Origin of the sequence: Rheinheimera mesophila (assembly GCF_000986865.1) — a bacterium.
In the GTDB taxonomy this organism is placed as follows: Bacteria; Pseudomonadota; Gammaproteobacteria; order Enterobacterales; family Alteromonadaceae; genus Pararheinheimera; species Pararheinheimera mesophila.
The window spans coordinates 1-57,671 of record NZ_LAVS01000088.1; the positions used below are offsets into that span (position 1 = coordinate 1).

A 57,671-nucleotide genomic window follows, 5' to 3' on the forward strand; every position below is an offset into this window, starting at 1 on the left:
TGGGCGTGCGCACAGCGCTGAAAAGTCGTACCATCTTTAACTTGCTTGGGCCGCTGATCAATCCGGCAAAACCCGATTATCAATTGCTTGGTGTGTACGATGCGGCGTTAACTCCCGTGATGGCGAACGCGCTACAGCAACTTGGAGCAAAAGCAGCCTGGGTGGTGCACGGCAGTGGTTGTGATGAAATCGCCCTGCACGGCGTGACTCAGGTCAGCGCCTTTTCTGGCGACGGTGCTATTGAATACTTTGAGCTGACACCAGCCGATTTTGGCTTACCCACACTGAGTCTGGAGCAATTAAGAGGGGGCACAGCAGCCGATAACGCTGCCGCCACACTGGCTATTTTGCAAGGCAAAGGCAAGCCGGCGCACAATCAGGCAGTCGCCGCCAACGTAGCCGCTATGCTGGCGATAAGCCAGGGCCTGCCAAAACAGCAGGATTTAAAACAACTTACCCAGTCGGTGCTAGAGCATTTAGCGTCCGGACAGGCTTTTTCGACATTGACGCAGTTAAGGGAACTTAGTCATGGCTAATGTGTTATCCACTATTATCGACCACAAAAAGCTGGAAGTGGCTGAGCGTAAAAAGCAGCTACCGCTTGAACAGTTTCTGCCACTGGTGCAACCCAGCCAGCGTAACTTTTTAACAGCACTGCAGCAAAAAGGTCCACGTTTTATTTTGGAATGTAAAAAAGCCTCGCCATCCAAAGGCTTAATCCGCAGCCCTTTTGATCTGGACGAAATTTGCGCCGCTTATGGCCGCTACGCCGACTGTATTTCGGTGCTGACCGACGAAAAGTTTTTTCAGGGCAACTACGACTACCTGGCCAAAGTGCGGGCTAAAGTCAATCAGCCTCTGCTGCATAAAGATTTTATTATCGACCCCTACCAGATTTACCTTGGCCGTTTACAAGGTTCAGATGCAGTGCTTTTGATGCTCTCTGTGCTGAACGACCTGGAATATCTGGAACTAGCGCAGGTGGCAAAAAGCTTAAACCTGACGGTTTTGACCGAAGTCAGTAACGAGTCAGAAACATTAAGAGCTGTGGCTTTAGGTGCAGAGCTGATTGGTATCAATAACCGCGACTTACGCACCTTAGATACCAATTTAGAAACCAGCTTTAAGTTGGCACGGCTGATCCCTCAAGGTATTACCATCGTATCCGAATCAGGCATTTACAACTCACAGCAAGTGCGTCAACTGGCTAAAGTAGCAGATGCATTTTTGGTTGGCAGTTCACTGATGGCGCAAGCTGATTTAGCCAACGCCTGTCGTTCACTTATTCGGGGTGAACATAAAGTCTGTGGTTTAACCCGTGCCGAAGACAGTAAAGCAGTATTTGCAGCAGGCGCTTATTTTGGTGGGCTGATTTTTTATCCGAAATCGCCACGGTATGTCACCACAGAACAAGCCAAAGCAGTGCAACAAGGCGCGCCAGAGCTGTATTATGTCGGCGTGTTTGTCGATGAAGCGGTAGAGACAGTAGCCGCCATAGCACGGGATTTAAAGTTAGCCGCAGTGCAATTACACGGTGAAGAATCCGATCTGTATTTACAAAAACTGCGGCCTTTATTGCCCAAAACCACAGAAATCTGGAAAGCCTACCGGGTGCAGCACAAGCTGCCCAGCTTAACCCGTTACGCCGACCGTTATTTGCTGGATGCTTATCACCCTACTCAGGCTGGAGGCACAGGGCAGCAGTTTGACTGGCAGCTACTGGACGAGCAACTGCTGGATAAAAAAGTGATGCTGGCCGGTGGTTTAACACCGGACAATGTCAAAGCGGCATTAAGACATCAGGTTTTGGCTGTGGATCTTAACTCAGGCCTGGAATCCGCCCCCGGCATCAAAGATGCGGACAAAATTCAACAAGCTTTCACAACTATCAGAGAATTCAGTCATGACTAAACTCAATTTAGATCCCTATTTCGGCGATTTTGGTGGCATGTTTGTGCCTGAATTGCTGGTGCCGGCTTTAGTGCAACTGGAGCAGGCTTTTGTCGATGCCCAGCAAGACCCGGCTTTTATCGCCGAGTTTCAGGCGCTGCTCAAAGACTACGCCGGTCGTCCGACACCTCTCACTTTGTGTCGTAATTTATCGCCCAACCCACTGGCAAAAATTTACTTAAAACGCGAAGACTTATTGCACGGTGGCGCGCACAAAACCAATCAGGTGTTGGGTCAGGCGTTGCTGGCCAAACGCATGGGTAAGAAAGATATTATTGCTGAAACCGGCGCCGGTCAGCATGGTGTAGCGACTGCTCTGGCGTGCGCCTTGTTGGGCCTTAACTGCAAAATTTATATGGGCGCTAAAGATATTGAGCGTCAGCAACCGAATGTGTTTCGGATGAAACTGATGGGCGCGACCGTGATCCCTGTCACCGCAGGCTCAGGCACCTTAAAAGATGCCGTCAACGAAGCGATGCGCGACTGGTCTGGCAGTTACGCCACCAGCCATTATTTATTAGGCACTGCGGCTGGTCCTCACCCCTTCCCGACTATAGTGCGCGAGTTCCAGAAAATGATTGGCGAAGAAGCCAAACAACAAATTCTCGAAGCTGAAGGCAAATTACCAGACGCGGTGCTGGCATGCGTTGGCGGTGGTTCCAACGCTATTGGTATGTTTGCTGACTTTATCAAAGAAGACGGTGTGCGTTTAATTGGTGTCGAGCCCGGTGGTATGGGTATTCAAACCCACCAGCATGGTGCCGCCTTAAGCACCGGCAGTTTTGGTATTTTGCACGGCGCTTACACCGCTATTATGCAAACTCAGGATGGCCAGATTGAAGAGTCGTATTCGGTATCTGCTGGTTTAGATTACCCTGCGGTCGGGCCACAACATACCTATCTGCAAAGCATAGGCCGGGCTGAATATGTGGCGATTAACGATGACGAAGCCTTGGCTGCGTTCCAGCATTTGGCCAAATCTGAAGGCATAATCCCGGCGCTTGAAAGCTCGCATGCGTTGGCTCATGCGCTAAAAATGGCAGCAGCGGCGACCGAACCTTTGGTGCTGTTAGTCAACTTATCCGGTCGTGGTGACAAAGATTTAAACCACGTCTATTCGATCATAGGCGAAGAGCATATTCAGCCAAACAACATGGCCACGCGCAGCTAAGGAGATTTTTATGCAACGTTATCAGCAGTTATTCAGCCGCCTTAGCGAAACCAAACAAGGCGCTTTTGTACCCTTCGTCACTATGGGTGACCCAGGTCTTGAGTTGTCGTTTGATATTATCAAAACCTTAATAGATGCAGGCGCCGATGCACTGGAGCTGGGTATTCCGTTTTCAGACCCTATAGCGGACGGCCCAGTCATTCAAAACGCCAATATCCGCGCTTTGGCCGCCGGTGTCACGCCAGCCCAGTGTTTTGAGCTGATCAGTCGTATTCGCCAGTACAACCAAGACATTCCCATTGGCTTGTTGCTGTACAGCAATTTGGTGATGGCTCGTGGTATCGACACTTTTTATCAGCAGGCGCAGCAAGCCGGAGTCGATTCTATTCTGATTGCCGATGTGCCATTGCATGAAAGCAAGCTGTTCAGAAACGCGGCGATGAAACACAACATAGCGCCAATTTTTATCGCCCCGCCTAATATCACTGACGACAGCTTACGTGAACTGGCCTCTTATGGCCGGGGTTATACTTATCTCTTGAGCCGCGCCGGTGTGACAGGCACCGAGACTCAGGCCGCTATGCCCGCCAGCACGCTGATTCATCAGCTCAAAGAATACCATGCAGCGCCTACGCTGTTGGGTTTTGGCATCTCTAAACCTGAGCATGTCAAAGCTGCGATTGAAAGCGGCGCCGCCGGTGCTATTTCAGGTTCGGCTATAGTACAAATTATTGAAAAATATCAACATCAGCCACAGACGCTGCTCAGTGAACTGGCGACTTTTGTTAGCAGTATGAAAGCCGCAACCCGGTAAGTTCAACAGTCCGGGATAAACAGAGTTGCGCGGTAAAAAAACGGGGCTGGATTTTATTCTCAGCCCCGGTTTTTAACTATTCAATCAGAATCGGATATTTCAGGTAGTGCTGATCATAGTAAGGCAAACGCTGATACAACCATTGCAGCTTCGCTTGCGGATCTGCAGCCAGTTTTTTGTCTTGCTTTAAGGCCTCCTCAAATTCAGCTTTGAGTTTCTTGTCCTGCTTTAATGCGGTCTCAATTAACGGCACTATGGCGTAGGTTTCGTAGTACTCAACCCGTTCAAACATCCCCAGCATATAACCCCAGCTAAACAAAGAGTCAGGTGCTGTCGGCTCTAACAATGCCACAGCTAACGCACCTAACGGCTGATCTGTGCTGACCCGGACTGAGCCTGCGGGTAAGCGGATCTTTTGCCAGTTGCGGCTAAATTCCGCTTTCACCGCAAAGCGCCCCTCAAATGGCTTGTCGGCAAATTGGTATGAAGTCGCAGTTAATTGCTGTAACTGGATGGTCTTGGCCGATTTTAAGCTGGTAAATTGCACACCGTGCAATGCCAGTTTGGCGATGACCTCTTGCTGCTCAGGCGGGATCCAATAGGCCTTGGGGACGTCAATTTCTACTGCAGGTTCTTTTTCCCAGTACACCGGAAACTGCTCATAATGGAGTGGCTTGCCTGTCCAGGTTTGATAACTGACACCGCTGATCGGATCTTTTTTCTGTACAGACTCCACGCCTTTAAACGAAATAAAGTCTGGAGTTTCACTGGCCTTCCAGGCCAATACCTGCCGCTCTGGTCTGGCATTTTCATCGGCCCTTTTCGCTAGTTTCAGCACAGTGCCTTGTTGCTGAAGTAATTTTAAACTTTGCTCCAGCAAGACATAAGTTCCCAGTACCCGCTGTTTATAAGGCTTCAAGCTGTGGTTTTCGACCAGTACTGTCGGAATGTGGCGCAAATCGCCGTAACCCGTGGAGAAACGTGGTGAAGACGTAGAACCCGCCAGTCCTTTACTGAAATCAGAACTGTCATGCGCAAAGACCAAAGGCCCCGGAATGTGACCCGCAGCCGTCAACGCCTGATCCACTTCAGAGCGGAAACTGCTGGCAAGCCAACTGGCTGCATTGGGGCTTACTGCCGCAAAAGGCTGATTAAAACCATAGGTAATGTCGTATTGATAATCTTCACCGTCTGTAACGTGAATATCCAAATACAGATCCGGCTGATAACTGTTCAACACCTTCAACAGCGCCTGCATCTCCGGCGCTTCTGCCTTCATATAATCCCGGTTTAAATTCAGATTTTGCGCTGTAGCACGCCAGCCTTGCAGCGCAGGGCCCCGTTGATTCATACGGTTGTATTTACCACTACGCTCATGGCCATCCACTGAAAAGATAGGGATAAACAATAAGTTAACTTCTTTTAATAACTCCGCTTTATCCCCATGCACTATGTCACGCAACAGCATTAAACCTGCATCTTTACCGTCAATTTCACCACTGTGAATACCAGCCTGAGCCAGCAAAACTGGTTTATTGTCCCGTCCTATCATGTCAGGGTCGGCACCGGCTTTGACCAGATAAATAGCACGCCCTTGTGGGCTTTGGCCTATCACTTCGAGCTTAATCAAGGAGGTGCTTGCCGCCAGACGCTCTAAATACTTCATTGTCGTGTCATAGTCGGGCGTTTCAGTTAAATCAGAGACTTCTGCCGGGGTAACCCAGGGATGCTGTGCCGGCCTCATCAGGTTCAGGCTGGAACCTTGCCAGTCAGGCAAAGGTGGTAAATGATCTGCAGCAGTCACAGCAAAAACCAGGCTGCACGCCAGAGAAAGAGCGAGTTTTTTCATTCTAAACAAATCCATTTTCAAAGCTTTTTATCATATCGCCCCGTTTTTACCACTAACAGTCGACACAAGCCAGAGCTATCCGCAGATAAACTTAAAATTGCTGCCAGCTCACAGTGTTCAGCATAAAGGATATGAGCTGGCAGCCAGTTCACTTAGGTTTTGGATGGGATCCGATAAATGGAGCAATACATCAGAGGTAAAAACAGCAATGTCAGGATAGTGCCAAACCCCAGACCAAACATAATCACCACCGCCATACTGGCGAAAAAGTCATCTGTGACCAGAGGTAACATCCCCAGGATAGTGGTAATGGCCCCCATAGAAACAGGCCTCACCCGGCTGACCGCGCTGTTATAGACGGCCTGATAAGGCGCTAGCCCCTGACCTAACTCAAGTTTTATTTGATCCACTAACACAATACCGTTCTTCACCAGCATGCCTGACAAGCTTAAAAAACCAAGCAACGCCAGAAAGCCAAAAGGTACATTAACCGATACCAATCCCAGTGTGACACCAATCAAAGCCATGGGCACACAGGCCCAGATCACCAGTGCGTCACGCATCGAGTTAAACAACAACACAGTGATGACAAACATCACCAGATAGCCCATCGGCAAAGAGCTGAACAAGGCTTTTTGCGCTTTGGTCTGCGCTTCCAGCTCGCCGCCCCAACTCAGGCTGTAGCCTGTAGGCAGAGGGATAGCTTCGATCTGTGGCCTGACTCGTTTTAACAAAGAGGCCGCAGTGTCATCACTTAAGATATCGTGATCGGCCATCACTGTGACAGTGCGCTTACGGTCACGACGCATGATCTGTGGGTCTTCCCACTCCAGCGCAAAACTGCTGACCACCTGACTGATCGGAATATAGCGATTCAGTTTAGGGCTATACACCTGTAAATCTGCCAGCGCATCCACACTTTGCCGTTCTGAATCCGGTGCACGGGTGATAATAGGTAATAAATGGGTGCCATCGCGATAAATACCCACAGTGCGACCATTGACGTGGGTCAGCAGCACATCGTCAATATCCTGCTTACTGATCCCAACTCTGCGTGCCAGAGCTTCATTAAATTGCGGTCGGATCACTTTGACTCTGTTGCTCCAGTCATCGCGTAGGTTACGGGTCCCCGGGTCCCGCGCCATAATGGCTTTGGCTTGCTCTGCCAGTTGTCGCAACACATTCGGATCCGCCCCACTGAAACGGGCTTCCAGTTTCGCGGCCGTCGAAGGCCCGACATCCAGTCGTTTTAACTTGTGCAACAGACCCGGATGTTGCTCGTTGATGTATGAGCTGACGTCTGCCATACGACCCGCTAGCAGTGATTTATCCTCAACCCGAACCACCAACTGACTATAGGCTGCATAAAAACGTTCCGGCTGATAGGTCAGCATAAACCTGTCGGCACCACGACCTGAAGTTAACGTAACCGCCTCAACACCATCCAGAGATTGTAAGTAGCGCACCACCTCCAATGCTTCTGCATCCGATTGTCGTATATCAGTTCCGGCTGGTTGCCATAAGTCGACTAAAAAAATCGGCGTGTTGGACGCAGGGAAAAACACCTGTTTTACTTTGGAAAAGCCGATGACCGACAGCACCAGCAACAAGGCCATCAGCGTATAACTCAGCACCCTGTACCGTAATACAGCAGTGAGCGCCGCTCTATAGCCTTCAAAAATAAAACCACGATAAAGTTCAGCTTGCGGTGCTGTGGTATCGGCGCCGGCGTTTAGCTCTTCCTTAAAAAACAAACTGGCAAAAAACGGCGTCAGAGTAATAGCCGTTACCCAACTGAGCAGTAAACTGACCAATAACACCCAAAACAGGCTACCGGCAAACTCACCTGTGGCATCGCTGGACAACCCTATAGGCGCAAAGGCGGTAATGGCGATCACAGTTGCACCTAATAACGGCCATTTGGTTTGTTTTACGATGGCCGAGGCCGATTGGCTGATCGTCAGACGTTTTTGCATACCGATTAAAATGCCTTCGGTAATGACGATAGCATTATCCACCAGCATCCCAAGCGCTATGATCAGGGCGCCTAAGGATACCCGCTGCAGCTCAATTTGCATTTGCTGCATAAAAATAAAGGTACCCAGCACAGTCAGCAGTAAAATCAGGCCAATTAAAAAGCCACTGCGTAGTCCCATAAAGACCAGCAACACCACGATCACAATAGCAACGGACTCCACCAGGTTCAGTACGAAACCTCCAACCGAGGCCTGCACTTCAGCGGGCTGGTTGTAAATGGTATTGATATCCATCCCCACAGGACGGGCGTAATCCAGCTCTTTCATCCGTGCAGTGACCATAGCTCCGACATCCACCACGTTCACGCCCTGACTGAACGACACCCCCAAGGTCAAGGTATTCTTGCCATTAAACTTTAAGATTTGGCTCGGTACTTCCTGCACGTCTTTATAAACTTTGGCGACATCGCCTAAATAAATCAGCTCCTTAGCGGCAGGGTTACTGATGATCAGTTGCTCCAGTTCCTGCACCGACTGAAACTCGCCTGTCGGATGAATACGGATCCGATCAGGTCCATAGCGTAAAGCCCCGGCGTTACTCACCACGTTCTGAGTTTGTAATAAACTGGCAATTTGAGCCGGAGGGATACCCAATGAAGCCAGACGGGAGCGGGATATTTCGACCACAACTTGCTCTTGCTGCCGACCACTGACAGAGACTTTGCCAACCCCATCGACCAACACCAGTTCGCGGCGTAAAAAGTCGACATAATCGCGAATTTCCTCGTCTGAGTAACCTTCGCCTGTGATGGCATACAACATACCGTACACATCACCGAAGTCATCATTGACCACAGGGGCCTGTACTCCGGGAGGTAACGCAGGTTTTAAATCGTTCACCTTACGCCGCAATTCATCCCAAATTTGTTTCAGCTCGTTTGCCCGATAAATTCCTTTCATCTCCACCATAATTTGCGAGGTACCGCTGGTAGAAATAGAAGTCACATGATCGACATAAGGCAACTGCTGAATGGCGTTTTCAATCGGGTAGCTGACCTCTTCTTCAACCTGCAAAGGCGAAGCGCCAGGGTAAGAGGTGATAATCAGTGCCTGCTTTAGCGTAAACTGTGGATCTTCCAACCGCCCCAGTCCGAAATAAGCCATAATGCCGCCAATCAGCAGGATCAGCGTCACCAACCAGGACGAGGTTTTATTTTTTATAAAATACTGAGCAACATCCATAGCTTACAGACCCCGCTCACGTTGCCATGGCCGAACCTGTTGGTTTTCTGCCAACTGCTGAACTCCCGCTGTCACTACCTGATCACCAACAGCTAAGCCGGATAAAACTTCAATACCCGCAGAAGTGATCCGACCGACAGTCACGGCTCGTCTGTTCACAACACCCTCGTTATACACCCAGACAAAACGCTCGGAAGCATCAGCCGGTGAATCATTGGCAGCAAATACAGCGGTAGCTGGCACCACCACCACAGAATCCTGCGTGCGCATCAGTTGGCTCATATCAGCCACTACATTAGCCGTCATGCCAGAGAGCACGTTAAATTCCTGGGGCGCAGTCATACTAAACACCACTTTAAAGCTGTTGGTTGCACTGTCAGCCCGGGTGTCCCACTCTTTAATGCTGGCTTTATAGCTCAGGCTTGGGTAGGAATCAAAAATCACATCCGGCTGATAACTAATGTCTTTTTTTACCAGGGCTATCACATCTTCCGGCACCTGGATCACCACATCCACCATACCTTTGAGCTGTAACTCCAGTATGGCTTGCTGGGCGGCGACGTTTTCGTGATTTTCCACTAAAGAACGCGACACTATGCCGCTAAAAGGAGCCACCAAATCGGTGTAGGACAAATTGGTCTGAGCGGTTTTTAAATCGGCTTCCGCCACCTGTAACTGCGCTTTGGCTTCATCGTACATGGCCTGCGACACCAGTTTTTGTCCTATTAGGCTGGCGGCGCGGTCAAACTGGGCTTTGGACAACTGATAACGCGCCTGTGCCTGCTCCACTTTGAGTTTAAAATCAGTTGCATCCAAACGGGCTAACACGTCACCTTGTTTGACTTCCTGACCAGGCCGGATGGAGAATTGTATTAATTTGCCGCTGACCCGAAAGGTTAAACGGGCATTCTCAGTCGGCTCGACTATCGCTGGGAACTGGCGGATCAATTTTTGCTGACCATCCTGCACCAGGTGCAATTTTACCGGTCTGCTTTGCGGTTGTTCTGTTGTTTCTGCAGGCTTGGAGCAGCCCACAATAGAGACCATACACAAGAGCGCACTTAACATCTGTCTGGACATGTCTATCTTTCCCTTTTTTGCTCTAACGACACAGCTTGTTGTGTGATTGCACTATACAAAAGCAGCATTAACATTAAAATTTATATTTATTTCACTTCTATATAAGAAAAATTGATGAATTTGACGCAACTTTATATCCTTGATGCCGTAGCCAGCAGTGAAAGCCTGCTGCAAGCCGCGGTGAAGCTCCATAAAACCCAACCGGCTTTGAGTATGGCGCTAAAAAAGCTGGAACAGGAATGCGGTTTTACTATAGTGGATCGCAGTCAATATCGCCTGCAATTTACTGAAGCCGGGCAACGTTTTTATCAGCAAGCTCAACAACTTCTGCATCAAAGTGAGCAATTAAAATCTCTGGCCCAACATTTAAGCCGTGGTGCTGAAGCCAGTTTGCGATTGGCCTTTGATGAAGCTGTTGATTTGACCGCTTTTTTACCTGCTATCCGTCAGGCCCAACGGCAATTCCCTCACACCGAACTGCTGTTAAGTTGTGATTACCGGCTGCAGGCGCTGGAAAAGCTCAAACACCAGCAGGCCGATTTAGCCATTAGCCCCTGGTATCCGGTGTTTATCAGTCTGGGCGAGTTTGAGGCTGTCTCTATTGGCAGTTTTGATATTTTGTGTGTTGCCAGTCCGGAATTTTTGCAACAACTGGCAGGGCCGTTAACTCATCAGGCCCAGCTAGCTGAACTACCGCAATTGGTGGCTAATTCAGAAGCACTGAGTTTTGACAGCGGTAAATTACTGCCCTTGCAGTCGGCCCGACGGGTGAAAGTCAACAACAGCTTATGTATGAAACAGGCGCTGTTGGCTCATTTAGGCTGGGGTATGGTGGCGCGGCATCAGGTGACAACCGAACTGGCCAGTGGTGCATTGGTGCAGTTAAAACCCCAGGAGTTTCCAAAGCATATACAGGGCGATGTGGCGTTGGTGCGACATAAAGATCAACAGCTTGGGCCTGTCGCAAAAGCTATTTGGCAGCAATTGACTGAGAGTGAATAGCCGTGGAAAAACGGTAGGGACTGGGTTTATTCCAGTCCGAATACTGCAACACATTGAGAGCCCAATCGCATAACTGACTATGCGACTGGGGCGAGATGCCGCAGCCAACAAAGCTGCAGCTTCAAGTACGACGGGCATTAGAAGCGGTAGCTTGCGCCTACTTGATACACATCATCCCCTGTCTCCAGCGCATCAAAGGCAACGCTGGCAGATAATGACAGGTTAGGTAAAGCAAACCACTTCGTACGTAAACTCAGGCTATCTTCGCTTTCGCTTAATACACCGTCAGAGATCCACTGATACCCTACACCGGCTGAGAAGTTTTTGCCGAAGTAGTAATCCGCACCGACACCGTAACGGGTGGCTGAATCATTGCGGTAGTCCAGGATATTGGCTTCCAGGTTGATCATATCGCCAGTGCCTAAATCCCATAACTTTTTAGTCATCACACCATAGTTGGTGCTGCTGCCACCTTGATCCGGGCGGCTGTGTTCGAAAATAGCACCCACTAACCAATCGTTGCTGATGAAATAACCTACAGTACCATCTACTTCCTGATAGTCTGTGCCGCTGTAATGCAGCCATTCCAGCTTACCGTAGAAGTTATGGCTTTGGTCCATATACTCACCACCCACTGACCAGCCGTTTTGATCCTCAGAATCAGCGGACAAACGAGATAAAGTACCGAAAACACTGGCGTTTTTATTGATAAATGCAGCTTCAGCGCGCGGCGTATTGCCAGACGTGTCTACTGGATTAAAGAAATACTGATGCTTCAGTTGCCACAGATCCAAATCAACACCATTGATCTCACTGTTGGCATAATCGACCGAAGTTTCATTTTGATAGCTGTTCGCTGCCGCACCGGTTGACACTACAGCGATAAGTAAAGCGAGCATAGAACGTTTCATAAATACTACCTTTTGGTTGAGAAAACGCAGGCAGTGTAAAAGGGTGAAAGTTAATGCTCTCTGAACGAACCTGTAAATAAATGTATAAATATCAAACAGATAATCATACAAAACAGGAAAAAACTGATGGATCTGATTAAATCTCCAGCAAAGCTTCGCGTAGTTGATGAATTTGATCGCGCAATTGCGCGGCCAGTTCAAACTCCAGATCTTTGGCATGTTGCAGCATTTTTTGCTCCAGTTGTTTGATCTCAGCCTGCAACTGGTAAGGCGTTTTGCCTTTGGCCAGTTTGATTTTCTCTGCCACTTTTGGTAACTCAGCATCCTGCCCCAGATCCATCACATCCGACACTTTCTTCTTAATAGCGGTTGGTGTGATGCCATGTAGTGCATTAAAAGCCATCTGTTTGGCGCGCCGCCTTTCGGTTTCATCGATAGCGCGCTGCATAGAGCCTGTTATGCGGTCGGCATACAACACAGCTTTACCGGACAGATTGCGTGCAGCACGGCCCATGGTCTGAATAAGCGAGCGTTCAGAGCGTAAAAAGCCTTCTTTATCTGCATCCAGAATAGCGACCAAAGACACTTCAGGAATATCCAGACCTTCCCGCAGCAGGTTGATCCCCACCAGCACGTCAAACACACCTAAGCGTAAATCGCGGATAATTTCCATCCGCTCCACCGTGTCGATGTCTGAGTGTAAATATCGCACCTTAACGCCATGACCCGCTAAGTAATCGGTTAAATCCTCCGCCATTTTTTTGGTCAGCACTGTCACCAATACCCGCTCGCCTAATGTGGCGCAGCGCATAGCTTCCGACATTAAATCATCGACCTGAGTCGCCACAGGCCGGATTTCAATCACAGGGTCGACTAAACCTGTAGGCCTGACCACCTGCTCCACTACTTCACCGGCTGACTGGTTTAACTCGTAATCTGCCGGTGTCGCCGAGACATAAATCCGCTGTGGTGCTATGGATTCAAACTCATCAAACTTCAGCGGCCTGTTGTCCAACGCAGACGGCAAACGAAAGCCATAGTTCACCAGGTTTTCTTTGCGCGACCTATCGCCTTTGTACATAGCGCCAATTTGTGAAATGGTGACGTGCGACTCGTCAATAAACATCAACCCATCGGCTGGAAAATAATCCAGCAACGTGGGTGGTGGTTCGCCCTCAGCCCGGCCGGATAAATACCGTGAATAGTTTTCGATGCCGGAGCAATAGCCCAACTCCACCATCATTTCAATATCAAATAAAGTGCGCTGACCGATACGCTGCTCTTCAATCAGCCGGTTTTCCGCCAACAGTTGAGCGCGCCGCTCTTTGAGCTCTACTTTAATTTTCTCTGTCGCTTCGAGGATTTTTTCCCGTGGTGTGACATAGTGCGTTTTTGGATAAATAGTGTAGCGGCTGACTACTTTTTCCACTGCCCCTGTCAGCGGGTCAAACAAACTGATGCGCTCTATTTCTTCATCAAACAGCTCAATCCGCACTGCTATTTCGTCGGATTCAGCCGGAAACACATCAATCACATCGCCACGCACCCGGTAGGTCGCGCGTTCAAAAGCGGCGTCATTGCGGCTGTATTGCAATTCGGCCAGACGACGCAGGATAGAGCGCTGATCAACGATATCGCCCACTTTCAGATGCAACAGCATCTTCATATAGGATTCCGGGTCGCCCAAACCATAAATAGCCGATACCGAAGCAATTATCACCACATCACGCCGTTCCATCAGCGCTTTGGTCGCGGATAAACGCATTTGTTCTATATGTTCGTTAATAGAAGCGTCTTTTTCAATAAAGGTGTCACTGGCCGGTACATAAGCTTCAGGCTGGTAGTAGTCGTAATACGACACGAAGTATTCGACTGCGTTATTCGGGAAAAACTCTTTCATTTCACCATAAAGCTGAGCCGCCAGCGTTTTGTTGTGCGCCATAATCAGTGTAGGTCGGTTCACTTGAGCTATCACATTGGCCATGGTGAAGGTTTTGCCTGAGCCTGTGACCCCTAATAAGGTTTGATGTGCTAAGCCAGCCTCCAGCCCCTCGACCAGTTTGGCTATGGCTGTCGGCTGATCACCGGCAGGTTGATAGTTGGATACCAATTCGAAATTACGGCTCATACAGACACACCATCTAAAATAACAGCAGGCAAACCACAGCAGACCAGTTCAGTCCCCCAACGCATCAGACTCCCCCGCTTATGCTTAACGCAGCTAATTTACGTTTAAACCAGTAATAGGCCAGACTGGCAGTAAAGGCATTGGCAATCAGGCCTCCTGCGAAAACCCCTATTACGCCACCCATCACCCCACCCAGATAAGCAAAAGGTACATAAAAAACAAAGAGGCGGATCACACTCAGTTGCAAGGCATTGAGTGGTAAATGCAGTGCATTAAAAGACGAATTCGTCAGAATAATAATACCCTGCAGGCCATAACCTAGAGGCAAAATCCAGATAAAGTAGCGAATGTACTGCGCCACTAACGGATCGTCAGTAAAAACGTCAGCCACGAGCCAGGCGCAGGCAGCTAAACCCAGATAAACCAACAACTGCCAGCGGAGAATAAATCGGATACAACTTTTATACGCGGTATCAATGCGATCATAGGCACAAGCCCCATAATTCTGGCTGACAAAAGGTGGCAAGGTCATCGACAGAGCCAATACAACTAAAGAGGCAATACTCTCAATACGGGCCCCCACTCCAAAAGCTGCTACAGCTTCAGCACCGTAACTGGCCATCAGCGCCGTTAAAATCGCCATCGCCAAAGGGGTCAGCATATTAGCCCCTGCTGCGGGTAAACCTATATGCAAAATTTTGCGGCTGATGCGGATAAATTCGGCAAAAGGCTGATGCCCGGTATCAACCAGTTTACGGCGCACCATCAGCAGGTAAAGAATGAGACCAAAACCTAACAACCAGGAGATCAGGCTGGCCAGTGAGGCTCCAGCCACCCCCATCGCCGGCACCGGGCCCCAGCCAAAGATCAGAATAGGGTCTAAAATTGCATTTAATAAGCCGGCACAGGCCATCAGGATACTGGGCGTTTTGGTATCCCCTGCCGCTCTTAACACCGCATTGCCAATCATAGGGGTGATTAAAAACACTGCGCCAAAAAACCAGATATCCATATAGTCGTGGATAAAAGGCAAGGTATCCTCTTTTGCGCCTAATAAACGGAACAAGGGGTCTATGGTCAGGTAACCCACTATAGATAAGGCAATCACTAAATAGGCAGATAACCACAACGCCGCTAAACCATCACTACGGGCACTTTGCTGATCGCCACTGCCCAAGGCTCTGGCGATAACAGCCGAAGTGCCGATACTCAGGCCAATAGCAAGACTAATCACAGTAAATGTAACAGGAAAAGTAAAGCTGACCGCTGCAAGCTCTGCAGTGCCCAGCATACTGATAAAAAACGTATCAACCAGGTTAAAAGACATTAGGGTGATCATGCCAAATAACACAGGCACGGTCATTTGTTTCATCGTGGCCTGAATATCACCTTTGAGCAGATCAGGACGTTTCGAAGTGGAGTGGTTCATAACAGTCAGCTTAAACGCAAGTGGCGCTATTGTAGAGAAAAGTAACAGGCGGCACTACCTGCAATGCGACTAAATCGGTGTAAAACTGAACAAGAATTAGAAAAAATGTTCACAATCTGCTTTTGCATAGAAATTTTATTTCTCTGTGGCTGTTCTGCATAAAGTTTCAGTTCTTTCAATTTAATAAGCTATTGTTTTTTAAGGAATAAAAAATTAGTCGCAAACCTATTGATCTGCCGCTAAGCCTTATCAATTAAGGCTTAGCCTGACTGTCAGGCCAACAACTCACAGACTTATCCACAGATTCTGTGGGTAACTTCCGCTAGCCCTTTATTGGCCTGACTTTGTCAAAAATCAGCCTGATGACCAAACGGCGAATAGCTTGTGCATAGCCCAAATTTGTGATTGCACAGCTTTTCTACCGGGGTTGGCTAAACAAACAGCAAGTAAACTTGTTTTATCAAAAAGCTCCGGGCAAAGTGTTGACAGTGTTTAAGACGGGCATTAGTATTGCGCCCCGTTGCAGAACACAGTTCCTCAGTAGCTCAGCCGGTTAGAGCGGCGGACTGTTAATCCGTAGGTCGTTGGTTCGAGTCCAACCTGGGGAGCCACTGTAGTCTCAACATGTTATTTCAGTTCCTCAGTAGCTCAGCCGGTTAGAGCGGCGGACTGTTAATCCGTAGGTCGTTGGTTCGAGTCCAACCTGGGGAGCCAACTGAAATAATCACAATCAAATAACCGTATACAATTCCTCAGTAGCTCAGCCGGTTAGAGCGGCGGACTGTTAATCCGTAGGTCGTTGGTTCGAGTCCAACCTGGGGAGCCACCTAAAGTACATCCTGTATCCTCTCTTAATTGTCTCTTTTTCTTAGTGTTTTTCTTTGAAATAACTTAAGCTTATTTTTTGATATTCAAGCTCGGACAAAAAATTCAGTATGGGTTGCCTGCTATGAAGTCTCCATCCTTTGTTGCGTTGAGTCACTGGACTGCCGCTTTGGTCTCGGCTCTGTTAGCGCTTTGGCTGTTCTGGTTTGCCGCCGCTCAACAAATTCACAGCTTATACCAACTGCATTACAGTGCTATTCAGCAAATGCTGGCCAGTGATTTAACTGGCGATACCAAAATTCTGACCCGGCAATTAAGTAGCAGTTTCGATTTACCTTACTTAAAAGTCAGTCAACTGGACGGTGTCGTATTGCATGAGCAAAGCAACACCATGGCTGACTATGCCCTGTCCTCCTGGATCCTGACTCAATTCGACCGTCCATTGACCCCGGCTTTAGTTCAGGATCAGGCACATAATTTACAGGTTGAGTTTTTACCTCAATTGTCTGAGCAACTGCGCACACTTGAACTTTTTAGTTTGTTTTTGTTTTTTGGCCCGCTGCTGTTAGGGGTCTTGCCTTATTACTTGCAGCCTGGGCGGCCAAAGAAACAAAAAGCGCTGCCGCCCCATCCGATAGAAGCTGCAGTGCAACAAGCTCCGGCACTAGTGCAGGCGTTGCAACCGCAAAGCACTACCTCTGGAACAGATTATCTGCTGGAGCTGGCACTTTATGATCAGTTGACCTCCCTGCCAAACCGCCAGCAGTTTGTCCGTTACTACGAACAACAACTCAAAGCAGCTAATGCGGTACATCAGTCGGTATTTTTAGTAGTCCGTTGTCACAGTCTGGCCCAGATCAATCATAAGCAGGGTTATCTGGCAGGGGATCTGTATATTAAAGAGATGGCGGACTTACTCAAACAACTGCCGCAGTTGTCCGATGAAAGTCCGTTGTTCCGCCTGAATAATACAGATTTTTGTGTATTGTTTGTGCAAATGGCCCCGGAACAAACCCAGGAGCTGATCGCGCTGCTGCAGCAAAACCTCGACAGTTATCAGCAACAAAAGCAGCTCGATTCAGTGGCCTTAACCGCTGTAGTTCAGGTCGCTCAGGGCAAACCTTTGGGTGAATTGCTGGCGATGGCGGATACAGCGTTAAGTCTGGCAAAAACTAAACAAAGCCGCGCCAATAAACAAACGAACTTATGGTATCTGTTGACCGACAGCCAGGAGCAGACAGCAGAGTCGTCTTTTAGCACAAAAAACTGGCGGCATTTAATTGATGAAGTCCTGCAAGGTCAGCGCATAAGTTTATTGGCACAACCCATTCAGCCTTTGAATAAAACCAGTAAAACCTATTCGGAATTGTTAGTGCGTTTTCGCAGTAGCGAGGATCAACTGCTGCCTACCGCCTTGTTTTTAGATAGGGCACAAAAACTTGACAAGCTGATCGAGATAGAACAGCTCATCGTAGAACAGGCATTGATTTTGATTGCCAATCATCCTGGCCAGATTTTTGGCTTGAATCTGTCGGCTCATGCGGTGCAGGACGAAGCTTTTATCAGTTATCTGGAACGACGTTTAGCAAAAGAGACCGAGCTTGCCCCCCGTTTGGTATTTGAGATCAGCGAATGGGGTTTACAGCAAAATCTGAAATTAAGTAAGCGTCTGATTGATATGCTGCATCAGTACGGCTCCCGGGTAACAGTGGAGAAATTCGGCGCAGGTATTACCTCTTTCAAGTTTTTCCGCGATTTAAAACCTGATTTCGTCAAAATGGATAGCAGCTACACCCGACAGATAGAAGAAGATAAAAACAATCAGTACTTTGTTCGTTTGATGGTCGACTTAGCACACCGCATCGGTGTGGCAGTGTTTGCCGAAAACGTCGAAACTGCGGCAGAAAAACAAATGCTGGAATCGCTGTTAATCGACGGAATCCAAGGCTACTTCTTAAGTAAACCTGCCCCACTGGAATAACACTTTTTAGCACTATCCAGCTAAACCGCGGTTTCGTGTAGAAGGGCGGCTACAACACCAGCCCCTGCATTTTTATAGTATCCGGCGCCACAGGGGCAGATAACGGCCATTCGCGTTCAGTGCTGTTGTTTCAGACCTTACAAAGCTTCATAATAGCGCGACTTTTTTCTGGGGTTCTTTTATGTCGGAATTTTTGCTGTTGCTGGTCAGCACAGTGCTGGTGAACAACTTCGTACTGGTGAAGTTTCTCGGCTTATGCCCTGTGATGGGGGTCTCGAAAAAACTTGAAACCGCTATTGGTATGTCGATGGCCACTACTTTTGTGCTGACCCTGGCCTCGCTTTGCAGTTATCTGGTGGACTTCTACTTATTACAGCCGCTGGATTTGCTGTACCTGCGCACTTTAGCTTTTATTCTGGTGATTGCTGTGGTGGTGCAATTTACCGAGATGGTGGTGCATAAAACCAGCCCAACCTTGTATCGCCTGTTGGGCATCTTTTTGCCCTTGATCACCACCAACTGCGCGGTATTAGGTGTGGCACTGTTGAATGTAAATGCCCGCCACGACTTTTTTTCGTCCGTCGTTTATGGTTTTGGTGCCGCGGTGGGCTTCTCTTTGGTGTTGATTTTATTTGCGGCCATGCGGGAGCGTCTGGCTGCTGCTGACGTACCGGTTTCTTTTAGAGGGGCTGCGATCGGCATGATTACCGCAGGTTTAATGTCCTTAGCCTTTATGGGCTTTACTGGCTTGGTGAAAGTATAAATGTCTATAATCACTGCCCTCTGGGCTTTGGGTATTCTGGCGCTGATTTTTGGCGCTGTGCTGGGCTATGCCGCTATCCGTTTTAAGGTAGATGCCGATCCGCTGGTTGAACAAATCGATGAAATTTTGCCACAAACTCAATGTGGTCAATGTGGTTATCCGGGCTGTCGGCCTTATGCCGAAGCCATAGCCAACGGTGATGACATCAACAAATGTCCACCGGGCGGTGACGCCACCATCAAGAAACTGGCTGATTTAATGGGTGTTGAAGCCAAACCTTTGGATGCAGCGCAAACGCCGGCAGTGAAACGTGTGGCTTTTATTCGCGAAGATGAGTGCATAGGTTGCACTAAATGTATTCAGGCCTGCCCTGTTGACGCTATTGTCGGCGCATCTAAACAAATGCACACAGTGCTCACCGACGAATGCACTGGTTGTGATTTATGTGTTGAACCTTGTCCTGTGGATTGCATTGATATGGTGCCACTGGCCAGCAGTATTGAGCGCTGGAAGTGGGACTTAAAGGCTATCCCGGTGAAAGTACTGGAGTCCTGACTTGCCTACTTTATTTCAACAGATCCAGGCAGGAAAAGTCTGGGACTTTCACGGTGGCATTCATCCGCCCAGCCGTAAAGAGCGCACCAATCAAAAGCCGGTCGCGCTGTTGGACATACCTGATCGGTTATATATACCGCTGCGCCAGCATATTGGTGTGGCGGGTAAACTGCTGGTGAAAGTCGGTGATCGGGTGCTCAAAGGTCAGGCCCTGACTCAGGCCGATAATGCGATGGCAGTACCTGTGCATGCGCCTACTTCAGGCACTGTATTGGCGATTGAACTGCATACCAGCACTCATCCTTCCAGCTTAGCCGAACCCACCCTGATTCTGGCACCGGATGGTATGGACGAGTGGCGACCGCGTAAACCGCTGGATCCGGAACAGGCCGATGCTTATACCCTGCTGGAACGCATTCAGGAATCGGGGATTTCTGGTATGGGCGGTGCAGGTTTTCCGACTCATATTAAGGTCAACGTCAAACAGCCTGTGGATTATCTGATCATCAATGCAGTGGAGTGTGAGCCTTACATCACGGCCGATGATTTACTGATGCAGGAACGCGCCAGCGACATTATTGCCGGTATTGAGATTTTGGTGAAACTGCTCAGTCCCAAAGCGGTATTGATTGGCATTGAAGACGATAAACCGATAGCGGCAGCCTCGCTCAAGGCGGCCATAGGCCAACGGGATAACTATTTTGTTCGCGAAGTACCGACTAAGTACCCATCTGGCGGCGAAAAACAACTGATCCAGCTATTAACCAACAAAGAAGTCCCGGCAGGTCGCAGACCTTTGGACATTGGTATTGTGATGCAAAACGTAGGGACTGCTTTTGCGATAGCTCAGGCCGTGCTGGATGATATTCCATTGATCCACCGGGTGGTGACAGTAGCGGGTGAAACCTTAGCCCAACAACAAAACGTGCTGGCGCTGATTGGCACTCCCATCTCTGACTTATTAAATGCCTGTGGGTTTCAGGCAGAACCGCAGCAGCGCATTATTGTCGGCGGTCCAATGATGGGTTTTGCCATCGCAGACTGGTCTGTGCCCGTGGTGAAAACCACCAACTGTATTCTGGCACCGACAGAACATGAGCTGGGCGCCGCCAGTGAAGAAATGGACTGTATTCGCTGTGGTGCCTGTGCCGATGCCTGCCCTGCCAGCTTATTACCACAACAGTTACTGTGGTACAGCAAAGCCAAAGATCAGGACAAACTGGCCGAATACAATTTATCTGACTGCATTGAATGTGGTGCCTGTGCTTATGTTTGCCCCAGCGAAATTCCGCTGGTGCATTATTACCGTGTCGCCAAAGCCGAAATTCGTGAAACCCAGCGCGAAGCTTTAAAAGCTGAACAAGCTAAAGCCCGTTTTGATGCCCGCACTGAACGTTTGGAACGCGAGAAACAAGAACGTCTGGAACGTAACCAGCAACTAGCCGCTCAGCGTGTCGCCCAGCAACAAGCCAGCGGTCTGGCGTCTCAAAGTGCTGCGGCGGTGCAACAGGCGTTAGAACGGACCCAACAACAGGCGGCGCCTGCGTTGGATAAAGAACAAATTATTGCTGAGCGTGAACGGAAAAAAGCCGAAGCTTTGGCGTATCAGCAGCAAAAACAGCAAGCTCAAACCGCAGAACCGGCTTCGATTCAAACTTCAGAGCAGACTGAAGATCCGCGCAAAGCCGCAATAGCAGCAGCTCTGGCCCGTGCTAAGGCGAAAAAGCAAGCAGAGGCTCAATCTGAAGTAGCGGCAGAACCGGCTCCTGCAGAGGCAACGGCTTCTGATGCCGATGCGAAAAAAGCCGCAGTGGCTGCCGCTATAGCCAGAGCTAAAGCGAAAAAGCAGACAGAAGCTCAATCTGAAGTATCTGCCGAACCGGCTCCTGCAGAGACAGCGGCTTCTGATGCCGATGCGAAAAAAGCCGCAGTGGCTGCCGCTATAGCCCGTGCTAAGGCGAAAAAGCAGACAGAAGCTCAATCTGAAGTATCTGCCGAACCGGCACCTGCAGAGACAGCGGCTTCTGATGCCGATGCGAAAAAAGCCGCAGTGGCTGCCGCTATAGCCCGTGCTAAGGCGAAAAAGCTGGCGGAGCAACCCCAGACGGAAGCAGCGCCTGCGACTGACGTGGCAGAGCCCGTTGCAGTGCCCACAGAGTCAACGCCAGAACAAGATGCAAAAAAAGCCGCTATTGCCGCCGTCATAGCCAGAGCTAAAGCAAAAAAACAACAAAACAGTGAGCCGTTATGAGTTTTAAAATCGCCAGCTCCCCGCACCAGCATAGCCAAAAAACCACAGCCCAGTTGATGAAGCTGGTGGCATTGGCGGCTATACCGGGTATTGCCGTCCAGGCTTACTTTTTTGGTTATGGTGTTTTCATCCAACTGCTGTTAGCTATTCTCACGGCCTGGTGCTCTGAAGCCGCCGTGCTGGCTCTGCGCAGTAAAAAAATCAAAGTTAAACTATTGGACCACAGCGCCTTAGTCACTGCTCTGTTACTCGCTGTTGCTATTCCCTCCTATGCACCCTGGTGGCTGGTGGTGATAGGTACAGCTTTTGCCATCATAGTGGTCAAACAACTGTACGGCGGTTTGGGTAATAACTTGTTTAACCCGGCTATGGCAGCCTATGTGTTGTTACTGGTTTCATTCCCCCTGCCCATGACCAGTTGGTTGCCGGCAAGTCCGGTGCAGCATATCCCTGTAGGTCCGCTTGATGCAGTCTGTGCTATTTTCACCGACTTTAGCTGCAGCGGTTACAGCGTCAGCCAATTACGTCAGGATGCCGATGGCATTAGCATGGCGACGCCTTTGGATACGTTAAAAACCGATCTATCTCAGGGCTACACCACAGCAGAGAGTATGAAAAAGCCTGTGTTTGGCTGGTTATCCGGTGAAGGCTGGTTTTGGGTGAATCTGGCTTATTTACTCGGTGGATTGTTTTTACTACAACAAAAAGTCATTCAGTGGCGCATTCCGGTGGCGGTATTAGGCTCGTTATTTGCCTGTAGTTTACTGGCGTGGCTGATCTCGCCTGATACCAACGCCAGTCCGCTATTTCAGCTTTTTTCAGGGGCCACTATGCTGGCGGCATTTTTTATTGCCACCGATCCGGTTTCTGCGTCAACCACTGAAAAAGGCCGGCTAGTATTCGGCGCCCTGATCGGTGTACTGGTGTTTGTGATCCGCAGTTATGGCGGTTATCCGGATGCTTTTGCTTTTGCCGTGATGCTGGCGAATATGGCAGTGCCTTTAATTGACTACTATACCCAGCCCCGCACTTACGGCCATAAACCTAAAGGAGCGCGCTGATGCTAAGTTCTGTTGCAAAAAATGCCTTGCTGCTGGGCACTGCAGCCGTACTCTGTGTGTTTGCTGTGGCCGCGGTTAATGAAATCACTAAAACAGAAATAGAACAGCAGCAGCTTGCCAGCAAACTAAGCACTCTGGTTGAGGTGATGCCTGAACTTGCCGGTCAAACTGACATACTCAATGACTGTGTAGCTGTGCTGGACACTCAGTTACTGGGCAAAGACGCCCAACAAAAAATCTACCGTTATCGCACTGACGGCCAGCTCAAAGCCTACCTGATGGAAACCACAGCACCTGATGGCTATAGCGGTGCTATTGAAGTACTGGCTGCCGTGACTCCGGACAGCGAAATTATTGGGGTGCGGGTACTGAGTCATAAAGAAACCCCGGGCCTTGGCGATAAAATTGAGCTGCGTAAAAACCCATGGATCCTCAGCTTTAATGGCCAAACGGTTGCCTCAGCCGATGACAAGAGTTTTGCGGTTAAAAAAGATGGTGGCCAGTTTGATCAGTTTGCCGGTGCCACTATTACGCCCCGCGCCGTGGTCAAAGCGGTAAAAAATGCTGCCGTATATATTCAGCAACACCCCGAACTGGCCACGTTGCCAGCCAATTGTGGAGCCTGACACCATGAATCATTATCAGGAAATAATTCGCCAGGGCCTGTGGAAAAATAACCCGGGGTTAGTGCAGTTATTGGGGCTTTGCCCTTTGTTGGCTGTTACCACCAGTTTAACCAGTGCACTGGGTTTAGGTTTGGCTACTATGCTGGTGTTGCTAAGCACCAATACTGTGGTGTCTCTGATCCGTAACTATGTACCGAATGAAATCCGTATTCCGGTTTTTGTCATGGTCATCGCCTCAGTGGTGACTGTGATTGAGCTTTTGATGCATGCTTTTATGTATAACCTGTATCAGGCCTTAGGTATTTTTATTCCACTAATCGTCACTAACTGTATAGTGATTGGCCGCGCTGAAGCTTACGCCTCTAAAAATGCGGTGCTACCGGCCGCTTTTGATGGCTTGATGATGGGCACGGGTTTTGCGCTGGTGCTTTGCACCTTAGGCGCCGTGCGTGAGGTGATAGGCGCAGGTACCTTGTTTGCCGGAGCCGATCTATTGCTCGGTGATTGGGCCACTGTGCTGACCATTCATTTGTACCAGGCCGATCACCAATTTTTATTGGCGATACTGCCACCTGGCGCCTTTTTAGTGATGGGATTTTTGATTGCAGGTAAAAATGCTATAGATGCCCGAGCGGCAGCTAAAGCTAAACCTGTCGAACAAAAAATCAGCAGAGCTCGGGTCACTCAGGTGTCCGCTCAGTGATACGCCGCAGAGATTTGAAACGAACCTCATGAATAAACAAAAACGTATTCAGATTTTACAGCGCTTGCGGGAAAACAACCCCAAGCCCACCACAGAGCTGGAGTTTAACTCGCCTTTTGAACTGCTGGTGGCTGTGTTGCTATCGGCTCAGGCCACGGATGTCAGCGTCAATAAAGCCACCCGTCTGCTCTACCCCGTCGCCAATACGCCTCAGGCTATTTATGATTTGGGCGTAGATGGCGTAAAGCACTACATTAAAACCATTGGGCTTTTTAACTCCAAAGCAGAAAACCTGATCAAAACCTGCCGTATTTTGCTGGATCAGCACAATGGCGAAGTCCCGGAAAACCGTGAAGCCTTAGAAGCCTTGCCCGGCGTAGGCCGAAAAACGGCCAATGTGGTTTTAAACACAGCCTTTGGCTGGCCCACTATCGCGGTCGACACCCATATTTTCCGTGTCAGCAACAGAACCAAGTTTGCGCCCGGCAAAAATGTTGATGAAGTGGAACAGAAGTTACTCAAAGTGGTGCCCGCCGAATTTAAACTTGATGTGCATCATTGGTTGATATTGCATGGCCGATACACCTGCATAGCGCGCAAACCTAAATGCGGGAGCTGTTTGATTGAAGACCTCTGTGAGTTTAAAGATAAAGTCGAATAAAATCAGTATATTCACACCTTTGGTTCGGATTGTGACGCCTGGAGATAATCAAGGAAATGTCGGGCTGCTGCCGAAAGCGGACTGTCTTTTCGCCAGACCACAGACCAACGCCGCAGAATAGGGAAATTGTTCACTTGCATAATGCCAAGTCCGGCCTGCAGCAGCACGCTTGTATCTGATGGTCCGTTGTGTTGTGTGCCCGCGCCGGTCGTATAACGGCCTGGCCATAACGCTGGTTGTACAGCAAGCTGTGACAGCACTGCAATGCCCAAACCAGCCGCCACCGCATGTTTGATCGCTTCATTACTGCCTAAACTCATCACCACATTAGGTTTAAACCCCAGTTCGTCGAAATGCTGCTCTGCCGCCATCCGGGTACCACTGCCGGGTTCGCGCATCAACCAGCGATCGTTGCTTAACTCACTCAGTTCAATCTTTTTATCGATAAGAGCATGTTTTGACGAGGCAATAATCACCAACGGATTGATCTGAAACTGGATCCGCTCCAGCGGTAAATCATCCGGCGGCATCATCATCACCGCCAGATCATCTATGCCCTGATGCAGCCGCCCGACTACCCTGTCTCTGTTTTCAATCGCCAGTTCAATTTCTACCCCCTGATGCGCGGCAGCAAATGGTCCCAACAAGTCGGGTACAAAATACTCAGCAGTGGTTACTGCGGCAATACGCAGACGACCACTGACCAAACCATTGATTTCTGCAATTCTGGATTCAAAGCGTTGCCAACAGGCCGCTACGTCACGAACTGCTTTATAAAGCTCTTCACCGGCCTGAGTTAAGCGAATTTGTCTGCCTGTAGTTTCGAATAATCGCTGCCCTGTGGTGGCGGCTAACTCGCGCAACTGCACAGACACAGTGGGTTGGCTGACATAAAGTTCCTGTGCGGCTTTGGTGACAGACAACAAACGCGCAGTGGCTTCAAAAGCCCGCAGTTGCTGGGGAGTAATACGCTGAAATCGGGCAAGGGTTGAAGCAGGCATCAGTGCAACTCCATCAGATAAAACATCAACTCAATCTATAGCTTTAAAGCTATAGATGCAATTAGAACAAAGCATTTTTGTTTATACATCGACTGACATAAAGTGCGCTCAGTGGCAAAACGGAGTATTAAATCATGAGTAACGACTGTCTTTATCGCGAACACCATACAACTCACAATAGCCCCCAGCCTAAAGCCCAGAGTGAAGATGTCGCTATCACTGTAGCGATGGGAGATGGCATAGGTCCGGAGATCACCCGGGCTACGTTAAAAGTGTTAAGCGCAGCCAAAGCGCGGATCCTGACCGAATCTATCGATATAGGTGAACAGGTGTATCTGGCAGGTCACAGCTCAGGGATCAGGCCTGATGCCTGGCAAAGCCTGCGCCGCACCAAAGTCTTTCTTAAAGGCCCAATCACCACGCCTTCTGGCTCTGGCTACAAAAGTCTGAACGTCACGATACGGAAAACGTTGGGGCTGTATGCCAATGTCAGACCTTGCATCAGCTACTCACCTTATGTCCATAGTTTACACCCGGCTATGGATCTGGTGATTATCAGAGAAAATGAAGAGGACCTGTACGCTGGTATTGAACATCGGCAAACAGATGAGGTTTATCAATGCCTTAAACTGATCACCAGACCAGGCTGTGAGAAAATAATCCGTTACGCCTTTGAATATGCCCGTCACCACGGCCGTAAAAAAGTCACCTGTATGGTCAAAGACAACATTATGAAAATGACCGATGGTTTATTTTATACGGTGTTTCAGGAGATTGGCGCAGAATATCCAGATATAATACAGGACCGCTTTATCATAGACATTGGCAGCGCCCGTCTGGCAACCCGGCCGGAGCTTTTTGATGTGATAGTGACCAGCAACCTGTATGGCGACATCATCAGCGATATTGCTGCCGAATTGTCCGGCAGTATTGGTCTGGCGGGCAGCGCCAATATAGGTGAGCAGGTGGCGATGTTTGAGGCCATTCATGGCAGTGCTCCTGATATTGCAGGGCAGAATATCGCCAACCCCAGTGGCTTGTTGCTGGCGGCCGTGATGATGCTGGTGCATATAGGCCAGGCGGATGTAGCGCAAAAAATCCACAATGCCTGGTTAAAAACTATTGAAGATGGCATTCATACCAAAGATTTAAAAAGTGAGCATACCAAAGTGCTGGTGACAACCGACCAATTTTCCGACGCTGTGATAGCGCGACTGGGCAGCGAACCTCAGAAATTCAGCGCCGTGAGTTACCACAACTCAGCGCAACAGCAAAAAGGTGTGACTGTCGCGCATCAACCGCAGGCCAGTGCAACGAAAATCCTGGTCGGGGTCGATGTTTTTTTACATCAGAACCAGCACAGTGCCGACGAGCTGGCGCAGCGTCTGCAGCAGTTGGAAACCACAGAGCTGCAGTTACAAATGATCACCAACAGAGGCGTTAAAGTCTGGCCTGATGGCTTTCCTGAAACCTTCTGCACCGATCACTGGCGCTGCCGTTTTATGCTCAAAGCGGGTTTGACACAACTGACGTACAGCGATGTTATCCGTCTGCTCAGCCAGATCTCGGCCGACAAGCTGGATGTGATCAAAACTGAGAACCTGTGCAGCTTTAACGGTAAGCCGGGCTTTACCTTAGGACAAGGACAGTAGATGACTGCTAAAGCGCAACGGGCGTCCTTATTGACCAAACATCATAAGTTGTCGCTGATTGCACCCGCTTTAGCACAAGCTGGTGTACAAGTAGAATTGACGGACAGTTTTGACACCGACAGCTTAGGCACCTTTTCCGGCGAAGTCCCCCGCACACTCAGCCCGCTGGATTGTGTTAAAACCAAAGCGAAACTGGCCAGTCAAATCACTGGCCTGAGCTTTGGTATCGGCAGTGAGGGCAGCTTTGGCGGCGGTCCGCTGCCGGGTTTACTGAATTGGGATCATGAACTTTTGTGCTGGTATGACAGCAGCAGAGATCACTACATCATTGCCTCAGCCAGTGGCCCTGTGCCCTTGTCTGATCTTGACACTGATCAGCTCACTCTGCTGCGTGAGCATCTGCTACAGCATGATGCAGCCCAAGGCTGGATCATCAGTCACAGTGCGGGCATGATCAAAGGCCTGGTTGGTTTTCATGCTGTGTTTGAGGCGTTAGAGCAGGCTAAATTACTCAAATCAGCAACCCAACTTAGTCAACGCCTTCGTCTTTCTCCCGATTTACGCGCGCACTTTTGTCCATCCCGGCAGCAATATATTCAGCAAGCGGCAGTGCAACTGGCGCAGCGGTTACAAGCCCTTTGTCCGACCTGTCAGAGCCCCGACTTTTGGCGTAAAGAGCTGCAGTTGGGTCTGCCCTGCTCCGCCTGCGGTTATCCAACAGAGCGCGTGAAATATTATCTGAAAAAATGTGAGTGTTGTGGTTATACCGAGCAGGAGCTTGCACCTGAAGCTTCGGCTGATCCAGCCTATTGTCCACTCTGTAATCCTTAACTTAGACCCTGCAATACCGGAGTTAAATCGTGCTGAATACCCTGATGTTACACTCAGAACAGGCCAAAGACAGACAGATTGCTGCCGAGCTGTTAAAACAAGGCAAGCTGGTTGCTGTGCCGACAGAAACCGTCTATGGTCTGGCGGCGGATGCCCGCAACAAAAGCGCTGTGAATAACATCTTTACCGCCAAAGGCAGACCTTCTGATCATCCGCTGATAGTGCATGTGCATGCGGCCAGCGCACTGCATGACTGGGCGCAAGATATACCTGCAGAGGCTTTTGCTCTGGCACAAGCCTTTTGGCCAGGTCCTCTGACCTTGTTACTGAAAAAAGCCGACCACGTCGATCCAGTGGTCACCGGCGGTTTGGATACCATAGGCTTAAGGGTACCCGCTCATCCGGTGTTACTCGAGCTGCTGACCAGCCATCAGCTTGCGGTGGCCGCGCCTTCTGCCAATCCATACAAGCAATTAAGCCCCACCAGCGCGCAGCAGGTGATGCAGACGATGGCAGGCAAATTAGATGCGGTGCTGGATGGTGGTGATTGTGAGTTTGGCCTTGAATCGACTATTGTCAGTCTGATGGATGGCGCTGTTCAGGTGCTGCGCGCAGGGCCTGTCAGCGCAGCTCAATTGGAAGCGGTGTTAGGGCAGAAGGTTGAAAGTCCTCTGCAACATCAGGTGAAAGTGTCGGGCAATGTGGCGGCTCATTATCAGCCAAAAACCAGATTGCGTTGTGTCTCAGCCATAGAGCTTGATGCAGTACTGGCCAGTACAAGGTTAAAACTTGCAGTGCTGTCTTTGCATGATCTAGCCGCTAACATAAAACCGCACTGGCACTGTGTTATGCCAACTAATGCGCACGATTATGGCCGTATCTTGTATAAACAGCTTTATCAGGCCGATCAGAGTGGTGCTGAACTTATTCTACTGGAACAGCCGCCAATAGATGAGCAATGGGCGGCAGTGCAAAACCGGTTGCAACGTGCGGCTTATCAGGAAGATTAAGAGATAACAGACTATCTACGGATAGGCACAGCCTATCCTGTTTTTACGATCCAGCCGTCCTTCGCTGGACAGCGGTATGCTAAAATCGGCGAAAAAGTCGATTAAGGAAATTTTATGCGCATATTACATACAATGCTTCGCGTCACCAATTTAGAGCGCTCTCTGGCTTTTTACACAGAGGTGCTTGGCATGAAACTGTTACGTACTTCAGAGAATGCTGAATACAAATACACCCTAGCTTTTGTTGGTTTTAGTGATGAAAGCGAAGGCGCAGTATTAGAACTCACCTACAACTGGGGCGTGGATAGCTACGAACTGGGCACGGCATATGGCCATATCGCTCTGGAAGTAGATGATGTTTATGCAGCTTGTGAATTGATTCGCGCTAAAGGTGGTGTCATAAGCCGCGAACCCGGTCCGGTCAAAGGTGGCACCACTGAAATCGCTTTTGTGCGCGACCCTGACAACTACGCCATCGAACTTATCCAGAAAAAAGCCAGCTACGTGCAGCTTTAATAAGCTGATAGCAAAAAGGAGCCGATTGGCTCCTTTTCGATTTCTCGTGGGCTTATTCCAGCTCAATCCAGATTTTGTCGTTCAGCGACATCGCCAGATTGTTGTCGTAATAGGCGGCTTCATTGATAAAGGTTGGATACACCACTCTGTCGCCGTCGTAAGGCACTTCAGTGCCATCAAATAAAGTGAAAATAGGATCGCCGGGGTGGATCGGATGATAGTCTTTGTCCTGCACATTTTTGTGCACCATACCCAAACGTTCGCCTTTTTCATTCATCGGCAATTTAATGCTGTGCAGATACAGATAAGCTTCGGTACGTTTGGGCAGCGCAGGCAGGCTCTGGGTGTTGTACAGCTCGACAAAGTCCAGAATATGAGCCGTCATCTGATGCATTTGCTCCAGTACGTCCTGACGCAGCACAGACTGAGATTGTGGCCCTACTTCCACGATGACACCATAACGGCCGAGGGTACACATCAGCGCGTGATCTTCTGCGGCTAAATGATCCTCATCACGGGAGATAATAGCCTCCGGCATTTTCATCTTCACATAAGCCGCCAGTTGATTATAAAAAGGTCCGGCTTGGGTCATGATCAGGCATGCGCCCATATTGCTGGTGGTGTTGTGTAAATCAATCACCAAATCGGTTTTGGCATTGCCTTTTGGCCCTAAAAGTTCATTGATCACTTTGGCGCGGCTTTGTTCGTAGTTGGTCAAATCAGGATTAGCCAAATCAGCCGTTTTAAACTGCCGGTTTAAATCACTATGGATATATCGCTTGTTGGCTTTAAACGCTTCAGGATTGGCAAACAAAGTGCTGGTTTCAAAGCTTGGGCGCTGGATCAAAGCCGGATTGGCCTGATACTGGCGAATCGCATAAATACCGGAGAATTCGTTGCCGTGGGTGCCGCCCACTATTGCTACCTTCGCAATGTTAGTCATAAGGCTTACCTCAGAAAAAGATGCCAATATTATGCCTAGCCACAGCAAAAAATGCAGCCCATTTAATTTTAAATGCTGATTTTATGAATAAAAATTAAGAAAAGTGCTTAGGCAGCCGGACGGGAGTTGTTGATCATCAACACCGGAATGCGTTGTTGTGATGCCTGTTTAGATAAAGCAGCATCCAAAATATCGCTGGCCTGACAAACACATTTGCCACATTGAGTACCGACACCCAAATTTTGTTTCAGTTCACGCATAGAACAAGCGCCCGCTTCCACCTGCTGGCGAATGGCTTTATCTGTGACTGCTTTACAAAGACAAACGTACATAAATGCACCTGCGAGTTCAACTACGGGCATCATAATCTAATCAAGAATTGTTATCAATAGCTTCGGGGAGAAAAATAGCGGTATAACTTTGCATAGGATATATCGGGGCAGAATAAATAGAAGGGTCAGAGTTGATAGCGCAGACAAATCTAAGATTCGCTCTAAAGCTGATATGGGGGTCAGAGCTGACAGCTCTAACCCCGGCATTATTATTCGTTGTCTTGTGTAGCTTCAATCAGAGTTTCAGCGAACTCTTCAGGGCCAATCACCACACCAGGTTCCTGCGCGTGTGGGAACACAGCGATAGCTAATTCGTCGCCGTCTAAACCACTGGTCCATTTGTCTAACCAGGTGGCAATATCGACCGCCTGAGCCTGGCACTGAGCCCAGTCACCGTTGATCCATTGTTCTGCTAATTCAGCATGTGGCCAGACCGGGATGCAACGCTCTTCGTCGGCATCAACCAGCACAAAACCTTCTTCATCGACCAGGATCCAAATCTTTTCCAGATCAGCCACGGCCTGAATGAAGTAGTCGTAACGCTGTTCAGCGTCCAATACACTCAGTCTGTTTAAATCGTCAGCCGTTAATTCGTAGTTCATTGCAATCCCCTTGGAGCGCTACAGAAAAGGCGCACATGATGACTGAAAATGCAGTCATCGACCAGCAAATTTTGTGTTTTACAGGCTTTATACAGCTTTTACCTCACGCACCGGCACTTGTGGATAACATACGTCCATATTGCCATTGCCCTTGTGCTGATAAAACACATGAGTACGGGAACGTCGCTCAGCCAGCGACTGTGAAAACTCCGAACTATTGGTGTTCAGCCATTCCAGTTGCAACTGCCTGTCTGGCGCCAAATCCGTGCCTAAACGGGCTTGCTTAATCACAGTGCGCGCTGCGGCTGAACCTATCACACCACCATCTACGGCTTCACCACGGCGAATACGATTGATGGCATACTGCCCCCAGACCACTTTGCCAAAAGCGGACATATTTTTGTCCAGATGACGTGGGGCCTGTCCCATCATAATGGCAATATCCGCGACAGCAGTATCAGGTTCATTGGCACGGGCCATATTGACCACACCAGGGCAATGCACCAGCCATTCCTGATTTTGCTCCCGCGCCACCGCAAAGCCCTGATTAAAACCCGTTTCTTCGGCCAATAAATCCGGGCGCTGTACTAAAAGATAAGGATCGCTACTACGCACAGGCCAGCTAAATTCGGCCTTCATCGGCGTCAGTTTAGCTCTGCTGCCCCACTCATGTTCAGGCACACCAAACTGAGCAACAAAACCCTCTATCACCCGATAAAAAGTCACCCCATCATAAAAACCAGCCTTCACCAGTTCTTTCACCCGTTTCACATGTTCAGGTGCAAACTGCGGTGCTAATAAAATCACAATACGACCCTGATCGGTCTCCAGATACAGCAAATTATCCTGTGGCAACAACTGCCAGGAAGAATTCACCACAGTAGCTGGAGCTGTAGTTGGGCTTTGTTGTGCAGCCGCAACACTAGAAGCTAAAGCCAGCATCCACGCACAAAGAGATAACGCCTTCATCAGATCTCCAAAATTTAATTCAAACCACAGGCATCAGGCCTATGACTACAGCATATCGCAAGCCTTTGCCCAAACCTACCAGCACCACAAACCAAAACAAAGGAACTTTGAGCACACCAGCCACCAAGGTCAGCGGATCGCCAATCACCGGCAACCAGGCCAAAAGTAATGACGGCAACCCCCAGCGCTGAAACTGACCACTGGCCCGCTCTATCTGCCCTGGCTTAAACATAAACCAGCTTTTGTGCTGAAACAAAAGCAGTTGTCGGCCCAGATACCAGTTCAGCACCGAGCCAAGCGTGTTAAATACTGTGGCGATGCCCCACAACAGCAAAGCCGGATAGCCTTGCGTGAGCAATCCGGCCAGCACCAGCTCTGAGCCAAAAGGCAATAAAGTGGCCGAGACAAAAGCACTGAAGGCTAAACTCAGGTAAGGCCAAAGCAACTCCGTCATCAGGCGAGCAAATAGGCTATGCCCAAGCGCAGCCAGAACAGCAATAGCATCAGAGCACCAAATACATACACAGCAAAACGCAGACGTACATGATTCGCGCCAACATGGATAAATGCATGAGCCAGGCGGCTGAGTACAAAAAGCCCGCCCAACACCACTAAGCTAAAATCGGCCATACCAAACTGCAAGGCAAACGCCACAGCAAACAGATACAACACAGGTAGCTGAAACTGGTTATCAAAGTTGCGGCTGGCCGTGATCACCTGCTCGTTGGCACCTGTTAAATCCATCAATTTAAAGGCTTTAAACGGTAGCTCTCGGTTTTTCGCCGCTTTAAAACGACGCTTCCCCATCAGTACCATTATAAAAAGTGTGAGCACTACCTGCACTAACACAGTACCAAACAACCACTTATCCATCATATCCCCTTTCGGGGTCAGAGCCTTGCTCTGACCCTATTATCAAAAATTGTAAAGATATCAGAGATTAACCTAAGTTCTGAGGCAGTCGCAATATAAAAGGTCAGCGCCTACGCGCTCCCCCTTCGAGGGAACGTCAATTGTCTTCTTACTGTCATCTTCCATAGTTAGGCTATGCCAGAGTAATGCTGCAGCTTCATGCAAGAAGAGTATATACTGCGCCGGATTTCACTTTATGAGACCACGCAGATGGCGCAATTGTATTTTTATTACTCGGCAATGAACGCAGGCAAATCCACCTCTTTGCTGCAAAGTGCTTATAACTATCAGGAAAGAGGCATGACGGTCGCGCTCTTTACCGCCGCCATTGATGACAGATTTGGGGTTGGCAAAATCAGCTCGCGCATAGGTTTGTCGATGGACGCACAGATTTTTGATGCAGGCTTTGATTTTCTTCACGCCTGTAAAACGCTGAAACAACAAGGGGCTTTGGACTGTGTGCTGATAGATGAAGCCCAGTTTTTATCCAAAGCTCAGGTTAAACAACTGACCTATGTGGTCGACGATTTAAAGGTGCCTGTGCTGGCTTTTGGTCTTCGCACCGACTTTTTAGGTGAAACCTTTGCCGGTAGTCAGGCCTTGTTGGCCTGGGCAGATAAATTAGTGGAATTAAAGACAGTTTGTCACTGTGGCCGCAAAGCGAACTTTGTGGTGCGACTGGACGAGCAAGGCAACGCCGCCACCACTGGCAGTCAGGTGCAAATTGGTGGCAATAATCAATATGTCTCTATGTGCCGCGCCCATTTTAAAGCGCTGGTTTGGAGGGACTGACAGGAGAACTTGATGCGGGTTTTGTATGGTGTGCAGGCTACAGGCAACGGACATATCAGCAGAGCCCGCGCTCTGGGGAAGTACCTGCAAGCCGAGGGCGTCACAGTTGATTTTTTATTTTCCGGCCGCCCTGCGGATCAATTTTTTGATATGCAACAGTTTGGTGACTATCAGGTAAAAACTGGCCTGAGCTTTGTTACTGAACATGGTCATATCAACTATCTGAAAACTGCGCTGCGCGCTAAACCTCTGGAGCTGTGGCGTGACATCCGTCAATTGGATTGCTCAGCTTATGATCTGGTCTTGACCGACTTTGAACCTATTACCGCCTGGGCGGCACGGCTGCAGAACAAGCGCTCTGTCGCTTTTGGCCATCAATATGCATTTTTACATCAGATCCCGCAAAGCCATGCCAGCCTGTTAAGCCGCAGCATCTTTCGATTCTTTGCCCCGGGTCAGCAACAAATTGGTCTGCATTGGCATCATTTCAATCAGCCAATTTTGCCACCTATCGTAGATTTAGAACCGGCAACCAATACCGCCGATCCGCACAAAGTTCTGGTGTATTTACCCTTTGAAGATCAACAGCAGGTGATCCAGTGGTTGATGCCTTTGACTCAGTACCAGTTTTATCTGTATGGCCCTGGCCTGAGCAGCGGCCAGCTTGGCCATATTCAATGTGCAGCCCCTTGCGTGGAACAGTTTAAACACGACTTGCATCACTGTTCTGCCGTGCTCAGCAATGCCGGTTTTGAGCTGGTCAGCGAAGCATTACAATTGCAAAAACGCATCTTAGTCAAAGCATTACAGGGGCAGATGGAGCAACAATCCAACGCGCTGGCGCTGACCCAATTGCAACTGGGCCAGAGTACCGAAACATTAAATACTGAAGTGATCCAGCACTGGTTAACCTCAACTGTGCAGCATAACAAAGTGCAGTACCCTAATGTGGCCAAAGTCTTAGCGCAATGGATCCGGCAAGGCGCCTGCCCTGCAGGACTACAGCAATTGCAGTTATGGTAAAAGCAGTGCAATAAAGGCATGGCCTTGGCTGTGGCAAAACAAAGTTACATATTCACAGTCCCGCAAGCCAGGGCTGTTGTGGTAGTCTAGCCGCTGTCACGACGAGAGTTGATTTCAGTGGTATCCAAGCGAGCATTTTACCGATCAAAAAAAGTTCTGGTCATTGAAGATTACGAACAAGTGATAGCGTACATGAAAAGCATGTTGGCGCTGATTGGATTCGACCATGTTGTTGTCGCACGCAACGCTGAAACTGCCATGTCCGCCTGCCGGAAAACCGATTTCGATTTCATTTTGTGCGACTACAACTTAGGTATTGGTCGCGATGGTTACCAACTGTTTGAAGCCTTAAAAGCCGAACACTGCCTGAAACACAGTTGCTGCTTTATTGTGGTCAGCGGCGAACGTCATCGTCAGTCTGTCTACGGCATGATTGAATTCCTGCCTGACGATTATCTGCTCAAACCTTTTAGTTATGCCGAGCTGGAACGTCGTATAGAGCGGGCCTTTCAGGTAAAACGAGCGCTGAAATACGCGTATCAGATGATTGCCGAAGAAAACTATCCCGATGCGATCCAGGCCTGTGACATCGCGCTGGAGCAATACCCTGTGCATCACACCTACACTCAACGACTCAAAGGCGAGCTGCTGGTCAAAGTTGGCCGCTACAAAGAGGCCGAAGCGCTCTACACTGAGGTATTAGCTTTTCGCGAGCTCCCCTGGGCCAAGTTGGGCATCGCAGTCGCTAAAGGCTATCAGGAGCAGGATACCGAAGCGGAAGGCATGTTGATTGAACTGGTGAATCAGCCAGAAACTAAAATTGAAGCGCTCGACTGGTTAACCCGCTTGTATTTAAGCCAAAACAAAACCGAAGAAGCCTTTAATACAGTTCGGATTGTTGCAGAAGCCTCGCCGAAAAACTACCTGCGCCAGCATGTATTAGCCAATTTAGCTGTGATCAATAATCAGCCGGATCTTGCGGTGCGGGTTCACAGTAAATTGCTCGAAGCCGCCAAATACTCCATCTATGATACGGCCGACAATATGCTGAACTACGCCCGCGCCATGATCCAAAATGCGCAAGGCCTGGCTGTACGCGATAAACGTACCGTATTGGGTAAAGTGGATTATTTTTTAAAAGACGTGAAAAAACGTTTCCATCCCACCAGTTATGAACACGACAAACTGGTAATCGAGGCCAGAATTGCCGTACTGGAAGGCAAAATGGACAAAGCTAAAACACTGCTGCAAGAAAGTGAAGAGCTGAGTTTAGGCAAAACGTTATCACCTTCCGCTTTACTCGACAGAGCCAGAGCTTATTTTGAAACCGGTAATCTGGCGATGAGCGACCACTACATGGGCAGTTTAAACACCCTATCGCAAAGTGCTGATTTATATAACAAAGCGCTGAATATGATGTTTTTATCCGAACAGGATAAGTACAGTCACAAACGATCCACCATGATGGCCAGCCATAATGCCGGCATGGAAGCCTACAGCCTGGGCCACTACTCTGAAGCCATCAACTACTTCCTCGAAGCACAAAAAACTATGCCAGCCAACGCCAGCATAGCGATGAACTTACTACAAGCCATCAGCCAGCGCGGCCGTTTAAACGAAGATCTGATCTACCTCGCCCACAAATGCATGAACGTGATAGACGAAGCTGAACTGCCCAAAGATCAACGCAAAAGATACAACTTTATCAAAGAACAAATTCAGCAGATGTTGTGAGCCTGCTTAGCTATAACCATTCGGGTTATTTTTTTGCCAGTTCCAGCTATCGCGCACTATATCATCCAAAGTTTGCTCAGTTTGCCAACCCAACACTGCTTTTGCTTTGGATGGATCGGCAAAATAGCGGGCCACATCGCCCGGACGCCGGTCAACAAACTGATAAGGCACTGCCACCTGATTAATCTGAGCGAAACGAGTCACTATATCCAGCACAGATAACCCCTCGCCGCTGCCTAAATTAAAGCAATCAAAACCTAAACCTTTGGAAAGGTGCTGTAAGGCCGCCACATGACCAGCCGCCAAATCTGTCACGTGAATATAATCTCTCACTCCTGTGCCATCTGCCGTAGGGTAATCCTTGCCAAAAATCTGGAGCTGCGCACGTTTACCTACAGCAACTTGCGTGATAAAAGGCATCAGATTGTTTGGAATACCATTCGGATCCTCTCCAATACAACCACTGGCATCAGCACCCACAGGGTTAAAATAGCGCAGCACAGCGATATTCCAACTCTTATCAGACTGGTGCAAGTCACGCAGCACCCACTCCGTCATCAGCTTGGATTGACCATAAGGATTCATAGCTACAGTAGGAGTCGTCTCCGGCAGCGGGCTATTTTGCGCGTCGCCATACACTGTTGCAGATGAACTAAACACCAGATTTTTTACACCAAACTTCGCCATCACCTGACAAAGCTTAATAGTGCCACCAACATTAGTTTCGTAATACCACAAAGGTTTTTGCGTCGATTCCCCCACAGCTTTGAGGCCAGCAAAATGCACGACAGCTTTAATCGGATACTGTTCAAATACAGCGGCCAACGCATCAGCATCTAACACATCACCTTCAATTTGAATAACAGGCTTACCAGCTAACTGCTCTACCCGCTTTAACGACTCCATACTGGAATTGCTGTAGTTATCAAAACTAATCACCTGCTCGCCAGCACGCAGTAATGCCAACGCCGTATGACTACCGATATAACCTGCGCCGCCGGTTAATAAAACATAACTCATTCTAAATCCTTAATTAAACTGTGCAGGCGAGAATAAGCTTAAAGCCTTTGCTAACTGCAGTTGCCATGAAACTTGTCCGAGAGATAACTTATCCCTTAATAAAGTGCTATCAAGAGCACTAAAAGCTGGCCTTGGCGTGGTATTGCTAAATAGAGCAGAACTTACTGCAAAAATTTCTGCCTTATGACTAAGCAAGCCAAGCTCCAAAGCAAGACTCTGAATTTCAAGCGCGAACTCGTAGCGTGAGCAAAAGCCGGTATCAGCCCAATGATACAGCCCCTGTTTAATCTTTTGCTGAATGATAAGCAGCCAAATCACCTCAGCCAAACCATGAGCCCAACAGGGAGACCCTATTTGGTCTTGCACTACGTTCAATGGAGTTTTGCTTTGCAGCAGCCGCAGCATAGTTTTGACAAAGTTAGCGCCATAAAATGAATACAACCAACTGGTGCGGATAATCACGCTAGACTCTAGATACTCTTGTAATAACCAAAGCTCCGCTGCACGTTTACTCTTACCATATTCATTTAAAGGTTGAACTCGATCAAGCTCCTTATAAGGAGTATTAGCTACACCATCAAATACATAATCGGTAGAGATATGCAGCAGCTTGCTTTGTGTTAAAACGCATAGCCGCTGCAGCTTCTGCAGCAAGTAAAAATTCCCCGCCATTGCCAATTCGGGATTAATTTCAGCTTGGTCCACCTGATTATAAGCTACTGCATTAATCACCCAGACAGGCGAAAAACTAATAAAAAGTTGTTTGAGTTCGGTTTCAGCAAGAGTGCAAAAATCGGTGTAACTCAACACTTTCAATTCAACAGACGACGGCACGCTGGCTCTGAGTTCAGACGCCAGTTGGCCTGATTGCCCAAGCAATAACACCTTCATCATTAAATCTATTCTGACCCCATAGTTAAAAAGACTTCTGCATTGGCAAAACTCGTTGCGTTGGCATCTTTAGCGGAAAGTATCGGGGCGCGATTCAAAGGCCATTGTATTGCCAATTGCGGATCATCCCAGCGAATAGCTCGTTCAGACGCAGGGTCATAATACTGATCAGTTTTGTAGATTACTTCAGCATAAGAACTTAAAGTCAAAAACCCATGAGCAAAACCTGCCGGGATAAAAAGCTGCTGCTTTTTCTCGCTACACAGCTCCATACCAAACCACTGACCAAAGCTGGGTGATTGACGGCGCAAATCTACCGCGACATCAAAAATTCGCCCTGCTACCACCCGGACCAATTTCGCCTGAGGTCTATCCAGTTGGTAATGCATTCCTCGAAGTACATGCTGAAAGGAGCCTGATTGGGATTCTTGCACAAACTCAGTTGCTCCCAGCACCTGTTGTAACTCTGAGTTACGGTTGACTTCAAAAAAATAACCACGCGGGTCGGTATGAACTTGGGGTTGCCATAACAGTAAGCCAGGCAAGCTTAAACGAGTAAGTTGGCTCATTACGTGTCCACCATCAGTCTAATCAGAGCTATAAAGCACAAGGCCACTGGTTAAAGTGGCCTTGTATTGTCAATCAAAGCTTAGCGTATGAAAGGTGACCGATCTTCGGTTAACGCATTCAGGTTCACAGGCTTATTCAACATTTGGCCACCATCACGGGAAATGGGGATCCAAGGTATACGGCCTCGTCCGGTATCTGATTTAAATGAAAATAAATCAAATGGAATAGACACATAAAAACCTTTTGTGAAACTACCTTCGCCATATTCAGCAGCAGACATATCCGTAATAGCGGCATAAGCGCCTACAATAACGCCACTGTCGAATCGTTTAGCAAAGTCTATGGTTACTCCCTTGTCTTTTGCCAGATACTGACCAAAACTAGCTGTGATCAGAGTGTCATCCAACATGGCCGGTTTCCAGTAAAAACTTAGATGACCAGTCAGAGTTTTATAGTCAAAAAACGCTACTTCGCTGTCATAATCACGCTGACGCACATAATTCAGATCAAAACCTATAGCTAAAGATGAATCCAGTGGTTTATAGAGGATTTCTCCGCCAACACCGCCGTACATAGTTTCCAGATAACCAGCATAGGCCTGTCCGTACCAATCTTTGGTTAGTTGATCTTTCCAGTGACCGTAAAAGTTATCCATAGTGACATCACTTCGCGTGACATATTCACGAATAAAAGTACGAACCCGAGGTACACCAGTATTCTGATTATCTACTTTAAAGTTGAATTCATCGAAGTTAGTTAACAGATTGATTTTCGCTGTGCTCTGCAAACTAAAATTCGGGTTAAACTGATAACTGCCAGAGGCGAACATCCCCCCCTGATACATATAAAAACGTTCCGGACTACCAAAAGTTTGGATCCAAAACAGCTCAGTGCCATATCCAAAACCTGAATCCTTACGTTTCACGGCCCAGTTCTCATCCTGAATTTTAGGTTCAACACGCTGATAACTTTGTTCTATATCTGCATCAGGTGTTTCGTAACGTGCGGCACTGACAAACTTTTCAGCATCAATAACAGTTTCAACCAGAGCCAGGTCGGCAGAAATAATCACAACCCGGTAAGTTTTAATGCGCTGAGGTAAATGATTAGCCAATACTCTGCCAATTCTGTCTATGGCAATATCTTCTTCTCTATAGGCTACCTGAGTGCCTTTGAGCAGAATCTCGTCGTCTTTCACTACGTAGTTATTCACCACAAAACCAGCGTTGTTGTATAAATCACGACGCAGTTGGTCTTTATCCAACGTATCCATTGATAAAATTTGCTGAGCCGGAATTTCCATTGGCGGTGGATCTATTTTCACCTGACTAACCGTATTAAAGTCAATTTTGTAATTGACACCAAAACCAAATGTATTACCACGCTGGTAATTCAAATTCAGATCAAAAGACTCAGTAACACTGTACACAGCGGCTAGGTTGTAGTCAGAGTCTTGCTGCAACACTCCTGCTCTGTCTTGTTTATAATTATTGCCATCGTACTCCAGTTTTAACCGCAACGGAGCCCAAGGCGTTTGATACTCGACCCCCCCATATAAAGAGGCAGGCCCTTTAAAAAATCGTTGATAGTCAATCTTGCCACCCAAACCGTTAAAACCACCGGGTCTGTCACAGAAGCTGTCTTTTAGTTGACAAAACGGGTTATTGATATTGCCTTTGCTACCTAAATAACCAAAACCTAAGCCTAAATGAAAATCAAATGGTCCTATACGTTTACTGGCGGCGATAAACTCACTTTCAAAAAAACCGGTACCGCCAAAGTCACGAAAACCGACCGACAAATCAGGTAAAAACTCACTTTCCTGCCATAACCGAAATTTAGCATCAATACCTTTATCTTTCAGGGTTTGGTCGCCGCTGAACCCAGGGAACTGACTGTAAAGTTGGGTACGCACATCGGTGTAACGTACAGTAGTCTCCATCCACGGGAATAACTGTAACGACGCAGACCAAAAACGGTATTCCTGGCTGTCCTGATAATTCAGACTAAAACTGCCAGCCTGGTTATGGCGAGCGGTAGGCATTTGGATTAAACCAACACCGCCCTGGGTCATTTGCGAATACGTTGCAGGCAAGGGCTGGTTGGTTTCAGCGACAACCGCAGGAGACAACAGGGTCGAGATTACAGTACTCAGATACAACTTTTTCATTATAAAACAACCCTGTGCTGCAATAACTCAACAATCTGCTGGTTTAAATTTTCGAACTCTGCCGGCAATAATCGCTGTTCAAAAGGTACAAACAATACTGCCCCAGCGGGCACGTCTTGCCGCTTTTTATTCCACAAACCTATCTGTGCCAATAATGGCTTTTGCTGAGCTGGCAAGATGTAGATGAAGGATGAACTCGCGCCGCTATGAAATTGCAACAAATCTGCATAGTCCGCAGCTTCTGCCCCCTCTAATAAAGGCAATTCTGAATTTTTTGCTAAACCGGTCACACTCACAGTCTCAGGCCTTGCTTGTACTTGTAAACTATAAAAGCCTGCCCATAATCTCGGATTTAATTGTGCTTTGGTTCTTACTCTCTCAGGGTCCAGTACCAATAGGAGTTGTTTAGCCAAGGTCCAGCTTTTTACTTGCACAGCCAAAGATTTAGCACTTTGAACAAACTCGGTATCATCATCCTCAGTGTATACAAGTTGTAACTGCTCAAGACGCTGCAACAGGGCTTGTCGTTGCTGTTCCAGTTCAGCCACAGCCTCATCATCAGTTTTATACAAGCGGGCCGCTGGCCAATAGAGCTGAGCTTGACTATTGACTCTGGTTAACACCTCAGAGATCCGAGGTAACTGCATAAAGCCATGGTATTGATCATTATGTTTAACCAAAACTGCGGGTCCGGCAGCATGACCAAAATTCAACAGGCTAAATACAGCCAGGGTAACTCCAAACAGCAACTTCATTGGCTGACTCCTGCTTTGGCTATGCCAGCCAAACGGGCGGCATTACTGATATGTACTAACTCAACCTCTGGCCAAAAAGGAGAAATCTGCTGTCGGCTTTTTAATAAAACGCCGCTGGTTAAATCAAACCAAAACAAATTAGTTGCAGTTTCACCGCTGGCAAAACTTACATGTTCAGTCACTTTTTTGGTATCGAACTGCTGTTCTAATAACTGGATTTTTTCTGTACTGGTTTCAACAATTTCATAGGTTACTTTATAACCAGTTTCTTGCTTTTGGAGCCAATCGGTATAACTTTGCCATTGTTGCCCCTGCTGAATTTTGCTCATAGGCTGTTTCAGTGGATCTTTTGCAGTATTAGTCACAAAGAGCAGATCATTGCTAAAACCTGCAGTTTTAACTATGCGGCCTTGTTCCATCACTAAAAACGCCTTGTCTGCCGAGCGCCACTTGTCCTGGCCATGCTCTGTTTTATCTAACGCGAGCTGAGCTCTGGGTAAATCGCCCACAGTAACATATAAAGCGTCTTTGGTACGACGTGCCAACTGTTCATTGGTTAATGTCACTCCTTCGCCAGGATTTAATGCTACTTTCATGGCATCAATAAAAGTACCCACAGTATTGGAGCAGCCAGCAAGGCTAATACAAGTTATCGTTAATACGGCAGCGGCTAATTTAGGCATGGTATCCAATTTATAAACATTAAAAGCGGACAATAAAAAGCCGCCAGAAGGCGGCTTTATTTATTTGACTTAACTTAGATAAAGTTTGGAGCGTAAGTAAAAGTCACTGGCGTTGTGGTAGAACCAGATACAAATACTGTAGTACCTACACAGAACTCACCAACCAGCGGATCATCACCAACACATTGTGCTTCTGGATCAGTTTCTAACTCACGAGCTTTATCTGATCTGGCATTAGAAATAACAGCAGCAAGAGCAGCAGCAGCAACAGCACCTGCGGCAACAGTAGTAGCTGTTACAGCACCAGTTGCAGAGCTTGACTCTTCTTCCTGAGCTGTTACAACGCCAGAAACGGCCAATAAAGCAGCCATTAACACACTTAATTTTTTCATCACATCATCCCTTTTAAAAAAGTCCCCTAAGAATAGAGGTTTTTCGTACAGCCGACAAGCACTTTTTTTGCCCGCCGTTTACAAGATTCCAACCTGAATAAAGCTGGAAAACTAAGCTGCCAACAGCATTTAGCTTAATGCACCAGTTCTTTTTTCACTGTTGCGTTGCCAAGGCTACTGACAAATAACAAATCACAAATTTCGCTACTGGGCGCAAAACCAGTAGGAGCATCCAGTAAAATTTGTCTGAGCATTTGTTGGTCAAAACTCTGACAGGCCACATCAAGACTGTTCAGTAGCAGCATAGTCGCAGGCCAGGACAAACATTGCTCCTGGGCAGCCCTTATTCTGCTGTGTTCTGTTTTTGTCTCGTTATTGCCAATCAAAAGCTCTTCGTAAAGTTTTTCACCTGGCCTTAAACCCGTGATCTGTATTTCGATATCGCCTCCAGGATTGGCTTTATCTTTTAATTTTAGCCCTGCAAGATGAATCATACGTTTCGCCAGGTCGTAAATCCGCACAGGCTCCCCCATGTCCAGCACAAACACTTCACCGCCTTTTGCCATAGCACCGGCTTGGATCACTAACTGTGACGCTTCAGGGATGGTCATAAAAAAGCGGGTAATCTCTTTATGGGTTAATGTTACCGGGCCGCCTGCCTTAATTTGCTGCGCAAATAAAGGCACTACAGACCCAGACGACCCCAGCACATTACCAAAACGTACCATACACATCCGGGTCGTATTTTGCCTGCTGGCTAAACCCTGCAAAACCAGCTCAGCCATCCGCTTACTAGCGCCCATCACGTTAGTGGGGCGAACCGCTTTATCTGTAGAAATCAGTACAAAATGTTCAACCTTAGCGGCTATAGCCGCTTCGGCGCAAGCCCAGGTACCAAACACATTGTTACGAACTCCTTCCACCATATTGTATTCAACCAGAGGTACATGCTTATAGGCAGCGGCATGATAAACAGTATTGACCTGGAAATTGGTCATCACCTGCTCTAATAATTTTTGTTGCTGCACAGACCCAAGTACAGGTTTGATCACACAAGCATAACCAAACCTGCGTTTCACCGCGTTCAGTTCACGCTCTATTGAGTACAAAGCAAACTCCGACACGTCAAACAGTATCAGCACGGCCGGTTTACACCGAACAATTTGCCTACACAACTCTGAACCAATAGAGCCACCAGCCCCGGTAACCATCACCACTTTATGCTTAATGTTGGCCTGAAGAAGATGCTGGTCCGGCTCTATAACTTCTCTACCCAGCAGGTCTTCAATTCGAATATCCTGTAAGTCATCTATTTTCATATGGCCAGCGACTAAATCAGCCATGCCAGGAATACTTTGCACCGGCACTGGCAATCTCGACAATAGTTCGAGCAGTTCACGTTTACGACCACGACCTGCGGATGGCATAGCCAGTAACACTCTGTCAATACGATAGCGTTCCACCGCCTTTTCCAACAGCTCAGAAGGCAACACAGTTAAACCACACACAGTAGTTTTTTGTAGCTCAGTGTTGTCATCCACAAAAACAACAGGTTTGTATTCATCACCACTTTGTAAAGCGTACAGTAACTGACGGCCTGAACAACCGGCACCGTAGATCAACACTCTGCTCTTCGTTTTTTGTTTCTTAAGCTGCAAAGCACTGCGAAAGCCCCAGCGACTGCCGCCTATTAGCAGCACAGCTATTACGGCAAAACATAAGGTTAACCGTAAAATATCATCCAAAGGTAAAAACCAACACAAAACGGCCAGAGCGACAGTGCTTACCGTAACACCATTAATCACAGTAGCTACTGCTTGCGGGGCCATGTAACGTAAAATAGCGCGATATAAGCCAAGGAGGTAAAACACAACAAGACTAACTACAAGCCAGGTAATTAAACCCAGGCTATGCTCTGGTAACACGGCAGATAGCGATAAAGTACCACTGAGCCAGCCGGCTAACCATAACGCAGTCAACAGAAAAATAGCATCAGATACAACAGATATGCCCCGCTTCATTGCCCGGGGTAGCGACATCATCCAAGTCACACCTTCACTCCCTCTTCATTCACAGAGTAATCAACTTTAATTGCTAGATGACTGGTTTTAAGAACATCAGCTTAGGACAGCCTTTGAGCGTCTACCAGTTTTAGCCTACTAAAAATGAACTTTCTATGAATAAAAATGTCCCTTGAGTTTCCTATTTACAGCATCATTACATTTTTTTCTAATCCGGCACAACAACCAAATAGTAATTAATAGTTATTTAGTTGATTATGATTTTTCCGCCTATTGTTTATTCAACACCTGAGCTTGCCAAACCAAATCACAAATACCGTCGGTTGGGTTAAAGCCTGTCGGAGCACTCAGCATTAAAGTTCTTATTTTAGGCAGATCGTAATTCAGTGCGGCTTCACTTAATTCACTTAATAATGCCTGCATCTCTCCCCAGCTTAAACACACTTCGTTTGCAGCCTTAATACGGGGGTGACGGGTTGGTTTTTCGTCTTCACCAATCAGCAATTCCTCGTATAACTTTTCGCCGGGTCTCAAGCCGGTGATCTTAATTTCGATGTCACCTTGAGGATGTTGTTTATTTTTTATTTCCAAACCGGTTAAATGCACCATTTTTTTCGCCAGGTCGTAAATTTTTACCGGTTCGCCCATATCCAGTACAAACACATCCCCGCCTTCGCCCATAGCACCTGCCTGGATCACCAACTGCGCAGCTTCAGGGATAGTCATAAAATAACGGGTAATATCTTCGTGTGTCAGGGTAATAGGCCCGCCTTTTTTAATTTGTTTACGAAACAAAGGCACCACCGAACCAGATGACCCCAGCACGTTACCAAAACGCACCATACAAAAGCGGGTAGCGCTTTGGCGCTGTGCCAGAGCTTGTAACGTAAGCTCGGCTAATCTTTTGGTTGTACCCATCACATTAGTTGGGCGCACCGCTTTATCGGTTGAAATCAGCACAAAGGTTTCAACACCTGAAGCAATAGCGGCCTCAGCGGTATGCCAGGTCCCAAACAAGTTATTACGTAACCCTTCTATTACATTAAACTCAACTAGAGGCACGTGTTTATAAGCGGCAGCATGGTATACAGTATGCACCTGGTAACTTTGCATTATGCCCTGTAAGCGCTGCTGGTCGAGTACAGTACCTAAGGTTGGAATAAGCTGAACATCTAACTGACGGTTAGTTATAGTGCTACTTAATTCTTTATCTATTTCGTACAGCGAGAACTCGGAGGCTTCAAACAACACCAGTTTTAACGGAGATTGCAGAATGATTTGCCGGCATAATTCAGAACCTATGGACCCCCCGGCACCTGTCACCATTACTACTTTGCCAGTGATATTGGCAGTTAACAAAGATGGAATAGGAGTAACGGCATCACGCCCTAATAAATCTTCTATCTTTACATCCTGTAACTCGTCAATTTTCATTTTGCCGTCGACAAGGTCGGCCATCCCCGGGATTGTTAATACAGGTAATCCTAAGGGCTCTAAACTTTGGATCAGCTCAGCTCTGATAGTTCGGGTCGCCGAAGGCACAGCCAACAGAATTTTGCTAATTCCATACTTGGTAACAACCTCTTTAATGCAGTCAGGAGAATACACTTTTACATCTTTAATCATGACACCTTTAAGCGAGGGGTCATCGTCAACGAAGGCAACGGCTCTGTACTCGACACTACTGGCTAACGCCAAAAGTAGCTGCCTGCCACTTGCGCCAGCTCCGTAAATAAGTACTTTATGATGGGCGTGACGCCCACCTACAGAGACAATCTCCCGCAGTAATAAGCGGCTACCACCTATACCGACAAAGGAAAAAAATACGTAGTTCAAATTAACCGAAACACTGTATAAAACTGCATTTGCGTCTGTGACCATACGCAGCAACAAACCAGAAATGATAGTTCCGGAGGCTATAGCCAACATAGAACGTAAACCAATATAACGAACTACGGCCCTATATAAACCAAACAGACTGAACACTACTAAAGTTAAAAAGGCGACAGCTAAAAAACTAAGTACAAAAGCTTCGTCTGCCAGGACAGCAAGGCTATCAAAACGCAAATAATAAGCACCGAGCCAAGCAGTAAAAAGAATACAGCCATCTGCCAGCATAGAAACAAGACGCTTAGTATTGCGATGCAAGCCCATCATAGGTTTAAAAAACTGATAAAGCATTTTGGACGATAATTTATTCAAAAAGAACCTCACAGATCACACAACAAGTTTTGTTATTACACTTTGCAACCTGCCTTCAGAAACTAAAACAGGCTCGTGAACGAGCCTGGCATTATTCGAAAAGCGATTATCAACCGAGCAAGGCTGCTAAACGGGCTTTCACATCACTACCTAACTCTTTATCACGTAAAGCATATTCAACAAAGGCTGAAATATAACCGAGTTTATTGCCACAATCATGGCTGCGACCACGAATGTGATAGGCATTAACCTGCTGCTGCTGCATTAGCATAGCGATAGCATCTGTTAACTGAATTTCATCACCTGCACCAACCGGGGTACGCTTTAATAAAGGCCAAATATCTGCAGAAAATACGTAACGCCCTACGACAGCTAAGTTAGAAGGAGCATCTTCAACTACAGGTTTTTCAACAACTGCTGTCATTTGTTTAGAATCACCGGCTTGCATCTGATGCCCAGTCACATCAGCTACACCATAGGAGCTTACGTTTTGCATAGGCACTGGCTCAACCATTACCTGGCTGTGGCCTGTGTGTTCGAATAACTGCACCATTTCGGCCAAATTATCTTTTTTCAGGTTGCTATCGTATTCATCAATTAATACGTCGGGTAAAACAACCGCAAAAGGCTCTTCCCCTACGACAGGCAAAGCACAAAGCACAGCATGGCCTAAGCCCTTAGCTTCGCCCTGCCGCACATGCATAATAGTTACGTCTTTCGGACATATATTTTTTACATCTTCCAGTAACTGACGTTTCACCCTTTTTTCCAGAATAGATTCCAGTTCAAAACTTTTGTCAAAGTGGTTTTCTATTGAGTTTTTAGACGAATGGGTAACTAAAACGATCTGTTTTATACCTGCTGCTATACATTCATTAACCACATACTGAATTAACGGTTTATCTACTAAAGGCAACATTTCTTTCGGAATAGCTTTAGTGGCTGGCAACATGCGAGTGCCTAAGCCAGCTACTGGTATTACAGCTTTTTTAATTGTCACGTCTCACTATTCCTTGTTAGTCACTTCCAAATAAATCACGGGTATATACTTTAGATTCTACATCTTCTAATGCAGGGCTACGCCTGTTTGCCACAATAACATCAGAGCAGCGTTTAAACTCGTCCAGATTAGTTAATACTTTGGAATTAAAAAAAGTAGCTTCTTTTAACTCAGGCTCGTAAATAACAACTTCAATCCCTTTGGCTTTTAAGCGTTTCATAATGCCTTGAATGGCAGAAGCACGGAAATTATCAGACCCTGACTTCATAACAAGACGATAGATACCTACTACCTCTGGATTTTTACGCATTATTGAATCGGCAATAAAATCCTTGCGGGTACGGTTAGCATCTACTATGGCTTGTATCATATTGTTCGGGACATTGCGATAATTAGCCAATAGTTGCTTTGTATCTTTAGGCAGGCAATATCCACCATATCCAAAACTGGGATTATTGTAATGACTGCCAATTCGGGGATCTAAGCCCACCCCTTCTATAATTTGACGGGAATCTAAACCATGGCTCTCTGCATAGCTATCCAGCTCATTAAAGTAGGCTACACGCATAGCTAAATAAGTGTTAGAAAATAATTTGATTGCTTCCGCTTCTGTACTATCGGTAAACAAAACAGCCACATCTTGTTTAATAGCCCCTTGTTTCAATAACCCGGCAAACTGTTCAGCGCGCTCAGAACGTTCGCCGACAATAATACGGGATGGATATAAATTGTCGTATAAAGCACGTCCTTCACGCAAAAACTCCGGCGAAAAAATAAGATTACTCGTACCAAATCTTTCACGCGCGGCAGCTGTATAACCCACAGGGACTGTAGATTTAATGACCATCACCGCGTTTGGGTTAATACTCATTACGTCACTAATTACTGCTTCTACGCTTTTTGTATTAAAGTAATTGGTTTCAGGATCATAGTCTGTTGGGGTTGCAATAATGACAAAATCCGCGCCTTCGTAGGCCAAATTTTTATCAAGAGTAGCAGTGAAATGAAGAGCCTTATTTTGCAGAAAGTCAGAGATCTCTTTATCTTCAATCGGAGATTTTTGATTGTTAAGCAGTTCAACCTTCCAATCCACAATATCAACAGCTACTACCTGATGATGTTGTGCTAACAGCATAGCGTTTGATAGACCGACATAGCCAGTGCCAGCTATTGCTATTTTCAAGTTCAACATAAATGCCCTTATATACAACGACTAACTAATAAAGAAGCCAACTGATAAAGATATCAGATTCAAATGTAAAGCAACTAATATATAAAGAAATTTATTTAGTTGCTAAACTCATTACCTCTTGCAGAACGGAACAGCTTTTTTCTATTTCTTTAACAGTCAAAGTAGGATGAACTAACATCATTATACTTGTTTCACCCAGTCGCTTAGCATTAGGTAAGCGATGCTTGGGTCTCCAAACGGTTCCATCAAAAGCTTTCTCAAGATAAACTTCTGAACAACTACCTTGGTAACATGGAACCCCCCTTGAAACTATTTCATCAATAATCTTGTCTCTTGACCACCCGTCCGCAATATTTTCTTCTCTAACAAAAAAATAATGTTTATATTCGGCATGCTCGACGCCGTCTGGAACATTCACTTTTCTTAGCGATTGAAAATTACTCACTGCATCATCTAAAAGACGAGCATTTTCACGACGCTTACGTGACCAACTAGGCATATATTTGAGTTGAATGCGACCTATAGCAGCCTGAACTTCTAGCATTCGCCAGTTGGTTCCAAAGCTATCATGAATCCATCTAAAACCTGGAGGATGCTGCTTGTTATAGACAGAATCAAAGCTCTTACCATGGTCTTTATATGACCACATAAAGGACCATAAAGATTCATCATTCGTTGTAACCATTCCCCCTTCTCCGCCAGTAGTCATTATCTTGTCTTGACAAAACGACCATGCTCCAACATGACCGATTGAACCAACAGACCTTCCTTTATATCTAGCGCCATGAGCCTGGGCACAATCTTCGATTACCTTGAATCCTTTTCTCTCTGCAAGAGCCATAATGGGGTCCATATCTGCTGGCATACCTGCCAAATGAACCACGATCACAGCTTTTGTATTTGGCGTGAGAACGGCCTCGATAGAACTTGCTGTAATATTCTGGCTATTCAAATCAACATCAGCGAATATGGGATTGGCACCAGCAGTCACAACAGTTGAAGCGGACGCTAAGAAGGTTCTGGGTGTCACTATAACATCATCGCCAGGACCAATACCGAGTGCTTTTAAAGCAACGTCAAGTGCAAGCGTTCCGTTGCTTAAGGCAACGGCATACTTTGTGCCGACCCATGTCGCAAACTCCTTTTCAAACTCCCGACATTCCGTCCCGGTCCAATAATTGACTTTGTTGGATAAAATGACATCACTAACTGCGTTTGCTTCTTCTTGTGTAAAACTTGGCCAAGGTGAAAACTTCGTGTTTAACATATATTTAACTTAACCCTAATCACATAAATGTCTGATAACTTTTGCAGGAACACCAACAGCAACAACATCATCAGGAATATCTGTCACCACAGCTGCGTTAGCACCGATAGTTACATTTTTTCCAACTGTTTTAAGTTGGATAATTGAAGCACCGATACCAACCCAACTTAATTCTCCAACCTTAACGCCCCCAGCCAAACGGGCTCCAGGACTAATATGAACTCCATCAGCGAGAATACAGTCATGCTCGACTACCGCTAAAGAGTTGACAATTACAGAGCAACCTAAGACAGCCCCGGCGTTAACAACTGCACCGGCCATGACCACTACGCCACGTCCCAAAATAGCTGTATCTGATACAATCGCAGCTGAGTGAACCACGGATGCTACGGAATATCCAGCTTGCTCTAAAGCCCTCTGTTTTGATAACCTAATTGCATTATTGCCAATGGCCACAAATACATCCGTTTTATTGGGGTCCAATTCTAACATAGACTTACTACATCCTATTATGTCAGATTGACCAATTTTCCTCTTTAGCGGCCAAGCATCATCAAAAAACACAATCTCTTTCCAAACACCTGTTGTCCTCGCGGCATCGGCTATAACATTTCCATGACCACTCGCACCTAAAATTGATAATGTTTTCAATTTTTATAGCTTCCGGTGAATTTTGAGACTGTAGCCTCACCAACAGCAGAAATATCCTTTCGTAAAAAAACCTTTTTTATCGTTAAGAATATAATTTTCAGATCTAACCAAAAAGTCCTATTGTCTACATACCAGACGTCCATTTCAAACTTCTCTTCCCAACTAATAGCATTTCTTCCGTTTACCTGCGCCCATCCAGTTATTCCTGGACGAACTTCGTGTCTGCGAGCTTGTTGCTCTGAGTAAAGAGGGAGATATTCCACCAATAAAGGTCTAGGCCCGACTAAACTCATATCGCCTTTCAAAACGTTCCATAATCCTGGTAACTCATCCACACTGGTAGAGCGTAATATCTTACCGAATCGAGTTAATCTTCGCGCATCACTCAACGGAACGCCGTTTTTGTCTGTTAAATTGAGCATTGACCGGAATTTTATAAGATTAAAACTCTTACCAGCTAAACCAGGTCTCTCTTGCATAAAAAAAACTGGTTTACCTAGCTTAATCCGAATAAGACACCCTACTAAAATGATGAAAGGGGATAAAAGTATTATTGCTAAAAAGCTGGCAACAATATCAAAAATTCGCTTCATTCCCACTCTCCGCTATCAAGGTGTTTTTCAGAACTTGCTCAAGTTTTGATGCTAATATGTCTCGTGAAAACTGCTCCTCTGCCAACACTCTTGCATTTTTTGCCATCAACGATAACGTTACGTCATCTGACAATAAGTCTGATAACTGCTTTGCAGCCTTACAGATGTCTCTGTCGAGCCTAATCCCTGCCTTATTTTCTTCTAATAAAGGAACCTGCCATCCACCGTAATTGATAGCAATTGGAGTACCTGAAGCCAAAGTATCAAAAAACTTATTTGCAGAATTTGCTTCCATTGGTTTCAAATCAACAAATAATGAAGTTGAAACTGAAGCTGCTGCAAATGCGCCAACTAATTGCGTTTTGGGTAAGGAAGGGTACATAAAAAAATTATTATCTATAATGTCTAACTCCTCGGCCCTAGCCTTAACTTTATCCCATTCCATACCAGCACCAATAAGCACAAACTTCACATCTGGCTTGATCTTAACTGTTGCCGCAGCAAGTTCCGCGAAGTATGTGACCCCATTTATCAGCCCAAGAGTTCCTGCATATAAAACTATCTGACTATCCCCTAATTCAGGTCGAGCTTTTCGAAACTCTCTAGCTTTACCTTCATCCGATGAAAATAAATCAAGGTCCGCACTATTCGGTATTACTGAAATTTTAGAAGCTGGAAAACCCGTACGTAGGACACCGTCAGCCATCCCCGGAGATAACGCAACTATATGGTTTGAGTTACGATATGCAAACTTTTCTAATTGATAAGCTAAAAACTTAGAAATAGGATTTTTAAGAGCGCCAACAGCGATAGGCAATTCTGGCCACAAGTCTCTGACTTCAAATACCATAGGTACCTTTAACTTTTTTGAGACCTGAACACCTGGAATAGCTACGGTAAGTGGAGTGCTCGTAGCGAAGACGAGATCACCACCTACCTGTATTGCTTTTTTACCAGCACGAAATGCATAACTAAAAAAAGCTACTATACGGCGGGTAAAGCTCATTTTATTAGAATATTCGACGGGTAACCAGTGGACATGAATACCATCTATATTCTCATAAAACCAACTTTCGTGTTCAGTGTAGTCGCGCCAGCTAGTTATGATGTGAACTTCGTGCCCTGCTGCAACTAAACGTCTTGCCATCTCATAAGAGCGAGTACCCCCACTCATACTTGGCGTCGTAAAATATTGATGTAAATAAATAATCTTCAAAATAAGTAGCCTTAATTAAAATCTAAGCAAAAAGTCGATGCAACAAATAGCAAAAAAATCCAGCGCACCTAAAAATCGAACACGATTTATAATATGCGCCTAAAATGCATTAACGTAGCCAAAATCCTTGTCAAAATGAATAATAAGTTGTATCTGAAAGAAACAAGCATCTTAATGTACGTCAACACTAGATAAGAAATTCTTTTAATCTCAAGGATTCTGTTTAACTTTTTTCTTGTTGCAGAACCAACTCGCTGTCTTACAAAATACGTAGGATTATTACTGGCTTTTACGACACCGGATACTCGATTAGACAACTCAGACATGAAAAGTGAGTCCTCGCCTAACGCTAAACCAACTTTAAATCTGTTTTCAGATATCAGTGAACGATGGATTAATTTTGCACAAGGAGAAGAATAAAACTGCCTAGATCTAAAAAGCGATTTCTCAACCCTTGATAAACTCTCATAACAACTACCTATATAATTGCTGGTCGTATTAGTCAAATCATCTTCAAAGTTCTTGACGTTACTTATGCCGATAAACTGCTCATCTGCAACAGCCAAAAGTTCTTCAAGATAATTCTCACTGACTAAATCATCATCATCAACAAAAGTTATATAGTCACTTACCGAATTATCAATAAGAAAATTGCGTGCCAGTGACACGCCAGCGTGCTCTATATAACTATATGTTAGATTAAAAGTGAAACGTGATACAAGTGAATCTATATATTCTTTATATCCAGTCGATGGACCATTAAGTGCAATATAAACATGAAAGTATTCTTTACTTAAGGTCTGGCTTTCAAAACAGCGTAAGCATTCCTCTAAATAAGTTCCGGGGCGATAGGTAGGTATTAATACAGCAATTTTACTCATCGTAAACCAGCCAAGTGTTTGTCTTGCTCTAGGCCAAGATCATAGTTTAGTAATATAAACAATAAGAAAAGCATCAAAAAGAATCGTAATGAAGCATAGTCAGCTCTAAAGACCGCAGAAAAAACCAAATCAAAGAACACGAAAAAAGTAGTGAATCTTTGCGCGCCGCTGAATTTTATTTTAAATATTTTAAGAAAAACAAATAAAAAATACGCTAAAAGTAATATCAAACCGATGATACCGGCTTCCCAGAAAACGTCGATATACAGATTATTAGATGTAACATGAACTGGTTCACCGTTTGGCAACGCAATACTGGTACCAATGATCGCATAAGACTTCATACCATGCCCAAAAATAAAATTGAAAAGAGATGAGTCTTTGATCCATTCTAAAGGACCGAGTAGCATAAATAATCGACCGCTGTTATTCGGATCAACATTAGTTACCCTATTGAGGATATACTCGAAAAAAGGATTTTCAGTCTTCAAAAGTAAAATTAAAGCCAATATCATTGTTGCAGATAAAACCAAAAATCCGGCTATTCGTTTTCCATCATTGATATCTACCCTACTAAAAAGGTAAGAAAGTGAAAAACATAAAAACAATACAATATAACCAGACGGAGAAAGAGACAAAACCATTAGTAAACATGCTAAAAATATTGCTATAAGTTTACGAAATCCAGTGAAAAAAACAAATGACAAAGCGATATAGTCGACTACATACATGACAAAAAAACTTGGTTCCCTGGCTATTCCTGTTACCCTGTCTGTGAAAGAGTATTCATTGCCATAAGCGCTATGAAGATTCGATCTTGTCTCGAATGGCCAACTAACCAAGCCTGTATATAGAGAAACTGCATGCCAAAGTGCTGTCAACAACAACATAAAGATACCAATTTGATACCACTTAAATAGCAATAATCTGTTCTGATCTTTCGAAAACTGATGGATAGAAAGAATCAACATAAAAAATACAAAAATGTTGACCAGCCTACCCAGTATTGATAGCTGAGAATAATCAAACCTATGCATTTCGTTGACCATAGCAAATGGTAAACTTATCAAACTCACCAAAAAAGGGAGGATAAAGCAGGTAAGAAAATAAAATATTTTTTTCTCTAAAAATCCATTTTTTAACAGTAAAAGCCCGCTCCAGCATAAACAAAAAGCTACAGCCATGTACGCAAAATGGCTGGGGATTAGAGTAGAAAAGGTAAACGCAGAGAAGCCGACAGAAGCGACAGCAAAAGTGTATATGTTTATACTTTTCTGGTGTGTATAAGTCGAGCTCAGGCGCATCTGGTTTAATCCTGTCTTAATTTCATCATGTTCTCAAACCATGCGTTTATAGAGAATTCGTTAGCTATCTTGTGCCTGCTTTGTGCAGATTTCTGCTCAAGTAGAGAGCCGTTATCCAAATAATTAACAATAACCTTGGCCCATAAGTCAATGTCAAGATCAATTCTACTGCCTTCTAGCTCTGTGACGATAAGCTCTGCTCCTTCACCATTCGACACGATAGGCACACAACCACAAGCCATACTTTCAAGTAATGAGTAATTAGCGAATACAATATCAGCAGGAAATAAAAACAACTTACTTCGAATGTGATAATCAACAGGATTCTTTACAAAACCTAACGTTTCTACAACGTTTAACAAACCTTTATCTTTAATTTTTTGAATTACATGCTCTTCCTCTGTAAGGTCAAAACTAAGGCTTCTATCATCCAAAGAGTTAAACCCGGCTATAACTACTTTTATTCCGGGTCTGTGCTTGCGTACCGCATCAATAACATCAACTAAGAATGAAACATTTCGCTGTTTCCTGATACTGTTTAAAAATAGAATATCAATATCGCGTTTAGTACTCTGGCCTAGCTCCGAATCAAATGGCACGCAATTATATAAATACCTTAATTTATCCGAAGGAAATCCATTTTTTTTATACTCTTCTATTATATTTTTCTCTTTGGCTATTACCCTAAATGCTGCCTTAGTTGCAAAAAGGTGCTTAAGGTAATTTAGGCTAAACCTTCTCCCCTGACTCCTTTGCAACTCCCCGCCACGATAGATAACAATCAGCTTTATCTTCAAGATGAAACAAAGTATTGTATATATGATAAACATATTACCGGTATCGTAAAGTTCAACAAATTTTGGTTTTAGCTTTAGGAGTTGACTTAAACACCTAACTGTTGCTGAAAACTTATTTACGGGTAGAACTTCTATGTCTGCAGAATATTTCTCAGCATAAAGCATACTACTCTGACTCTTATCACTGACGAGATATTTTACACTGATACCATTTTTCATGTATTCAGCGGCTTGATAACCAACCTTATCTATAAAGTGCTCCAAACCAAGCACTAGCGTATTAATTCTACCGTTTTCTGTCATAAAGCACCGAATGACCTTATTCGCAATGCGAGCATAGAACACTCGCTACTAATATGATTTTACCTGTTAAGAAAAAACTATATTCTCTACTTTTTATAGCTTTCTATATAACTAAAAAGTCATCGAATTTTTGGTTTTATTTCATGCCATAAATATCGGATATCAGACTTGAAGCATACCAGAGTAGCGAAGAGTACAATAAACCAGACACCGAGATACCCATATGTGTAGTAGTCTCCTAAAAATATAGTTAGTAAAGAGCTGCCAAGCAGCAAAAGCACAAAGCTATACATTCTGAACCTAGGAAATACTCTCCAGACCGAAAAAGAAAATTCAGTTCTCATTATAAAGAATATAACATACGCGATTGCGTTACTAATTATCGCACCGGCAGCGCCAAACAATGGAACTAACAAAGTACTAATGACAACATTAGTAATGAACGCTGTTAATGTTACCCAAATAGTG

At 46.4% G+C, this 57,671-nt stretch carries 51 protein-coding genes, 3 tRNA genes and 1 pseudogene (1 of these 55 running past the window's edge); 23 read left to right on the forward strand and 32 right to left on the reverse strand.

Translation table 11 applies throughout. From position 1 onward, the window contains the following. The 4 genes and pseudogenes from SD53_RS14585 to trpA form a co-directional block, all read left to right on the forward strand. Positions 1 to 536: pseudogene (locus tag SD53_RS14585) on the forward strand (anthranilate phosphoribosyltransferase); the annotation flags it as partial. After that, positions 529 to 1,911 (forward strand): bifunctional indole-3-glycerol-phosphate synthase TrpC/phosphoribosylanthranilate isomerase TrpF, encoded by a 1,383-nt coding sequence (trpCF, locus tag SD53_RS14590; protein WP_046520930.1) that lies wholly within the window; start codon positions 529 to 531, stop codon positions 1,909 to 1,911. The pseudogene SD53_RS14585 and the gene trpCF, both read left to right, overlap by 8 nt. Then, a complete protein-coding gene (trpB, locus tag SD53_RS14595) occupies positions 1,904 to 3,121 on the forward strand; it encodes a tryptophan synthase subunit beta (RefSeq protein WP_046520931.1) in 1,218 nt (405 codons plus the stop codon). The genes trpCF and trpB overlap by 8 nt, the downstream gene beginning before the upstream one ends. 10 nt (positions 3,122 to 3,131) lie before the next feature. After that, positions 3,132 to 3,935 (forward strand): tryptophan synthase subunit alpha, encoded by an 804-nt coding sequence (gene trpA, locus SD53_RS14600; protein WP_046520932.1) that lies wholly within the window; start codon positions 3,132 to 3,134, stop codon positions 3,933 to 3,935. 76 nt (positions 3,936 to 4,011) lie between these two features. Here trpA and SD53_RS14605 read toward each other — a convergent pair whose 3' ends face one another. The 3 genes from SD53_RS14605 to SD53_RS14615 all read right to left on the reverse strand — a co-directional run bounded on the left by SD53_RS14605 (position 4,012) and on the right by SD53_RS14615 (position 10,082). Continuing rightward, positions 4,012 to 5,784, reverse strand: coding sequence for a M14 family metallopeptidase (locus SD53_RS14605; protein ID WP_046520933.1), 1,773 nt, complete (start codon positions 5,782 to 5,784; stop codon positions 4,012 to 4,014). A 152-nt stretch (positions 5,785 to 5,936) separates the two neighbouring features. Continuing rightward, positions 5,937 to 9,002 carry an efflux RND transporter permease subunit gene (locus SD53_RS14610; RefSeq protein ID WP_046520934.1) on the reverse strand — a complete coding sequence of 1,022 codons (3,066 nt, stop codon included), beginning with the start codon at positions 9,000 to 9,002 and terminating at the stop codon, positions 5,937 to 5,939. Positions 9,003 to 9,005: 3 nt separating this feature from the next. Further along, a complete protein-coding gene (locus SD53_RS14615) occupies positions 9,006 to 10,082 on the reverse strand; it encodes an efflux RND transporter periplasmic adaptor subunit (RefSeq protein WP_046520935.1) in 1,077 nt (358 codons plus the stop codon). A 114-nt stretch (positions 10,083 to 10,196) separates the two neighbouring features. Here SD53_RS14615 and SD53_RS14620 point away from each other — a divergent pair, with 114 nt between their 5' ends. Next, positions 10,197 to 11,084, forward strand: a complete 888-nt coding sequence (locus tag SD53_RS14620; protein ID WP_046520936.1) for a LysR family transcriptional regulator — start codon at positions 10,197 to 10,199, stop codon at positions 11,082 to 11,084. A 137-nt stretch (positions 11,085 to 11,221) separates the two neighbouring features. On the opposite strand, the gene SD53_RS14625 is transcribed toward SD53_RS14620, so the two are convergent. The 3 genes from SD53_RS14625 to SD53_RS14635 all read right to left on the reverse strand — a co-directional run bounded on the left by SD53_RS14625 (position 11,222) and on the right by SD53_RS14635 (position 15,552). Beyond that, positions 11,222 to 11,995 carry a putative porin gene (locus SD53_RS14625; protein ID WP_046520937.1) on the reverse strand — a complete coding sequence of 258 codons (774 nt, stop codon included), beginning with the start codon at positions 11,993 to 11,995 and terminating at the stop codon, positions 11,222 to 11,224. A 136-nt stretch (positions 11,996 to 12,131) separates the two neighbouring features. Further along, positions 12,132 to 14,123, reverse strand: a complete 1,992-nt coding sequence (uvrB, locus tag SD53_RS14630; protein WP_046520938.1) for an excinuclease ABC subunit UvrB — start codon at positions 14,121 to 14,123, stop codon at positions 12,132 to 12,134. Positions 14,124 to 14,187: 64 nt separating this feature from the next. After that, a complete protein-coding gene (locus tag SD53_RS14635; protein WP_046520939.1) occupies positions 14,188 to 15,552 on the reverse strand; it encodes an MATE family efflux transporter in 1,365 nt (454 codons plus the stop codon). 534 nt (positions 15,553 to 16,086) lie between these two features. Here SD53_RS14635 and SD53_RS14640 point away from each other — a divergent pair. The 11 genes from SD53_RS14640 to nth all read left to right on the forward strand — a co-directional run bounded on the left by SD53_RS14640 (position 16,087) and on the right by nth (position 24,978). Next, positions 16,087 to 16,163 (forward strand) — tRNA-Asn (locus SD53_RS14640). Positions 16,164 to 16,189: 26 nt separating this feature from the next. Further along, positions 16,190 to 16,266 (forward strand) — tRNA-Asn (locus tag SD53_RS14645). Between the two features lie 35 nt (positions 16,267 to 16,301). Beyond that, a tRNA-Asn gene (locus SD53_RS14650) sits at positions 16,302 to 16,378 on the forward strand. Between the two features lie 123 nt (positions 16,379 to 16,501). Then, the gene (locus SD53_RS14655) at positions 16,502 to 18,358 is read left to right on the forward strand and encodes an EAL domain-containing protein (protein WP_046520940.1); all 1,857 of its coding nucleotides are present in this window, start codon (positions 16,502 to 16,504) and stop codon (positions 18,356 to 18,358) included. 181 nt (positions 18,359 to 18,539) lie between these two features. Beyond that, positions 18,540 to 19,121, forward strand: coding sequence for an electron transport complex subunit RsxA (rsxA, locus tag SD53_RS14660; RefSeq protein WP_046520941.1), 582 nt, complete (start codon positions 18,540 to 18,542; stop codon positions 19,119 to 19,121). Further along, positions 19,122 to 19,676 carry an electron transport complex subunit RsxB gene (gene rsxB, locus SD53_RS14665; RefSeq protein WP_046520942.1) on the forward strand — a complete coding sequence of 185 codons (555 nt, stop codon included), beginning with the start codon at positions 19,122 to 19,124 and terminating at the stop codon, positions 19,674 to 19,676. It begins immediately after the preceding gene. 1 nt (position 19,677) lies between these two features. Continuing rightward, entirely contained in the window at positions 19,678 to 21,927 is a 2,250-nt protein-coding gene (gene rsxC / locus SD53_RS14670) for an electron transport complex subunit RsxC (protein WP_046520943.1), read from the forward strand. Further along, positions 21,924 to 22,988, forward strand: a complete 1,065-nt coding sequence (rsxD, locus tag SD53_RS14675) for an electron transport complex subunit RsxD (protein ID WP_046520944.1) — start codon at positions 21,924 to 21,926, stop codon at positions 22,986 to 22,988. Before rsxC ends, rsxD begins: the two co-directional genes overlap by 4 nt. Further along, positions 22,988 to 23,614 carry an electron transport complex subunit RsxG gene (gene rsxG / locus SD53_RS14680; protein WP_046520945.1) on the forward strand — a complete coding sequence of 209 codons (627 nt, stop codon included), beginning with the start codon at positions 22,988 to 22,990 and terminating at the stop codon, positions 23,612 to 23,614. Before rsxD ends, rsxG begins: the two co-directional genes overlap by 1 nt. A gap of 4 nt (positions 23,615 to 23,618) precedes the next feature. Then, complete coding sequence (locus SD53_RS14685) at positions 23,619 to 24,317, forward strand: electron transport complex subunit E (RefSeq protein ID WP_046520979.1); 699 nt, start codon at positions 23,619 to 23,621, stop codon at positions 24,315 to 24,317. Between the two features lie 28 nt (positions 24,318 to 24,345). Beyond that, positions 24,346 to 24,978: an endonuclease III gene (gene nth, locus SD53_RS14690; protein WP_046520946.1), complete on the forward strand. Its 633-nt coding sequence runs from the start codon at positions 24,346 to 24,348 to the stop codon at positions 24,976 to 24,978. 11 nt (positions 24,979 to 24,989) lie between these two features. Here the strand turns inward: nth and SD53_RS14695 are convergent, their stop codons facing one another. Beyond that, positions 24,990 to 25,979, reverse strand: a complete 990-nt coding sequence (locus SD53_RS14695) for a LysR substrate-binding domain-containing protein (RefSeq protein WP_046520947.1) — start codon at positions 25,977 to 25,979, stop codon at positions 24,990 to 24,992. Positions 25,980 to 26,113: 134 nt separating this feature from the next. On the opposite strand from SD53_RS14695, the gene SD53_RS14700 reads away from it, so the two are divergent. The 4 genes from SD53_RS14700 to gloA all read left to right on the forward strand — a co-directional run bounded on the left by SD53_RS14700 (position 26,114) and on the right by gloA (position 29,988). After that, entirely contained in the window at positions 26,114 to 27,631 is a 1,518-nt protein-coding gene (locus SD53_RS14700; RefSeq protein ID WP_046520948.1) for an NADP-dependent isocitrate dehydrogenase, read from the forward strand. After that, positions 27,632 to 28,462 (forward strand): DUF6671 family protein, encoded by an 831-nt coding sequence (locus SD53_RS14705; RefSeq protein WP_046520949.1) that lies wholly within the window; start codon positions 27,632 to 27,634, stop codon positions 28,460 to 28,462. A 29-nt stretch (positions 28,463 to 28,491) separates the two neighbouring features. After that, positions 28,492 to 29,472 carry an L-threonylcarbamoyladenylate synthase gene (locus SD53_RS14710; protein ID WP_241481817.1) on the forward strand — a complete coding sequence of 327 codons (981 nt, stop codon included), beginning with the start codon at positions 28,492 to 28,494 and terminating at the stop codon, positions 29,470 to 29,472. A gap of 114 nt (positions 29,473 to 29,586) precedes the next feature. Then, positions 29,587 to 29,988 (forward strand): lactoylglutathione lyase, encoded by a 402-nt coding sequence (gene gloA, locus SD53_RS14715; RefSeq protein ID WP_046520950.1) that lies wholly within the window; start codon positions 29,587 to 29,589, stop codon positions 29,986 to 29,988. Between the two features lie 52 nt (positions 29,989 to 30,040). Here gloA and SD53_RS14720 read toward each other — a convergent pair whose 3' ends face one another. The 6 genes from SD53_RS14720 to SD53_RS14745 all read right to left on the reverse strand — a co-directional run bounded on the left by SD53_RS14720 (position 30,041) and on the right by SD53_RS14745 (position 33,707). Beyond that, entirely contained in the window at positions 30,041 to 30,931 is an 891-nt protein-coding gene (locus SD53_RS14720; protein ID WP_046520951.1) for an aspartoacylase, read from the reverse strand. Between the two features lie 107 nt (positions 30,932 to 31,038). Beyond that, positions 31,039 to 31,263: a bacterioferritin-associated ferredoxin gene (locus SD53_RS14725; RefSeq protein WP_046520952.1), complete on the reverse strand. Its 225-nt coding sequence runs from the start codon at positions 31,261 to 31,263 to the stop codon at positions 31,039 to 31,041. Between the two features lie 209 nt (positions 31,264 to 31,472). Next, positions 31,473 to 31,865 carry a DUF2750 domain-containing protein gene (locus tag SD53_RS14730; RefSeq protein ID WP_046520953.1) on the reverse strand — a complete coding sequence of 131 codons (393 nt, stop codon included), beginning with the start codon at positions 31,863 to 31,865 and terminating at the stop codon, positions 31,473 to 31,475. 87 nt (positions 31,866 to 31,952) lie between these two features. Continuing rightward, complete coding sequence (locus tag SD53_RS14735; RefSeq protein ID WP_046520954.1) at positions 31,953 to 32,834, reverse strand: peptidylprolyl isomerase; 882 nt, start codon at positions 32,832 to 32,834, stop codon at positions 31,953 to 31,955. Positions 32,835 to 32,853: 19 nt separating this feature from the next. Beyond that, on the reverse strand, positions 32,854 to 33,288 hold the full coding sequence (locus SD53_RS14740; RefSeq protein ID WP_046520955.1) for a YqaA family protein: 435 nt from the start codon (positions 33,286 to 33,288) through the stop codon (positions 32,854 to 32,856). Further along, on the reverse strand, positions 33,288 to 33,707 hold the full coding sequence (locus tag SD53_RS14745) for an MAPEG family protein (protein ID WP_046520956.1): 420 nt from the start codon (positions 33,705 to 33,707) through the stop codon (positions 33,288 to 33,290). Before SD53_RS14745 ends, SD53_RS14740 begins: the two co-directional genes overlap by 1 nt. Before the next feature lie 198 nt (positions 33,708 to 33,905). On the opposite strand from SD53_RS14745, the gene SD53_RS14750 reads away from it, so the two are divergent. From SD53_RS14750 to SD53_RS14760, 3 genes are all read left to right on the forward strand, one after another. Further along, positions 33,906 to 34,538, forward strand: a complete 633-nt coding sequence (locus SD53_RS14750; RefSeq protein WP_366246860.1) for a thymidine kinase — start codon at positions 33,906 to 33,908, stop codon at positions 34,536 to 34,538. A gap of 12 nt (positions 34,539 to 34,550) precedes the next feature. Further along, entirely contained in the window at positions 34,551 to 35,561 is a 1,011-nt protein-coding gene (locus SD53_RS14755; RefSeq protein ID WP_046520957.1) for an MJ1255/VC2487 family glycosyltransferase, read from the forward strand. Between the two features lie 117 nt (positions 35,562 to 35,678). Further along, positions 35,679 to 37,295, forward strand: a complete 1,617-nt coding sequence (locus tag SD53_RS14760; RefSeq protein WP_277619437.1) for a response regulator — start codon at positions 35,679 to 35,681, stop codon at positions 37,293 to 37,295. A 6-nt stretch (positions 37,296 to 37,301) separates the two neighbouring features. Here the strand turns inward: SD53_RS14760 and galE are convergent, their stop codons facing one another. From galE to SD53_RS14855, 19 genes are all read right to left on the reverse strand, one after another. Further along, the gene (galE, locus tag SD53_RS14765) at positions 37,302 to 38,315 is read right to left on the reverse strand and encodes a UDP-glucose 4-epimerase GalE (RefSeq protein WP_046520959.1); all 1,014 of its coding nucleotides are present in this window, start codon (positions 38,313 to 38,315) and stop codon (positions 37,302 to 37,304) included. Positions 38,316 to 38,324: 9 nt separating this feature from the next. Continuing rightward, complete coding sequence (rfbD, locus tag SD53_RS14770) at positions 38,325 to 39,209, reverse strand: dTDP-4-dehydrorhamnose reductase (protein ID WP_052749400.1); 885 nt, start codon at positions 39,207 to 39,209, stop codon at positions 38,325 to 38,327. A 5-nt stretch (positions 39,210 to 39,214) separates the two neighbouring features. Next, positions 39,215 to 39,775, reverse strand: a complete 561-nt coding sequence (gene rfbC / locus SD53_RS14775; protein WP_046520960.1) for a dTDP-4-dehydrorhamnose 3,5-epimerase — start codon at positions 39,773 to 39,775, stop codon at positions 39,215 to 39,217. An 80-nt stretch (positions 39,776 to 39,855) separates the two neighbouring features. Continuing rightward, complete coding sequence (locus SD53_RS14780; protein WP_046520961.1) at positions 39,856 to 41,946, reverse strand: YjbH domain-containing protein; 2,091 nt, start codon at positions 41,944 to 41,946, stop codon at positions 39,856 to 39,858. Further along, positions 41,946 to 42,701 (reverse strand): capsule biosynthesis GfcC family protein, encoded by a 756-nt coding sequence (locus SD53_RS14785; protein ID WP_046520962.1) that lies wholly within the window; start codon positions 42,699 to 42,701, stop codon positions 41,946 to 41,948. Before SD53_RS14785 ends, SD53_RS14780 begins: the two co-directional genes overlap by 1 nt. After that, on the reverse strand, positions 42,698 to 43,384 hold the full coding sequence (locus SD53_RS14790) for a YjbF family lipoprotein (RefSeq protein WP_125060820.1): 687 nt from the start codon (positions 43,382 to 43,384) through the stop codon (positions 42,698 to 42,700). Before SD53_RS14790 ends, SD53_RS14785 begins: the two co-directional genes overlap by 4 nt. 74 nt (positions 43,385 to 43,458) lie before the next feature. Further along, positions 43,459 to 43,776: a hypothetical protein gene (locus tag SD53_RS14795; protein ID WP_052749401.1), complete on the reverse strand. Its 318-nt coding sequence runs from the start codon at positions 43,774 to 43,776 to the stop codon at positions 43,459 to 43,461. A gap of 134 nt (positions 43,777 to 43,910) precedes the next feature. Beyond that, entirely contained in the window at positions 43,911 to 45,818 is a 1,908-nt protein-coding gene (locus SD53_RS14800) for a polysaccharide biosynthesis protein (protein WP_046520965.1), read from the reverse strand. Positions 45,819 to 46,067: 249 nt separating this feature from the next. Further along, on the reverse strand, positions 46,068 to 47,999 hold the full coding sequence (locus SD53_RS14805; protein WP_206539950.1) for a polysaccharide biosynthesis protein: 1,932 nt from the start codon (positions 47,997 to 47,999) through the stop codon (positions 46,068 to 46,070). A 109-nt stretch (positions 48,000 to 48,108) separates the two neighbouring features. Continuing rightward, entirely contained in the window at positions 48,109 to 48,999 is an 891-nt protein-coding gene (gene galU, locus SD53_RS14810; protein ID WP_046520967.1) for a UTP--glucose-1-phosphate uridylyltransferase GalU, read from the reverse strand. A 16-nt stretch (positions 49,000 to 49,015) separates the two neighbouring features. Further along, positions 49,016 to 50,182, reverse strand: coding sequence for a nucleotide sugar dehydrogenase (locus SD53_RS14815; protein ID WP_046520983.1), 1,167 nt, complete (start codon positions 50,180 to 50,182; stop codon positions 49,016 to 49,018). Positions 50,183 to 50,282: 100 nt separating this feature from the next. Then, positions 50,283 to 51,458 carry a DegT/DnrJ/EryC1/StrS family aminotransferase gene (locus tag SD53_RS14820; RefSeq protein ID WP_046520968.1) on the reverse strand — a complete coding sequence of 392 codons (1,176 nt, stop codon included), beginning with the start codon at positions 51,456 to 51,458 and terminating at the stop codon, positions 50,283 to 50,285. 15 nt (positions 51,459 to 51,473) lie between these two features. After that, positions 51,474 to 52,109 carry an acetyltransferase gene (locus tag SD53_RS14825; RefSeq protein ID WP_046520969.1) on the reverse strand — a complete coding sequence of 212 codons (636 nt, stop codon included), beginning with the start codon at positions 52,107 to 52,109 and terminating at the stop codon, positions 51,474 to 51,476. Further along, on the reverse strand, positions 52,106 to 52,702 hold the full coding sequence (locus tag SD53_RS14830) for a sugar transferase (RefSeq protein ID WP_046520970.1): 597 nt from the start codon (positions 52,700 to 52,702) through the stop codon (positions 52,106 to 52,108). Before SD53_RS14830 ends, SD53_RS14825 begins: the two co-directional genes overlap by 4 nt. Further along, complete coding sequence (locus tag SD53_RS14835; protein WP_046520971.1) at positions 52,686 to 53,918, reverse strand: glycosyltransferase family 4 protein; 1,233 nt, start codon at positions 53,916 to 53,918, stop codon at positions 52,686 to 52,688. The genes SD53_RS14830 and SD53_RS14835 overlap by 17 nt, the downstream gene beginning before the upstream one ends. Positions 53,919 to 54,004: 86 nt before the next feature. Then, positions 54,005 to 54,799, reverse strand: a complete 795-nt coding sequence (locus tag SD53_RS14840) for a glycosyltransferase family 2 protein (protein ID WP_046520972.1) — start codon at positions 54,797 to 54,799, stop codon at positions 54,005 to 54,007. Then, positions 54,796 to 56,103: an O-antigen ligase family protein gene (locus SD53_RS14845; RefSeq protein WP_046520973.1), complete on the reverse strand. Its 1,308-nt coding sequence runs from the start codon at positions 56,101 to 56,103 to the stop codon at positions 54,796 to 54,798. The genes SD53_RS14840 and SD53_RS14845 overlap by 4 nt, the downstream gene beginning before the upstream one ends. Positions 56,104 to 56,108: 5 nt before the next feature. Next, a complete protein-coding gene (locus SD53_RS14850) occupies positions 56,109 to 57,203 on the reverse strand; it encodes a glycosyltransferase family 4 protein (protein ID WP_046520974.1) in 1,095 nt (364 codons plus the stop codon). Positions 57,204 to 57,322: 119 nt separating this feature from the next. Continuing rightward, positions 57,323 to 57,671 carry the 3' portion of a lipopolysaccharide biosynthesis protein gene (locus tag SD53_RS14855; RefSeq protein ID WP_046520975.1) on the reverse strand. 1,061 nt of this gene lie beyond the right edge of the window, so the window shows 349 of its 1,410 coding nt (coding positions 1,062-1,410); its start codon lies off the right edge, out of view; its stop codon occupies positions 57,323 to 57,325.

What these genes read in the sequence shown, in the direction of transcription:
- SD53_RS14695 (WP_046520947.1), bottom strand. Translation starts at nt 25,979, where the DNA reads ATGCCTGCTTCAACCCTTGCCCGATTTCAGCGTATTACTCCCCAGCAA.
- SD53_RS14610 (WP_046520934.1), bottom strand. Translation starts at nt 9,002, where the DNA reads ATGGATGTTGCTCAGTATTTTATAAAAAATAAAACCTCGTCCTGGTTG.
- SD53_RS14850 (WP_046520974.1), bottom strand. Translation starts at nt 57,203, where the DNA reads ATGACAGAAAACGGTAGAATTAATACGCTAGTGCTTGGTTTGGAGCAC.
- SD53_RS14745 (WP_046520956.1), bottom strand. Translation starts at nt 33,707, where the DNA reads ATGGATAAGTGGTTGTTTGGTACTGTGTTAGTGCAGGTAGTGCTCACA.
- SD53_RS14740 (WP_046520955.1), bottom strand. Translation starts at nt 33,288, where the DNA reads ATGACGGAGTTGCTTTGGCCTTACCTGAGTTTAGCCTTCAGTGCTTTT.
- SD53_RS14795 (WP_052749401.1), bottom strand. Translation starts at nt 43,776, where the DNA reads ATGAAAAAATTAAGTGTGTTAATGGCTGCTTTATTGGCCGTTTCTGGC.
- trpA (WP_046520932.1), top strand. Translation starts at nt 3,132, where the DNA reads ATGCAACGTTATCAGCAGTTATTCAGCCGCCTTAGCGAAACCAAACAA.
- SD53_RS14725 (WP_046520952.1), bottom strand. Translation starts at nt 31,263, where the DNA reads ATGTACGTTTGTCTTTGTAAAGCAGTCACAGATAAAGCCATTCGCCAG.
- rsxA (WP_046520941.1), top strand. Translation starts at nt 18,540, where the DNA reads ATGTCGGAATTTTTGCTGTTGCTGGTCAGCACAGTGCTGGTGAACAAC.
- SD53_RS14635 (WP_046520939.1), bottom strand. Translation starts at nt 15,552, where the DNA reads ATGAACCACTCCACTTCGAAACGTCCTGATCTGCTCAAAGGTGATATT.
- SD53_RS14625 (WP_046520937.1), bottom strand. Translation starts at nt 11,995, where the DNA reads ATGAAACGTTCTATGCTCGCTTTACTTATCGCTGTAGTGTCAACCGGT.
- SD53_RS14780 (WP_046520961.1), bottom strand. Translation starts at nt 41,946, where the DNA reads ATGAAAAAGTTGTATCTGAGTACTGTAATCTCGACCCTGTTGTCTCCT.
- rsxB (WP_046520942.1), top strand. Translation starts at nt 19,122, where the DNA reads ATGTCTATAATCACTGCCCTCTGGGCTTTGGGTATTCTGGCGCTGATT.
- SD53_RS14840 (WP_046520972.1), bottom strand. Translation starts at nt 54,799, where the DNA reads ATGAGTAAAATTGCTGTATTAATACCTACCTATCGCCCCGGAACTTAT.
- SD53_RS14615 (WP_046520935.1), bottom strand. Translation starts at nt 10,082, where the DNA reads ATGTCCAGACAGATGTTAAGTGCGCTCTTGTGTATGGTCTCTATTGTG.
- rfbD (WP_052749400.1), bottom strand. Translation starts at nt 39,209, where the DNA reads ATGATGAAGGTGTTATTGCTTGGGCAATCAGGCCAACTGGCGTCTGAA.
- SD53_RS14605 (WP_046520933.1), bottom strand. Translation starts at nt 5,784, where the DNA reads ATGAAAAAACTCGCTCTTTCTCTGGCGTGCAGCCTGGTTTTTGCTGTG.
- SD53_RS14750 (WP_366246860.1), top strand. Translation starts at nt 33,906, where the DNA reads ATGCAAGAAGAGTATATACTGCGCCGGATTTCACTTTATGAGACCACG.
- SD53_RS14785 (WP_046520962.1), bottom strand. Translation starts at nt 42,701, where the DNA reads ATGAAGTTGCTGTTTGGAGTTACCCTGGCTGTATTTAGCCTGTTGAAT.
- gloA (WP_046520950.1), top strand. Translation starts at nt 29,587, where the DNA reads ATGCGCATATTACATACAATGCTTCGCGTCACCAATTTAGAGCGCTCT.
- SD53_RS14820 (WP_046520968.1), bottom strand. Translation starts at nt 51,458, where the DNA reads ATGTTAAACACGAAGTTTTCACCTTGGCCAAGTTTTACACAAGAAGAA.
- nth (WP_046520946.1), top strand. Translation starts at nt 24,346, where the DNA reads ATGAATAAACAAAAACGTATTCAGATTTTACAGCGCTTGCGGGAAAAC.
- rsxD (WP_046520944.1), top strand. Translation starts at nt 21,924, where the DNA reads ATGAGTTTTAAAATCGCCAGCTCCCCGCACCAGCATAGCCAAAAAACC.
- SD53_RS14845 (WP_046520973.1), bottom strand. Translation starts at nt 56,103, where the DNA reads ATGCGCCTGAGCTCGACTTATACACACCAGAAAAGTATAAACATATAC.
- SD53_RS14735 (WP_046520954.1), bottom strand. Translation starts at nt 32,834, where the DNA reads ATGAAGGCGTTATCTCTTTGTGCGTGGATGCTGGCTTTAGCTTCTAGT.
- SD53_RS14730 (WP_046520953.1), bottom strand. Translation starts at nt 31,865, where the DNA reads ATGAACTACGAATTAACGGCTGACGATTTAAACAGACTGAGTGTATTG.
- SD53_RS14655 (WP_046520940.1), top strand. Translation starts at nt 16,502, where the DNA reads ATGAAGTCTCCATCCTTTGTTGCGTTGAGTCACTGGACTGCCGCTTTG.
- trpCF (WP_046520930.1), top strand. Translation starts at nt 529, where the DNA reads ATGGCTAATGTGTTATCCACTATTATCGACCACAAAAAGCTGGAAGTG.
- SD53_RS14800 (WP_046520965.1), bottom strand. Translation starts at nt 45,818, where the DNA reads ATGATGTCGCTACCCCGGGCAATGAAGCGGGGCATATCTGTTGTATCT.
- SD53_RS14830 (WP_046520970.1), bottom strand. Translation starts at nt 52,702, where the DNA reads ATGAAGCGAATTTTTGATATTGTTGCCAGCTTTTTAGCAATAATACTT.
- SD53_RS14790 (WP_125060820.1), bottom strand. Translation starts at nt 43,384, where the DNA reads ATGCCTAAATTAGCCGCTGCCGTATTAACGATAACTTGTATTAGCCTT.
- SD53_RS14755 (WP_046520957.1), top strand. Translation starts at nt 34,551, where the DNA reads ATGCGGGTTTTGTATGGTGTGCAGGCTACAGGCAACGGACATATCAGC.
- SD53_RS14705 (WP_046520949.1), top strand. Translation starts at nt 27,632, where the DNA reads ATGACTGCTAAAGCGCAACGGGCGTCCTTATTGACCAAACATCATAAG.
- trpB (WP_046520931.1), top strand. Translation starts at nt 1,904, where the DNA reads ATGACTAAACTCAATTTAGATCCCTATTTCGGCGATTTTGGTGGCATG.
- galE (WP_046520959.1), bottom strand. Translation starts at nt 38,315, where the DNA reads ATGAGTTATGTTTTATTAACCGGCGGCGCAGGTTATATCGGTAGTCAT.
- rsxG (WP_046520945.1), top strand. Translation starts at nt 22,988, where the DNA reads ATGCTAAGTTCTGTTGCAAAAAATGCCTTGCTGCTGGGCACTGCAGCC.
- uvrB (WP_046520938.1), bottom strand. Translation starts at nt 14,123, where the DNA reads ATGAGCCGTAATTTCGAATTGGTATCCAACTATCAACCTGCCGGTGAT.
- rfbC (WP_046520960.1), bottom strand. Translation starts at nt 39,775, where the DNA reads ATGAGCCAACTTACTCGTTTAAGCTTGCCTGGCTTACTGTTATGGCAA.
- SD53_RS14620 (WP_046520936.1), top strand. Translation starts at nt 10,197, where the DNA reads ATGAATTTGACGCAACTTTATATCCTTGATGCCGTAGCCAGCAGTGAA.
- SD53_RS14720 (WP_046520951.1), bottom strand. Translation starts at nt 30,931, where the DNA reads ATGACTAACATTGCGAAGGTAGCAATAGTGGGCGGCACCCACGGCAAC.
- SD53_RS14700 (WP_046520948.1), top strand. Translation starts at nt 26,114, where the DNA reads ATGAGTAACGACTGTCTTTATCGCGAACACCATACAACTCACAATAGC.
- SD53_RS14685 (WP_046520979.1), top strand. Translation starts at nt 23,619, where the DNA reads ATGAATCATTATCAGGAAATAATTCGCCAGGGCCTGTGGAAAAATAAC.